Genomic DNA, 57,243 nt, shown 5'->3' with positions numbered 1-57,243 from the left:
CTGCTGGGCCCACGAACGCTGCAGGTCCGCGCCAGGGTGCTTCGCGCCGCGCGGCAGGACGTGGACCTTGCGCTCCAGACGCAGATCGGCGCGGCCCTTGCCGGCACCCGCACTGGACCGGCCGATCTCTGGCTGCATGCCGACGAAGGCCCGGTTCTGCTCGACGTCCGCACCCTGCCGCGGCAGGACTGGACCTTCGGTTTCGCGCCGCGCGTGATCGTCACGCTGCGCGCGCCGATCACGCCCGCCAATGTCCCGCCGCAGCGGCTGGCAGACGCCCTGAAGCTGACCATGGCCGAAGCCGAAGTCGTCATGTTGCTGGCGCAGGGCCATTCGCGGCAGATCATCGCCGGAATGAGAAACGTCAGCGTCCAGACCGTGGTGGCCCAGTTGCGCACGATCTTCCAGAAGTGCGGCGTCAATCGCGAGGCGGAACTGGTCGCCACGGCAGGATCGGTGATAGAAATGGTGTCGCGATAAGGGGAACGGACCAGGCGGATTCTGTCATGCATCCGCCGCAACCGTGTGTTTGGACTTTGCACTGGATTCGTCGCTCCCGGAGGCCGACTGGCGCTTCCAACGTCATTCAGAAACGAAGAGGATGCCCATGCGCATTGAGAGTCCCGAGCTTCGCTCCAAGGTCATGCCGGCAGAAGAGGCCGCGCGCCTGATCGAAAGCGGCACCGCCGTGGGCATGAGCGGCTTTACCGGCTCGGGTTATCCCAAGGCCGTGCCGCTTGCCCTTGCCGCCCATATCGAGGCCGAACACGCGGCGGGCCGCGCCTTCAAGGTGCGCATGTGGACCGGCGCCTCGACCGGCCCCGAGCTCGACGGCGCGCTGGCCAAGGCCGACGGCATCGAATTCCGCCTGCCCTACAATTCCGATCCCATCGCCCGCGAACGCATCAACAAGGGCGAGATGAACTACTTCGACATGCACTTGTCGCAGGTCGCGCCGATGGCCTGGCAGGGCTTCCTCGGCCCGCTCGACACCGCGGTGATCGAAGTGGCCGGCATCCGCGCCGACGGCAGCCTGATCCCCTCCTCCTCGGTGGGCAACAACAAGACCTGGCTCGACCGCGCCTCCAAGGTGATCCTCGAAGTGAATTCGTGGCAGAACGAGGCGCTGGAGGGCATGCACGACATCTATTACGGCACCGCCCTGCCGCCCGCGCGCGTGCCGATCCCGCTGGTGAAGCCCGATGACCGCATCGGCGAACCCTACCTCAAGGTCGATCCCGCCAAGGTCGTCGCCGTGGTCGAGACCGACCGGCCGGACCGCAACGCCCCGTTCAGCCCGCCGGACGAGAAGGCCAGGGCGATCGCCGGCCACATCCTCGAATTCCTGAGCCACGAAGTGAAGCTGGGCCGCCTGCCTTCGGCGCTGCTGCCGATCCAGTCGGGCGTGGGCAATATCGCCAATGCCGTGCTGACCGGCCTTGTCGATTCGCCGTTCGATGCGCTGACTTCCTACACCGAAGTGATCCAGGACGGCATGCTGGACCTGCTGGATTCCGGCAAGCTGCGCATGGCCTCGGCCACCGCCTTCTCTCTGAGCCCCGAGGCTGCCGCGCGCGTCAATGCGGACATGCACCGCTACCGCGACAAGATGATCCTGCGCCCGCAGGAAATCTCCAACCACCCCGAACTGATCCGCCGTCTCGGCTGCATCGCCATGAACGGGCTGATCGAGGCGGACATCTACGGCGCCGTGAACTCCACCCACGTCATGGGTTCGCGCATCCAGAACGGCATCGGCGGTTCGGGCGATTTCGCGCGCAATGCCTATATCTCGATCTTCATGACGCCCTCCACCGCCAAGGGCGGCAAGATCTCGGCCATCGTGCCGCAGGCCAGCCATGTCGACCACATCAACCAGGACGTGCAGGTGATCGTCACCGAGCAGGGCCTGGCCGACCTTCGCGGCCTCAGCCCGCGGGAGCGCGCCAAGGTCATCATCGCCAACTGCGCGCACCCGGACTATCGCCCGCTGCTGGAAGACTATTACGCCCGCGCGCTCAAGGGCTCCTACGGCCTCCAGTCGCCCTCGCTGCCGGGCGAGGCGCTGTCCTGGCACCAGCGCTTCATCGAGACGGGATCGATGCTGCCCTGACCGGATTCGGACGGCACCCCCGAGCCGTCCGAACGCCTGGCCTGCCCTGCCTTCCGATGGCTTAACCCATGGCCAATCCCCGGAAGGCAGGACGGGCCAGGCACCATTTTTTCCGGTCCGAACCCTTGTCGTATACTATCTTCGAGTTCTAGGTATCGCCCCATGAGCGCCCGTTCGGGCGCAGTCCAAAAGGGGTCGTTCCTTTCATGCGCAAAGTTTCGCTGGCCTGTCTGGCCATGGTTCTCGCCGCCACCTCGTTCCCGGCCTTCGCGGCCGAAAAGCCCGCCGACAGCGCCGAAGCGAAGAAGGGCGACGATGCGAAGGGCGACGAACTCCCCATGCTGCCCGCGCCCAAGTCGATCAAGCAGAGCGCGGTGATCGGCGGCAAGACCGTGAATTACGTCGCCACCGTCGGCGCGCTGCCGATCAAGGACGAGAAGGGCAAGACCATCGGCGAGGTGGTCTACACCGCCTACACCGTGCCCGGTGCGCCCACTTCGCGCCCCGTGACCTTCGCCTTCAACGGCGGCCCCGGCGCGGCCTCGGTCTACCTGAACCTCGGCGCCATCGGCCCCAAGCGCGTCCAGTTCGGCGCGCAGGGCGATGCCCCGTCCGATCCGGCCGTGCTGCATGACAACCCGAACTCGTGGCTGGACTTCACCGACCTCGTCTTCATCGACCCGATCGGCACCGGCTTCTCGCGCAGCCGCGTCGATGCCGAAGAGACCAAGAAGGCGTTCTACACCTCCGAGAACGACATCAAGTACCTCAGCCGCGTGGTCTACGACTGGCTGAACCAGAACGGCCGCCTGACCAGCCGCAAGTACCTTTCGGGCGAGAGCTACGGCGGCTACCGCGTGCCGCGCCTGGCCTATTACCTGCAGACGCAGATGGGCGTGGGCATCTCGGGCATGACGCTGGTTTCGCCCTATCTCGATCCGCCCGCCATCGGCGAGGACGACGCGCTTTCGCCGCTGCCCTGGATGATCAACCTGCCCGCCATGGTCGCAGGCCACTTCGAACGTCAGGGCAACCTGAGCGAGGCTTCGATGGCCCCCGTCGAACAGTACATCCGCACCCAGTACGTGCAGGACTTCCTGGCCGGCCCGCAGGACAAGGCCGCGACCGACCGCCTCTCGGCCAAAGTGGCGGAACTGACCGGGCTCGATCCGGCCCTCGTGCGCCGCATGGACGGCCGCGTGGATATCGGCACCTACTTGCGCGAAATCCGCCGCGACCAGGGTCTTGTCGGTTCGGTCTACGATTCCAACTTCACCGCCTACGACCCCTTCCCGGCCAGCGCCCGCCCGCAGTACAGCGACCCGCTGCTGACCACCCTGATCGCGCCGACGACTTCGGCGATGGTGGACTTCGTGACGCGTCAGGTCGGCTGGAAGGTCGATGCGCGCTACAACGCGCTGTCCTATGAAGTGAACAACGCCTGGGAACGCGACGACAGCGACAATCCGGTCAAGGACCTGCGCCAGGCGATCTCGATCGACCCGAAGATGACCGTCGACATCGTTCACGGCTGGGACGATCTCTCGTGCCCCTACTTCGGTTCGCGCCTGATCATGTCGCAGATGCCGCAGTTCGGCCGCCCGGACCGTGTGCGACTGCACATGTACCCCGGCGGGCACATGTTCTACTCGCGCACGGACAGCGGCGCGGCGCTCCGCCGCGATATCCTCGAAAGCTACCGCGCGGCGTCGTGACGCAAGAAAAACGGGGCTGCGGACGATCCCGCAGCCCCGTTTTCTGCCGCCCGGGCGACATAGGAAAGGGACGCTTGCGAGCGTCCCTTTTTCGCGTTCAGAGCTTGCCGAACTTCTCTTCGTAAGCGCCGGTGTCCCCGCCGGAGAGCAGGCGTGCCTGTTCCACCCAGCTATCGCGGCGCGGACGGCCCGCGAAGGCCCCCAGCTTGCCGTCCAGCTCGTCGAGATCGGCATCGGTCCATGCGGCGATCTGCTCGAAGCGGGTCACGCCGAGCGCGGTCAGCAACGTGAGCATCTTGGGGCCGAGGCCCTTGATCTTGCGCAAGTCGTCGCCCTCGCTCGCCGGCGCGGCGGCAGGTGCGGGCGCGACTTCGGCGGGCTCAGGCGCCGGAGCCTCGGGCGTAGGCGCAGGTACAGGCGTAGGCGCGGGCGCAGGCGCCGCTTCCGGCTCGGCCGCGATGGTCTGCGGCGGCGGGGTGGCCGCATCCACTTCCTGCTGCGCGGCCACGGCGATCACTTCGCCGATCCCGGCCATCGTCCCCGCCATGGCAGGCGGATCGATATGGACGGGCGCGGTGAACTGCGCAGCGGGCGGCGCATCGTCTATCAGGGCCTGATTGCGCTGCGCGGGCGCGGCGCCTTCGTCCAGCACGTCGGGACGATGGGCGCGGGGCGCGGGCTTGGAGGCGCGCGCGAACAGCCAGTAGGCGACGACGATGCCGACCAGCAACGCGACGATGAAGATCAGCCAGTTGGCCTCGATCATTTGCACCACAACTTATCCCTTCCGGTTCCAGACCAGCCAGCCGATGCCGAAACCCGCCATATAGGTCAGCAGCACCGAAACGGCCATTTCAAGCCATAGCGGCATCGGCGGCTCCTTTCATCGTAATTTGCACGGTCATTCGGCACCCGGCGTATCGATCGGGGTTGGCTTGACCGGGGCCGAGGCGATCACCGAAAACTCGATCCGGCGATTGGCAGGGTCGAGCGGGTCCAGACCTTCTATGGGCGTCTTCGATCCCAGCCCTGCCGCGCGCAGGCCGTCGGCGGGAATGCCGCGGCCGATCAACGCCCAGCGCACCGATTCGGCGCGGGCGAGCGAAAGCGCCTTGTTCGCCTGCGGGTTGCCGGTGGCGTCGGTATGCCCGGTCACCGCGATGATGCTGCCCACGCAGGGACGCAGGGCCCTGGCCACTTCGTCAAGCAGGCGTTCGCTGACGGGATCGATCCGGGCGCTGGCCTCGGTGAAGCGGATCGTGCGCGAGGCGAGGATGGCCTCCACGTCGTCCTGGCAGCGCAGCCGGGTGCCGCCGGTGCCGTCACCCTCGCTCGACCAGGTGATTCCGCCGATGCCCGGTACTTCGGTCACGGCGGCGGCAACGCGGGTGCGGGTCTCGGCATCGAGCCCCTTGCCCCCCGAAAGCACCGGATGGCGCGTCAACCAGCCGTAGCGATCGCGGAAGGCGAGATCGACACCGCTTCCGCCCGCCCGGTCGCGCACGATTTCCGCCTGCCGTTCCAGATTGCCGATGAAGATCGGCCCGCGCACTCTCGTCGCAACAAAGGAAAGCGCCAGACATAATGCGGCGCCGGCGGCAACGATGGATGCGCGGCGGGGGTTCATGAAGGCAGCCTAGACGAAATGAAGTGCCGGAGGGAACACCTGAAAGTACGGATCAGGCGGCCTTTGTCTTCTGGAACAGCTTGCGGTCCTCGGGACCGAAGGCCTTCTTCCAGATAACGAGGAAGTAGGACCCCAGGATCGCGGGAATGCCGAAGGCCAGTTCCGCCCATTCCGGCAGGAACTGCGTGGCGAGATAGCCCAGTACGACCGCCGGAACCGCCGCCCATACCAGCGCCCAGCGCCAGTTGTTGATCGGCTCCCGGAGATAGTTCGCCAGCATCTTTGACTTCACCAGCGAGGCGAAGCCCAGCGCCGTCATCAGCGCGGCCGCCGCCGTCGCCGCCTGATAGAGCGAATTGTAGCCCAGCTTCTGCATCGCCAGAATGCCGCCCAGCGTCAGCACCGCCTGCAGCGCGATGGTGACGAGCGAGACCACGAGGTTCCTCATGCGTGCGACATAGACCAGCGCCGCCTCGCTGACGACGGCGGTGGCCGCCACCACTTCGGCGGCGAGCAGGAACGCCAGCGCCCCGGTGCCGCCCACGAATTCGCGGCCGACCAGACCCATCACGCCCTCGCCGGGAATGCCCAGCGCAAGCGCGATTCCCGCCTGCGCGGCGGTGATCCAGAAGCCCACCTGGCAGACCTGCCGGGCGATGGCCGCATAGTCCCGCTGCTTGAGGTTGCGGGTGATGACGGGGCCGAGCACCGGCTCGAAGCTGGTCTTGAGCTTCTGCGGCAGGCTGGCGACCTGCTGCGCGGCGTAGTAGACGCCGACGGCCGAGGACGGCGCGAGGAAGCCCAGCAGGAACAGGTCCACGCGGCGCGTGCCCCATTCGATCGTGTCGGCCAGCGCGATCGGCAGCGAACGGATGGCGAGCGCCTGCATCTGGCGCGGGCGCGGGCGCCAGCCCTGCGGCAATCCATATTCGCGGAAGAAGGGAATGAACGCGGTGATCGCGGCGGCGACGATCGAACCCATGTAGGCGATCGACAGCCCGCTCTCGGGCGCCAGCCAGATCATCGCGCCCGCCAGGATCGAGATGACCCATGGCTCCACGATCGCGCGCGACCATACCGTGGGCGTTACCCGCAGCCGGTAGGCCAGCGCCGCCAGCCAGATCTCGGTCATCGTCAGCGGCAGGATGGCGATCACCATCAGCCGGTCGATCTGGGTATAGTGGCCGCCCGGGAACATCGGCGCGGGCACGAACCAGAAGAACAGCGACGCCGCGCAGGAGGCAATCACCGCCAGGATCATGCCGTCGGCAATGACGTTGGCCGGGTGGACCTGCCCTTCGGTATCGGAAAGGCGCTGCGCCAGGCCGCGCTTCTCGCCCATGGTGCAGATCATCGAGGTCAGTTCGATCACCACCAGCGCCGAGGCGAAGCGGCCCAGCGCCGCAGGTCCGTAGACCGAGGCGCGACCGGCGATGAACAGGAAGGGGATGCGCGCGGCAAGGCGCAGGAAGAACCCGAAGAGATTGGTGCGCCCGCCCTTGGCCAGCGCCGCAATATCGTCGTGTTCCTTGCTTGCCTGCTCCGCTGCGGTGCGGGTCACGATACCGTCGCTCAAGAACGCTGCTCCTGCTCGGCGCGAAGCGGGCGCGAAAGGATCTGCGCAACGACCTCGCCCGCCGGAACCTTGCCTTCCAGCAGGCGGCTGACGGCCTCGGCGATCGGCATCTCGATACCGTCGCGGCGCGCCAGTTCGGCCAGCACCGGCGCGGTGGCGGCGCCTTCGGCCACCGAATTCTTGCCCGAAAGCGCTTCGGCCGCCGTCAGCCCCTGCCCGAGCGCAAGGCCGAGCGAGAAATTGCGGCTGGAAGTAGAGGAACAGGTGAGCACAAGATCTCCAAGGCCGCAGAGCCCGGACAGCGTTTCCACCCGCGCGCCGCGCGCCACGCCGAAGCGCAGCATTTCGGCATAGCCGCGCGCAATCAGCGCGGCACGGGCGTTCTGGCCAAGCTTGAGGCCGTCGACCACGCCGCAGGCGATGGCCAGCACGTTCTTCACGGCGCCGCCGATCTCCGCGCCGATCACGTCGTCGGAATAATAGGGGCGCAGCGAAGGCCGCGCGATCAGCGGCGACAGGCGCCGCCACTGCGCATCGCCGCCCGCGCAGGCGAGCGTCACCGCCGTCGGCAGGCCGGCAGCCACTTCATGCGCGAACGTCGGGCCGGAAAGAACCGCGATCCGGCCATGCGGCACGGCCTGCGCGGCCACGTCCGCCATGAGACGGCCGGTGCCGGCCTCGATGCCCTTGGCGCAGAGCACGAGATCACCCGAAAAGCCCAGCGGCGGAAGCTGGGCAAGCACACCGCCAAGGAACTGCGCGGGAACCACCGCGAGCAGCACCGGAAGTGCCGCCAGATCGGCCAGGTTCGACGTGGCCCGCACGGTTTCGGCAAGGGCCGCGCCCGGCAGGTAGACTTCGTTGCGCCGGTCGGCGTTGATGCGCTCTGCCAGTTCCGGCTCGCGCGCCCAGAGCAGCACGTCGCTGCCGTCCCCCGCGAGCGACTGCGCCAGGGCGGTGCCCCAGGCGCCCGCCCCGATCACTCCGATTCCCGCGCTCATGCCTTCACCCCCGCGCCGCGCACGGTCTCGGCATCGGGATCGAGCGGCCAGCGCGGACGCGCGGCCACATCGAGCGGATCGGACTGGCCCATGGCGAACCGCTCCACGCCCGCCCAGGCGATCATCGCGGCGTTATCGGTGCAGAGGCCCAGCGGCGGAGCGACGAAATCGAGGTCATGCTCGGCGGCGAGGGCTTCGAGCGCGGCACGGATCGCCTTGTTGGCGGCCACGCCCCCGGCGACGACCAGCGCGTTCAGCTTGCCGTATTCCGGGCCGACCGAGGCCAGCGCGCGGCGGGCGCGGTCCATCAGGCAGTCTATCGCGGCCTGCTGGAACGAGGCGGCGATATCGGCATCGGCATATTGGCCGGATTGCTTGGCGCGCATGACCGCGCTCTTCAGCCCGGCGAAGGAGAAATGCGGCTCGTCCGAACCCTTCAGCGGACGCGGCAGCGGCACCGCCCTGGCATTGCCTTCCAGCGCCAGCCGTTCCATCGCCGGTCCGCCCGGATAGCCGAGGCCCAGCAGCTTGGCGGACTTGTCGAAAGCCTCGCCCAGCGCGTCGTCGATGGTGGTGGCAAGGCGGCGGAACCGGCCGACGCCTTCCACCAGCAGGATCTGGCAGTGACCGCCCGATACCAGCAGCAGGAGATAGGGATAGGCGAGCTCGCCGTCGGCAAGGCGCGGCGACAGCGCATGGCCTTCGAGGTGGTTGACCGCGATCAGCGGCTTGCCCGTCGCCATGGCGAGCGCCTTGGCCGTGACCAGCCCCACCATCACCCCGCCGATCAGTCCGGGTCCGGCCGTGGCGGCGATGGCATCCACGTCGTCCAGCGTCATCCCGGCATCCGCCAGGGTCGCCTCGATCAGCGGCGCGATCCGCTCGGCATGCGCGCGCGCGGCGATTTCGGGCACGACGCCGCCGTAAGGCCGATGCGCCTCGTCCTGCGAGGCGATGCGCTGGGCGAGGATCCTGCGGTCGCTGGTTACAAGCGCCGCCGCCGTCTCGTCGCACGAGCTTTCGATGCCCAGTACCGTCCGCATTGTATCTTTCCCTGAACGACCCTTCCACTGGACGACATTGGCGGGTAGCACAACCCGCCGATGACGACGCAAACTGACACGCAAAAACAAAGCTTCCGCCTCGGCACCCGCCGCTCGCCGCTGGCGATGGCTCAGGCCGAGGAAACACGCGACCGGCTGGCCGCCGCTCACGGAATCGATCCCGCGCATATAGAGATCGTTGCCGTGACCGCCAGCGGCGATCGCATTCAGGACCGCGCGCTGGCCGAAATCGGTGGAAAGGCGCTGTGGACGAAGGAACTCGACGCCTGGCTGGCGGACGGCGAGATCGATTTCGCGGTCCATTCGGCCAAGGATGTGGAAACGATTCGCCCCGAAGCCTTCGCGATCGGCGCGATTCTCCCGCGGGAAGACGTGCGCGACGTGCTGGTCGGGGCCGAGAGCATCCGCGCCCTGCCGCAAGGCGCGGTCGTGGGCACCAGCGCCCCGCGCCGGGCCGCGCAGCTTCTCCACGCGCGGCCGGACTGCAAGGTCGTGACGTTCCGCGGCAACGTCGCCACCCGCCTCGCCAAGCTGGCCGCCGGAGAGGCCGATGCCACGTTCCTCGCAGCCGCCGGACTCAAACGGCTGGGCGAGACCGGCACCGGCCACCCGCTGGGCGAGGAGGACTGGCTGCCCGCTCCCGCCCAGGCCGCGATCATGGTCGAATGCCGTGCCGACGATGCCCGCACCCGCGCTTTCCTCGCCGCCGTGGACGATGCGCAGAGCCGCGCCTCGGTGCTTGCCGAACGTGCCCTGCTTGCCGGCCTTGGCGGCAATTGCCACAGCCCGATCGCCGTGCTCACCCGGCACGACGGCGCCAACCTCGCGATGCGGGCCGCGCTCTACAGCCCGGACGGCGCCGAAAAGGTCGAGGGAGAGGCCAGCTTCCCGCTTTCCGATCGCGATGGTCCGGCGCGCCTCGCCGCCGACCTGCTCGCCCGCGCGGTTCCGGCCATTGCCGTCCACTTCACCGGGGCGGACTGAGGCGGCGATGCCGCCCGTCATCGTCATCCGGCCCGAACCCGGCACTGCCATGACCGTGGCGGCGGCAAGGGCCATGGGGCTCGATGCCCGCGCCTTTCCGCTGTTCGCGGTTCGCGCCCTGCCGTGGTCTCCGGTGCCGCGCGGCGAAATCGACGCCGTCCTGCTCGGCAGCGCCAATGCCCTGCGCCATGGCGGCCCCGCACTCGGCGCCTATCGCGGCCTGCCCGCCTACGCGGTGGGAGACCGGACGGCGCAGGCCGCCCGCGACGCCGGTCTGGACGTGGTGCGCACGGGCAGCGGCGGACTGCAATCGGTTCTGGGAAACCTCGCCCCCGGCCATGGCCGCCTGCTGCGACTGGCCGGACGCGAGCACACCATCCTCGACGTGCCCGCCGACCGCACCGTGATAACCCGCGAAGTCTACGCCAGCAAAAGCCTTCCCCTGCCGGCCGGACTGGCCGAAACGCTGGAGAAACCCACCGTGGTCCTGCTCCATTCCGCCGAGGCGGCGGGGCATTTCGCGGCCGAGTGCGACCGGATCGGCATCGGCCGCGCGAGAATCGCCCTGGCCTGCATCGGCCCGCGCGTTGCCGGGCGGGCGGGGTCAGGCTGGGCCGCCCTGCGCAGCGCCGCGCTCCCCAACGACACTGCGCTGCTGGCCATGGCCCTGGAGATATGCCAAGACTTCCCCTCGGGATCGTAAACTGACAGAACCAGACTTGATGCAGGATTTCACCTCGCCACAACCTCATTCGTCCTCACGCCCGCGTTCGCGCGGAGGCGTATTCTTCGTTGCCCTGATTGCTTTCCTGCTGGGAGGCGCGCTGGTCGCCTGGGCAGCGGCAAGCGGGGAACTGGCAAAAATCCTGCCGCAACGGGCCATGCCGCAAGGCGAAACCGCGCCGCAGCCAGAGCAGGCCGCGCCCTCTCGCCCGCAAGTGCCGATGGCCACGGCGCCTTCGTCACCGGCGCAGCTGGCCGCACTGGGATCGGTCGAAGGGCGGCTCGCGCTGCTTGAGGACCGGCTTTCCCGCATCGATTTCCAGACCGGCGCCGCCTCGGGCAATGCCGCCCGCGCCGAGGGCCTGCTGATCGCCTTCGCCGCGCGCCGCATGGTCGATCGCGGCGAACCGCTGAGCTACGTCGCCGACCAGCTTCGCCTGCGCTTTACCAATGCCCAGCCCCGCGCGGTGCAGACGGTGATCGAATTCTCGAAGAACCCCGTCACCATCGACGAACTCTCCGCCCGTCTCGAAGCGCTGTCGCCCGAACTCAGCGAGACGCAGAGCAACGAAAGCCTCTGGCAGAAGGCGCGCCGCGAACTGTCAAGCCTTTTCGTGGTGCGCCGCGAATCCTCCACCCTCCTGACGCCCACCGCCCGCATCGACCGCGCCCGCCTGATGCTGAGCGCCCGCCGCATCGGCAATGCCATCAGCGAAGTGGAGCGCCTGCCCAATGCGCAGGCCGCCCAGACCTGGACCGCCGATGCGCACCGCTATCAGGACGTGCAGGACGCGCTCAACCTGCTCGAAACCACCGCCATGCTCGAACCGCGCCGCCTGACCGACGCCGAAGGGCACACGGTGGACCAGCCGAGCCCGCTGGCGACACCGGGCGTGCTGCCGACCGACTTGCCTTCGGCGGATGCTTCGGAAGCGGCTCCGTCCGAATAAGGGTGAATGCGAGGGGCAGGCAGGGGGCGTGAAGCCCCTTATCCCTGCAGAAGCTCCGGCAAGGCGCCCGACATCCCGCGCGCCTCATCCATGAAGAAGCGCTTGAGGCTGGGCAGGCGCTGCACTGCGCCCATGCCGAGGCGGCGCGCCGCGCTGGGCAGGCGGCCGGGAATGCCGAACAGGCGCGTCAGCCCGTCCGTCACCGACATGACCATGAACGTATCGAGGCTGCGCCACTTCTCGTAACGCGCCAGCAACTGCGCATCGCCCGGCTCAAGGCCAAGGCGCATGCCTTCGGTGAGCACTTCGACCAGCGCGCCGACGTCGCGCAGGCCCAGATTGAGGCCCTGTCCGGCGATCGGGTGCATGCCGTGAGCCGCATCGCCGATCACCGCAAGGCGCTCGTCGATCACATGTCCGGCATGATGGAAACGCAGCGGATAGCTCATGCGCGGCGCGGAAAGCGTGATCTTGCCGAGCACGCCGTGCATCCGGCTTTCCACTTCGTTGAGGAACATGGCGTCCGGCATGGCGATGATCCCGGCGGCATCCTTTTCCGCCACCGTCCAGACCAGCGCGCTGCGATGGCGGCCCTGATCGTCATCAAGCAGCGGCAGCAGCGCGAACGGTCCCGCCGGGTAGAAGATTTCCCAGGCCGTGTTTGCGTGCGATTTCTCGTGGAACAGCCCGGTCACCATGGCGCGGTGTTTGTAGTCCCACTTGGCCAGCGCGAAGCGGGCCTCGTCGCGCGTGGGCGACTGGCGGCCCTCGGCGGCGACCAGCAGGCTCGCGCCGAGCACGCGGCCGTCCGAAAGCTCCACCTCGACACCGTGCGGCCCCCGGTCGCGCCGGACCGCTTCGGTGCGGACGTGCCAGGCGATGTTCTTCTCCTCACGCGCGGCGGCGAACAGGGCTAGGCGCAAGTCGCGATTGGCGAACATGCGGCCCAGCGAGCCTTCCTCGGGCTTGGGCGTGAAATCGATCCGGCCCGGCTTCATCGAATCGGTGACGGCGATCGAATCGATCGGGCAACCGAGATCTTTCAGCGCAGGCGCGAGGCCGATGTTGGTGAAGAGGTTCCAGCTCGCCGTCGAAATTGCCGAGGCGCGGCCGTCCGCGCCTTCGGCAGTGAGATCGGCCGGGTCGGCCCGGTCGATGACGTGGCTGGTGATACCCGCCCGGGCCGCGGCAAGCGCCAGCGTCATGCCGACGAGGCCCCCGCCCAGGATGATCAGGTCGCGGTGTTCCGCCTTTTGGTCGTGCTTCGCTGCAGAGTCGTTCATCGACGGCAGCTATCGGCCTCTCCGGCGTCGATGTCGAGACACCTTCCGTCCCAGGTGCCGGCCGGCGCGGTCAGACCCACCGTCGCGGCAAGGGTGGGCGCGATGTCCACCGTCTCCACCGGGGTCGGCTGCTCGAAACCGGTCATGCCCTTGCGCCAGAACAGCATCGGCACGCGGCGATCGTAGTCCCACGGGCTGCCGTGCGAGGCGACCTTGAACGGCTTTGCCTCGCCCGGCACGACCCCGCGCACGGTCAGCATCTGCACTTCGCCCGAGCGCCCCGGCACGAAGGAGGCGCGGACCTTCTGCTCCATCGTCCAGTCCTGCGGATTGCCCTTGGGCTGGGGCCACTGCATGATCTGGTCCTGCGTATAGACAGCGGCGATCTGCGGATTGGCCTTCAGGCGCGCGACGAGCGCGGCCATGACCTTCTGCTTCTGTCCGGCCGTCAGTTCGGACGAGAACCAGACGCTGCCCGCCTCGCCCGCTCCGTAGAACAGCGGGCCGTTCTTCACGGTCACGCCGGTATCCTGCGAGACGGCGGCGGCCAGTTTCCCGGCGGTGAGCGCGGGATCGATGCGGGTGGCATCGGGATTGCCGCGCAGCTTCTGCCGCTCGGGCGCATCGAAGCCGCCGTGATCGGCGCTGAGCACGACCTCGTAATCGATCCCGCGCGCATCGAGCGCGTCGAACAGGTTGCCGATGGCCTCATCCAGCACGTTCATCTGGATGCACATTTCCACGCCCTCGGTGCCGAAGGCATGGCCGACCTTGTCCGTGGCCGAGAAACTGACGGAGAGCACGTCGGGCACGGCATCCTTGCCCATGCCCAATTCGTCCACCATGCGCACGGCCATCTCGGCGGTGGCGGTGTCCACGCGCGGGCCATTGGCGTAGGACTTGAAGTCCCCGGCGGCCAGCGGGAAACGGTACGTGCCGATGGTGAAGTCCTTGATCGGCGTCGCCCGGTCGACACTGCCGCACCAGCCCGGCACCGCCAGCGGGCCGTCACCGGCGGCGACGCGCTTCGCCATGACCGCGTTTTCGGTCTCGACCGCTTTGCTGATCCTGCGGTTCTCGAATGTGGTGAAGCCCTTGGCGCCGATCCAGTAGACGGCGTCCGTGTCATGGCCGCTCATCATCACTGCGGCGCGGTCCTTGGCGGAGACGGCGGCGTTGATGGTCGCGGGATTGCGCTTCTTCATGAGGTCGCCCAGCGTCGGCGCCTTGAGGTGCGCGGGGCTGACCACCGGATTGTCCGGCGTGGACCGGGGGTTGGTTTCGTCCTCGACGCAGTAGACTTCCTTTTCGGCGCGGGCGATGCCGGGCTGGTACCACGAATTCGCGGTAATGCCGGTGCGCGAAGGGTGCACGCCGGTCAGCAGCGTCGAATGGCCGGGGCAGGTCTCGGTGGCGGCGTGGGACTGGAAGCCCGAGGGGAACACCGCCCCTTGCAGCAGGCGCGTGAAGCCCTTGGTGAAATGCTCGCGGTACTGGGCAAAGAGGTCGGCCGAGAACTGGTCCACCGAAATCGCGACAATCAGCCGGGGCTCGCCCTGCGGCGCGGGCGCGGAAGCAGCAGCCACCGGTGCTTCCTGCGCCAGTGCGGGGGCCGAAACGGCCAGTGCCGCAACCAGGGCCAGCGGAGCGAGCGACGAGGAAAGCAGGCGCATCGGGGGGACTTCCTTGAAATGTCGATGCAATGGGCGCAGATGCATCGATGTCTGCAATGCGTGGGCGACGCAAGCGCCCCCAACGCACGGGAGTTTCATGAAAAAGCGCCGCTATCGCCTGTTTATGGCACTCATGTGTCAAATGCTGGCGCTCTTTCTCGCCCCGCTCGCCGCCAAGGCCGCTCCCGCCCACATCGCCGCCGAACTGGTGGCCGGTCCGGCGGCGGCGCCGGGCGGCGAAAGCACCATCGCCATTCACATGACGCCGGCGCAAGGCTGGCACGGCTACTGGTCGAACCCCGGCGACGCCGGCCTCGGCATGCAGCTCGCCTGGACCCTGCCTGACGGGGCGAAAGCCGGCAGCCCGCGCTATCCGGTACCGCAGACGCTGGTGGTATCCGGACTGATGAACCACGTCTTCGAAAGCGACTACGCGGTGCTCGTACCCTTCACGGTTCCGGCGGATGCCGTGCCCGGAAGCCGCGTGCCGGTCCGCCTCCATGCCGAATGGCTCGCCTGCACCGAACAGATCTGCGTGCCCGAACGTGCCGACCTCGCCGTTGAGGTGCCGGTGGCCGCCAAGGCCGAGACCGGCGCGGATCCGCGCTTTGCCGAATGGCTGCGCCGCCTCCCCGCCCCGCTCGACGCCGCCGCCACCTTCAGCCTCGACGAGCGCACGGTTCGCCTCGCCATCCCGCTTCCCGCCGCCACTCCGCTGGATGCCCCGCACGTCTTCATCGGCGAGGACAAGCTGGCGGACTATGCCGGCAACCAGCAATTCGCCTGGAAGGGCGACATGCTGATCGTCACGCTCCCCCGCACGAAGCTCGACCCGCGCGGCGCGGATGTCCTGACCGGGGTGCTGCGCCTCAATCCCGCGGGAGACGGCATCGCCTTCACCGCTCGCGCGGGGACGGTGCCGACAGGCGGCACGCCGCTCGCCGCCGATGCCGCCGCGCCCGAACTGCCCTCGCTGCCGCTGCTCCTGCTCGCCGCGCTGGCGGGCGGGTTGCTGCTCAACGTCATGCCCTGCGTTTTTCCGATCCTCAGCCTCAAGGCACTGAGCCTCGCCCGCGCGGGCGAGAGCGAGAGCCATGCCCGGATCGAGGGACTTGCCTATGCGGCGGGCGTCATCACCGCCTGCCTCGGGCTTGGCGCGCTGCTGCTGGCGCTGCGCGCAGGCGGCGAGCAGGTCGGCTGGGCGTTCCAGTTGCAGGAGCCGCTGGTGGTCGTCAGCCTTCTGCTGCTCGCCTCGGTCATCACCGCCAACCTTATGGGCCTGTTCGAGTTCACGGTCCCCGGCTTCGTGTCCGGCGGTTCGCCCTCCAGCTTCACCCGGGGTGCTTTCGCCACCGGCCTGCTCGCCGCCTTCGTGGCGACACCCTGCACCGGACCGTTCATGGCTTCGGCGATGGGCGCGGCGCTGCTGCTGCCGGTATTGCCGGCAATGACCCTGTTCGCCGCGCTCGGCCTCGGCATCGCCCTGCCCTTCCTGGCGGTGGCCTTCGTCCCGGCGCTGCGCAAGCGGCTGCCCCGGCCCGGCGGCTGGATGGTGACGTTCCGCCACTGGATGGCGCTGCCCATGGGCCTGACCGCGCTGGCACTGGCATGGCTGACGTGGAAGGCCGGAGGCACCGTATTCGTGCTGGGCGCTCTTGTGGGCCTGATCGCGATCCTTGCCATCCTCCTGGCGGCGGGCCGCGCCCAGCGCCGGGGCAAGGCCGCCCGCCCCTTCGCCGTGCTTGCCCTTGCCGCCGCCGCCATCGTGCTGGCCGTGCTGCCCTGCCCCGCCCCGCCTGAAGAGCGCATCGAATCGCTGCTGGCGGCAAAGCCCTTCAGCGAGAAGGCGCTGGCCGATGCGCGCGCCGCCGGAAAGCCGGTGTTCGTCTGGATGACCGCCGACTGGTGCCTCACCTGCAAGGTCAACGAGCAGGTCGCCATCGAGCGCGAGGAAACGCGCGCCGCCTTCGAAAAGGCCGGCGTCGTCGTGCTGCGGGGGGACTGGACCCGCCGCGATCCGGAGATCACCCGCTACCTCACCGCGCAAGGCGCAGCAGGCGTGCCGCTTTACGTCTGGTACGCAAATGGCGGTAAGGCGGAGCAATTGCCGCAAGTGCTGACCCCGGCGCTTCTCGCCGAAAAGGTCGAAGGCTGAACGGCTGGCCTTCGCCCGACCGCCGATAGGCACCCGTCCATCGATATGGCCCTGTCGCCCCGGCAGGGCTCATGATGAAGTGACGTGACCGGGACGTGTACCGAGCCGACCGGCGCAGGCGCCGGGAGTACCGTCCATGGCTCGAAGTCCGATTTCGGCTGATTCCCACACCGCCACTTCGCGCGGTGCGCAGGGTACTGGTCGTAGCCGGCTTCACCGGTCGTTATGGCCGTAGACCCGGCATCCGGGGATCCACCGGAAGAAACGGACCTGAAGCCGGAACGGCGCCCCCTGCTCGGCCTCGCCATCGCCATCGCCTTTTCGGCAACATTCTGGATCATGCTTGCCGTGTGGCTGCTCTAGGGTCAGGACCCTAGGGTCAGGACCCATTAATCACGCCTGCGAGGCACCGGAATGGCGAACATATCGGGCCAAAGCGGCTGCCGGGCGGGCTGGTTGCCCGTCCAAAGTCGCTTTGGTTCGAGATGGAAGCCATTCCGGTGTCCCGGAGGGATTTGATCAAAATGGCCCAGTGCAGCGTCAGAAAGGCTTGAAATATAGACATATTACTACGCCTTCCTTCCTCGCTCTGAGCCATTTTGATTCAAACCTCGCAGGCGTGATTAATGGGTCCTGACCCTAGCGGCGTGGCCGAATTCCCGCGCACGACGCGGGCGCCGGAGAAACGTCCTGCCGGCCGAAGCGAAAACAACCGCTCCGGCCGGCGGACAGGTTCAGCGGGTGAAGGCCTTGAGTTCGGCAAGGCGGATGGCGCGGCCGGCTGCCGGCACCATCGTCACGCGAATGCGTTCGCCCGTAACGGCGGGCCAGCGCAGCTCGGTTACGCCATTGGCAAGCGGGGCGGCCTTGGGCGCGGCCACCTGCTGCCAGCCGCCATCGCGCCAGACCTCGACCGAGACCCGGCGCGGCGCCGCGAACTTCGCACCATCGGCGAAGAACGCCAGCTCCGCACGGCCGAGCGTGACCGTCTTGCCGAAGTCGACCGCGTACCACTGCGGCGCGGAAGACTTCGCCGAATCCCAGCCGTTCGGCAGTTCCGGATAGAACCAGGCGCGACCGTCGATACCGTCGTGCAGGTTCTCCGCCTCTGTGCCGGAGGACGCGCTGGCCTTGGGGAAGTTGCCCCGCACGAGTTGCACCGCAAGGTTCTCCTCCCGCACGATCGGGGCATTGGCCTTGCGCGCAAGCGGCACCTCGATCCGGGCCGGATCGTCACGGTGAGCGACTTCGGCGCCGTCCACCGCGATGGTCAGCCCCTTGCGGCCATAATGCTTGCCGTCCGCATCCCATGTCACCGAGACCTCGTGACCGTGATAAGGCACGCGCTCGATGTGGAACCAGCCCAGCGCCTGCGGGTCACCGGCGGCCGGAAGCAGCGGGTTGACCTCCAGCACGTCGTCCGCGCGCGGGCGGATGCCGACAAGGCCGGTCAGGATCAGGTCGAGATAGCCGGAATGGAAATAGTGATGGCTGCGGTCCAGCCCGACGATCGGCTTGCCGGTCTCCGGGTGGTAATCCTCTTCCAGGTCGAGCCGCGCGTTCCTGCCCTCACCCTGGTAGTGAAGCTGGGTGTACTGGCGCAGCAGGCGCATGTAGTCGCTGCGCGTCACCGGACCCGTCTGGCCATAGTGATCGAGCAGGTTGGCCATGCCGGTCAGTACCTGCGTGGTCTGGTAGGGCCAGATCGGCCCGTTCCACTGACACTCGGGCGCGGTGCCCAGATAGCGATACTGGCGCATGTAATATTCGTAGTTCTGCTCGACGGTGCGCATCCCCGCCTTGCCCGCCAGCGACGCGGGATCGAGCAGATGGCCCCAGGCAGCCGAATAGTTCGCCTCGTCCGGCACGAGATCGAACATCCACGGCAGGTAGCCCACCAGCTCGCGATTGCGGATCTGGTCCCAGTATTTCACATGCTCGTTCGAGACCTGGTAGCGGTCCACGAAATGGCCGAGTTTCGGGCTCCACAGGTCTTCGAGAACGCGCGTGCGCAAGGCCTCGGCACGGCCCGCGTATTCCTTGGCCATAGCCGTGTCGCCCGCCAGCGCCGCCATGCGCGAAAGGGCGCGGGCATTGGCGAACATGTAGCTGTTGACCGAGGGCCGGAAGGAATCGCCGCCCCGGAACCCGTCCTTGCCGCCAGAGGCGTCGATCGAGGACACGGTGTATTCGGTGGCATCGAGCAGCGGCTCCACGAAGTAGAGCCCCTTGGTGAAGTCGAACTTCTCGTCCCACAGCCGGTAGATGTGGCGCATCGTCTTGAGGTGCGCGAGCACCGCCTCGCGGTCGCCGTCGACAAGGTAGCGGCCCCAGACCGAGTCGGCCATGTGGTCGGTGAAGTGACGGTCGTTGCCGCCCTCGTACATGAAGTTGACGTAATCGTCGGTGAAGCGGCGATCGTTCAGCCAGCGCCCTTCGGCGATGTGGAAGCCGCTGGCGTCGTTGAGACTGGCGAAAGGCTCGCGCTGCCAGTCCACGTCGTCGGCGAATTCGGTGGTGACGTAGCCCTGCGCGCCGAGGTCGCGCTGGTGCGCGCGGAACAGGCCCCAGCGGTAGTAGTAGACCGCATCGATCTTCGGATCGGCGCTCTCGAAGAAGGGAATGCGCTGTTCGTACCAGGCGGCGTCGTTGCCGAAGCGAGCCTTGGCGATGGCGGCGGTATCGAGCTTCGGAACAGCCCGGCCGACACCAGAAGAAGCGGAGGTCCTGGAAGACGCGGATTCTTGGGAGGATGCGGCAGGCGGCAGGCTGGCCCCGCCCGCAAGAAGCGCCGCGGTGGCGAGGATCGTCCGGATGTTTCCGCGCATCGTTACCCCTTCATGGTCTGGCGAGCGTCAGCTGATAGCAGCAAAAAATAAAGGCGGCCGTCCTGCCGGGCCTGTGTTGGGAGAGGAGCCCGGAGGAACAGCCGCCTATGGCGGGCCGCGACACGGAATGGCGTGTGTCGCGGCCCGCCTTGTCAGGTTAGAACTTGAAGCGAACGCCCGCCGCGAACGTGCGGTCGATCAGCAGGGTATTCGCGTTCATGGTGACCGGGCCGCCGGCATCCTCGAACTTGTAGTAGTCCTGCTGCTTCGCCTTGGTGATGTTCACCGCGTCGAAGGTCAGGCCGATGTCGTCGGTCACGGCGAAGGTGAGCTGGAAGTCCAGGCTCTTCTCGGGCTTGCGCCAGAAGCCGATCGGGTTGGCGAAGGCACGCGCCTCGTTGCGCTGGAGGAAGCCCTTGCGCCACACGTAGGAGAGACGTGCACCGATCGGACCGCGCTCGTAAGCCAGCGTGGCGTTGTACGAGAACTTCGACACCGCGAAGAACGCCGACTTGGTGAGGACGGTGTTGCCCTCGTCGTCGGTTTCCGGGATCGTCTGCGAAGAGTCGAGGATCGTGGCGCTGCCCTGGAAGCCCAGGCCGTCGAGCACGCTCGGCAGGTAGGTCGGGAAGTAGGTCAGGCCCAGTTCCACGCCCTTGAGCACGCCGTCGGACGCGTTGGTCGGACGGGTAACCTGGAAGTAGTCGGTGGCGGTGCTGCCCTCGATGCCGTTGTTCGGGATATACTCGAGCGTGGTGAGCGGAACGACGAGACCACTGATTTCACGGCGGAAACCGGTGACGTAGATTGCGCTGTTGCGCTCGAAGTACCATTCCAGCGCAAGGTCGAAGTTCTTCGACGTCGTCGCCTTCAGGCCGGCGTTGCCGGCGCTGCCCGTGCCGAAGCCCAGACCCGAAAGGTCGCCGGTGAGCGAAACGTTCGGGTTGAGGTCGCCGAACGCCGGACGACGCAGGGTTTCACCGTAGTTGAAGCGCACGCGCAGGTTCGGCGTGATCTCGTAACGTGCGGTGAAGCTCGGCAGGAACTTCATCTGACCGGTCGAAACGCCGGTGCGGGCATAGTCGTTGTAACGATCGAAGTAGTCGTAATCGGTATCGATCGTGACCATGCGCACGCCGCCTTCGAGCATCAGCGGACGGCCGAAGATTTCGACCTGACCGTCAGCCAGGAGGTAGGCCGCCAGGGTGACTTCGTTGATGTCGAACACGCGGCCGAACGAAAGCTGATCGGACAGCAGCAGGTTCGGGTTGGCCGCCTGGTAGAGCGTGCGGATGGCGTCGGCGTTCTTGTACAGCGCCGGGCCGTTTGCCAGCACCCAGCTGGTCGGAACGTCGGCGCGGCCATCGAAGAAGCCGCTGTTGGTGAAGCTGTAACCGTCACCCAGCGAGGCCAGCGTGCCGCCAAGGGCGCCCGCGCTCTGTTCGCGAATGAAGGTGCTGGCCTTGCGATCGTCGTAGCGGAAGCCCGCCTTGATCCGGCGCAGGAAGCCTTCGTCCCATTCGTAGTAGCCGTCGAGCTGGAAGGTCAAAGCCTTGCCGGTGCTCCGGTTGCCGTTGTCGAACAGGTCGCCGACGGTCCACTGGGTTGCGTCGGTCAGGACTCCCGGCGTGCCGAAGCTGTACGACGGGATACCGCCGCCAGCGTTGAAGTCGACGTCGATGTCCAGCGGCGCGCGGTTGGTGCGCACGGCGAAGAACGAGGTTTCGTTCTTGCTGTCCTGGTAGGCGAGGTCGGCGGTGATCTTGCCGCGATCGCCCACGTCCCAGTCCGCGTTCAGAGCGTAGACATAGCTGTCGGTCTTGTTCGTGGAGTAGTCCGCGCTGTTGAAGCCCGAAACGCCGCCGATCTTGCGCGACTTGATGACGTTGGTGCCGTCATAGAGTTCGAAGGTCGAACCCGGATCATCACCCAGATCGCCCCACCAGTCGGCAAAGCTGAACAGCATCGAGTTGAAGGTGCTGCCGCGGAAGCCGGTGTAGTAGAACTCGGCGGTATAGGTCGAACGGTCGTTCGGCGCCCACTGCAGGGCGGCGTTGATCGAGGGACGCTCACGCTTGCCGTAAAGATCCGAGCTGATGACCGCATCGCGCGAGAGGTAGTAAGGCACCTCTACGCCGTCGATGTTGAGGGTCGAACCCGGCGTGGTCGGCAGACCCGCGTTGAGGCCCGGCTTCCAGTAGGGGTTCGCCGGGTCGGTGTTGGGGAAAATGCGCTGCAGCGGCGTCAGCCAGGTGTCCGAAGGCGGGTTTTCGGTGGCGAACGGCACCAGGGCGCCGGCCTGCACGTTCATGTTGCGATACTTCGAACGCGTATAGCTGCCGTTGATGAGGAAGCCGATGTCGCCGATGCCGGTTTCCCAGCGATCGCTGACGAGCAGCGCGACGTTCGGGTTCACCTTGTCCGCCAGCTCGCTGTAGACACCGCGCGCAAGGCCGGAAATGGTGAAACCGTCGAAGTCGAACGGACGGCGCGTGGCGACGTCGATCTGGCCGGCGAGGCCGAATTCGAGCTGGTCTGCCGAGCGGGTCTTGTAGACGTCGATCTTGCGGACGAGGTTCGACGAGATGTCCTGCAGCGCGAACGAGGTGCCGGCCGCGGTGAAGATGTTGCGGCCGTTCCAGGTGGTGACAGGATCGGACAGGCCACGGATCGTGATGGTCCCGGTCTCGCCGCCGGCACGGTCGGTGACCTGGATGCCGGTGACGCGCTGGAGCGCTTCGATCACGTTGTTGTCAGGCAGCTTGCCGACGTCTTCAGCCACGATCGAATCGACGATCTGGATGTTTTCCTTGCGGCTGTTGATGGCGCCCACGATCGAGGCGCGCACGCCGGTGACGATGATGTCCTCGGCAGTCGGTTCAGCGGCGTCGGCGGCCTGCGGAGCGGCATCCTGCGCGTGAGCCACGGTGGCGAGGCTCAGGGCGAAGACGGATGCGGTGCAGAATGCAAATGGCTTGAGCGCCATGGATCAACCCTCCCATTGGGGCTGGCCCATACCATGCCCCTTCGAATTACTCGGACTAATTATTAGTCTGACTAATGCGATGCAAGGATAAAAGGGGGAGCGCTATCAAAAAGGGGCGTGGAGTGTGGCAGATTCGCCGCAATTCCGCCCGGAACACGAGGATTCCGGGCGGTCTTGTCTGAGTTGTTGCTGTCAGCCGACGAGCCAGCTCGTCGCCGGATCGCCCTTGTCCGCCAGCTTCACCGCATCGCCGGAGAACGCGAGCGCCTTCGACGAGTCGGACTTGGAAACGAAGCGCACGGTGCCCTGCACTTCCCCGGCCTCGCGCAGGAACAGGTCGGCAGTGCCGAGCGCGGTCAGCGCAGCCACGCCGTCCTTGCCCACCGCAAGCCCCTTGTCCCGCAGGAGGATCGGCGAAAGCTGCACCGCGCCGTCAGCGCCGGCGATCTCGCGGAACTGGGTCCGGGGCAGCGGCGTACCCTTGGCGAGGGTCAGCTTCGTACCGTCATGACCCAGCATCACCTCGCGGTTCACAGCCGGGGTGAAGCGCTCGGGCAGCGCGCCGTTGCCGACCGGAACGCCGAAGTCCGGCGCGCCCTTGTCATCGTAATAGATGCGCTGGACGCGGGTGTGGCGATCCGGGTTGAGCAGCGGGTCGCCTTCGATCTTCTCGTAGTCGCGGCCGTGGTAGACGAGGATGTCGTTGCCGTTCTCGTCCACCGTGAAGCTGTTGTGGCCGGGGCCGTAGACCGAGGTTTCCACGCAAGTCGCGAAGACCGGCTTCTGCGACTTGGTCCATGCCTTGGGGTCCATGAGGTTGGCGTTCTCGTCGATCGTCAGCATGCCGAGGCAATAGACGGCGCCGGTGCCGCTGGCCGAGTAGGTCATGAACAGGCGGCCGTTCTTTGCCAGCACCGCCGGGGCCTCTGCCACCTTGTAGGCGCGGGTTTCCCAGTCGAGCGTCGGCACCGTAAGGCGGACGGGATCGGCCGAAAGCGTCAGCGCGTCCTTCATCGGCGCGATGTAGAGGTTCGAATTGGTGTCGATCCCTTCCTCGCGCTGGGCCCATGCGAAATAGCGCTGGCCCTTGTGGACGAAGCTCGTGGAATCGAGGTTGAAGCTGTCCCACGGCATCTTGAATTCGCCAAGGACCGACCACTTGCCGGTCATCGGGTCGGACCCGTCGCAGACGATGGCGTAAGTGCGGATGCGGAACACGTCCTCGCCGCCGCCGCTGGGGCCGGCCGCGAAGTACATGACCCACTTGCCGTCGATGAGGTGCAGTTCGGGCGCCCAGAGGAAGCCGGACATCGGGCCGGTCTTCTCATGACGCCAGAGAACGCGCTCCTCGGCGGTGGCGAGACCGGCCAGCGTCTTCGAGCGACGCAGGATCAGGCGATCGTATTCGGGGACCGAGCCGGTGAGGTAGTAGTTACCGTCGTCGTGGCGGAAGACCTGCGAATCGGCGCGGTTCTTCACCAGCGGATTGATCGGGCCCTTGAGCGGATCGGCGACGGCAGCCTTGTCGTCACCACCGAGAGCGGCATCGCCCGCACGGTTGCAGGCGATGGGAAGCAGGGCGGCACTGGCGGCAAATGCGCGGCGCGAAAGGGAAAAGTTCATGTCATCCTCTCCGAGATGCTTGTTTCGTGGCGCCGGTCCGATTTGATCCGGCGATGGGAAAAAGGACACCCCGGTCGGGGGACCGGGGTGCCGTCAGGTGGGATCAGTATTCGGCGACAGGCCAGCCGTCCGCGTCCCAGCGGATCGGCGCGATGCGCAGCGTGGGCGCACCGTTCGCCTGCTTGTCGTAAGCGTGGTAGACGACGTAAGTAGTGCCGTCCTTGTCGGTGAAGGCGCCGGCATGGCCGGGGCCGCGGAAGCGCTGCTGCTCTTTCAGGTCGGCGCGCAGGAAGATCGTGCCGCGACCTTCCATCATCGAACTGCCGTCCTTGCCGAGGTAGGGCCCGGTGATCTTCTTCGAGCGGCCGACGACGGTGTAGTAGGTGCTGTTCACGCCCTTGCAGCAATAGTCGTAGCTGGCGAGCAGATAGTAGAAGCCGCCGTGCGGGATGATGAAAGGCGCTTCGACCGGGGCCGGGCCACCTGCAGGAGCAAGGCGGCGGGCGATCGAATAGGGCTCGGTACCGGGGGCGACCTTGCCGGTCTTCGGATCGAGCGGGAACAGCTTCAGGCCGGTCCAGAAACTGCCGAGCGAGAGCCACTGGCGGCCCTGCGCATCCTCGACGAAATTGGGGTCGATGGCGTTGAAGTCGTCCTCATGCGTCGACATGACGACGAGGCCCTGGTCCTTCCAGCCATAACCCTTGGCCTTGGGATCGAGCGTCTTGCTCGTCGCCAGGCCGATGGCGGAACGGTTGGAGCCGAACGTCGAGACCGAGTAATAGAGCCGGTATTCGCCGTTCACGTAGGAGATGTCGGGCGCCCAGATGCCTTCGGCGCCGGGGATCGCCTGCCTGGCCCATGCCGGAATCTCGGCGAAGACCGAACCGGCATCCTTCCAGGCCTTCAGGTCCTTCGAGGTCTTGATGCCGACATAGCGGCCCACGGTGCTGAAGACGTAGTAGGTATCGCCTTCCCGGATGATGACCGGATCGTGCACCGTGAGGTCGCCGCTCAACCGGGAATTGAGCGTGCCCGCCCCCTTCTCGCCGACCTGCACTTGCGCATCGGCCGCACCGGAGGCGGCCAGCACGGCAAGGCTGGCGGCAGCGAGGAATTTCCTGAACACGTACTCTCTCCGAACTTGCTTTGTTATGCCGCGCAGGCGTTCCATGCGGCGACGATCTCGGCGGCCTTTGCGCCAACCGTCGCGGCATCGAAGCCGGGCTTGTAGAGGCTGCCGCCCACGCCGATGCCGAAGACGCCCGCTGCGCGGTATTCCGCGACATTGGCAGCGCCCACACCGCCCACCGCCCAGACGCGGCTGGTCTTGGGCAGGACTTCGCGGATCGCCTTGATGTAGCTGCTGCCCAGCACCGAGCCGGGGAACAGCTTGAGGTCATTGGCGCCTGCCGCCACGGCGGCGAATGCCTCGGTCGGGGTGAGGAAGCCGGGGAGCACGTCCATGCCGAGTTCGATCGAGCGCCTGATGACGGCCGGATCGACATTGGGCGAAACCATGAAGGTTCCGCCGACACCCGCCAGCGTCTCCGCCAGATCGGTGCCGATCACGGTGCCGCCGCCGATCGCGGCGCGGTCTCCCAGAGCCTCGACCATGGCGCCGATGGAGCCGGCGGGATCGGGCGAGTTGAACGGCACTTCGATGATCCGCACGCCGGCCTCGACCAGCGCCGTGCCGATCTCGACCGCTTCGTGAGTCTGGATGCCGCGCAGGATCGCGACGACCGGGGCAGCGCCTTCTGCCAGAACCTGTTCGATCTTCATGCTTTCAATTCCTTTGCGATACGCAGACCGGCAAGGACCGCCGCGTCGCCGTCGATACGGCGGGCGGTGCAGCCGAGTCCTTCCAGCGCACGGTCATAAAGCGCCGACAGCGCCGGGTCGCCAATCAGGACCACCGAAGCGCCCGGCGTGACACGGGCTGCCACTTCGCCGCCGATGAGCAGCCCCGAGATATAGCCGCGCGACCAGTCCTTCGACCGGCCGTCCAGCATTCTGGCACCCCGCGCTTCGAACAGCGCGCCGGTCAGCGGCTCGCCGCAGCGTTCGAGACCGCGTGCGAAGCCTTCGTCGACAGTGCCCTCGCCCGGCGTATCGGGTCCGGTCAGCGTCGACTGTCCGGCCAGCAGCGCGAAAAGCTCGCCGGTCGGGTGAGTGCGGAACATGGTGATCGTGCCATCCCTGACCGTGACCCACTTGCAGTGTGTCCCCGGCAGCGCGATGAGATGTTCGCCCTCCGCAAGGTCCGGGTGAAGCGCGAGGGCGCCGAAGACTTGCGCCTCCTCGCCCCGCATCACTTCCGGCACGCCGTCCGCACGGCAGCTCAGCCCCGGCAGCACCGAAACCGGAATGCCGGCGACTTCGAGCCGCGTGCGTGAGGACAGCCACTTGGCCGCGTCCGCCGGGCAGGCCGCATAGCCTGCCGCGACGAGCGCACCCGGAGCACCGGCCATGCCGCAAAGCACGACTTCGGACAGCGGCCCTTCGGCCTTCCAGCTTTCCAGCCTTTCGGCCAGCGCCGCTTCGGCGTGACCTTCAAGCGCACCCGGCCCGCTGAGCCGGGCGACCACGTCCTCGCCGTCGAGGCGGAACAGCCGCAGCCGGGTGGTGCCCCAATCTCCCAAGACATAAGGAGCGGCGGGGACGTGGTTCACGCTCATTGCAGTTCGAGCACCACGACCGACTTGGCCGGCAGGGTAACGACAAGGTTGCCGCCCTGCACGGTGGCGCCGGAGAAGGCCTCGGGCTTCACCGCATTCGGTGCGTCGAAGGTGTTGTGCGCGTTGATCGCGGGTGCCGTCAGGATACGGCCCGTGGCCGCCGATGCGCTGACGCCGCCGAGCTTGATCGTCACCGTGTTGGACTGGTTCGGATCGAGGTTCGACAGGCCGACATGGATCTTGCCATCCTTGCCCTTCACTGCCGAGCCGCTGACGGCAGGCATCGAGAACTCGTCCTTGTGATACCAGGGCGACTTGATCTGGATCGGCAGCACGGTGGCATCCTGCCACGGCTTGTACATCTCGAAGACGTGGTAGGTGGGCGTGAGCACCATCTTGTTGTCTTCGGTGAAGATCATCGCCTGGAGCACGTTCACCATCTGGGCGATGGCGGTCATCCGCACGCGGTCGGCATGCTTGGCGAAGATATCGAGATGGACCGAGGCGATCAGCGCGTCGCGCAGGGTGTTCTGCTGGCGCAGGAAGCCCGGATGCGTGCCCGGATCCTGGGCGTACCACGAACCCCATTCGTCCACGGCCAGGAAGACCCGCTTCTCGGGGTCGTACTTGTCCATGATCGCCGAGTGCCTGGTGATCAGCTCGTCCATGTGGCGCGCGCCGTTCAGCGCATCGGCCCAGCCATGTTCGTCGAAATCGACGGCGGGCGCACGCGGCGGCCAGCCACCGGCAGGGTGGACGTAGTAATGCAGCGAAACGCCGTCGAGCTGCGGGGCCGCGACGCGCATCATCGTCTCGGTCCAGTTGTAGTCGTCGACATTGGCGCCCGCGGCGACCTTCAGGATCTTGGTGCCGGCAGGCGCCTTGACGAAGGTGGCATAACGGCGGGTCTCGTCGGCCGCGAATTCGGGACGCATGTTCCCGCCGCAACCCCAAAGCTCGTTGCCGACGCCGAAGTAGGCGACCTTCCAGGGCTCCTTGTGGCCGTTTTTGGCGCGCAGCTCAGCCAGCGAACCGGCAGGTGCGGTCATGTATTCGACCCATTCGGCCATTTCGCGCGGCGTGCCGTCGCCGACGTTGCCGGCGATATAGGCTTCCGCGCCGACCTGGCGCAGCAGTTCGAAGAATTCGTGCGTGCCCACGGTGTTCGGCTCGGTCACGCCGCCCCAGTGGGTGTTGACCTTGACCGGACGCTTGTTCTGCGGGCCGATGCCTTCACGCCAGTTGTACTCGTCGGCGAAGCAGCCGCCCGGCCAGCGGATCACGGGGACCGAGAGGTCCTTGAGCGCCCGGACGACATCGTTGCGGAAACCGTTGGTGTTCGGAATCTTGCTGTTCTTGCCGACCCACAGGCCGCCGTAGATCCCCGTGCCGAGGTGCTCGGCGAACTGGGTGAAGACTTCCTTATGATAGACCGCGCCGGGCTTGTCGGCGTCGATGGTCGCCGTGGTGGGCTGTCCGTCGGTATCGGCATGAGCCGTGCCTGCGAGCGCAGTGGCGCTCAGCAGGACGGCTGCGGTGGTCAGGCGAAGCGCCTTCAACATGTCTTGTCCCCTCCCTGGGAAATCAGTCGTGGAATTCTTCGACGAGCTCGCGGCGTCCGCGCAGGAACGCGTCGGCCACGAGGCGCAGCGGCGCGATGTCCACATCGCTGCGGCCGCCACGGATCAGGTTGGCGAAGCGCGAATAGAGACCCGGATATTCAAGGTCTTCGTTGTGCTCTGTGCCGGTGGGCAGGGTGAGCACGGCGCCGCCGTTCGAGAGCTTCAGCGTTCCCGCGTCAGTCTCGACGATGATGTCCCACGACTGCGGGCCGGTCTGGCGCCAGTCGAGGTCCATGTGGATTTCGGCTCCGGCGGTATCGCGGAACTCGATATCGGCGGCGATCGGCGCAGCGCGGTTGGCCGGCAGGCTGAGCGTCGCTTCCTTGAGGAAGAACGGGCGCGGCATGATGTGCGTGGCGATCGAGAGAGCATTGATGCCCGGATCGAACACGCCAAGGCCGCCCGGTTCCCAGATCCAGTCCTGACCCGGATGCCAGACGCGCACGTCTTCGCGCCAGACGATCCTGGCGCTCTTGATCGTACGCTCGGCAAGCCAGGCGCGGGCCGGGGCAACGCCCGCGGCGTAGCGCGAGTGCCACGAAGCGAACAGCGTCACGCCCACCTTGTCGGCACGGCTTTCCAGCGCCGCCACTTCGGCCAGCGTGGCGCCCGGCGGCTTTTCCAGGAACACGTGCATGCCCTTCGCCAGCGCCAGCGCGGCGAGGTCATAGCGGACCTGCGGCGGGGTGCAGAGCGCCACCGCGTCGATGGCCGGGCCGTTCTCGACCAGGTCTTCGAGGCTGCTGAAGTGCGGGATGCCTTCAGGGCCGCGGTGATGCGGGCTGACCGTGGCGCCGAGGCTGAAGTTCGGGTTGCCCTCGATCGCGGGGATATGCTGGTCGCGGGCGATCTTGCCCACGCCAACGATGGCGATACGGATCGGATCCATGGCTCAGAGCGCCTTCACGGTTGTCGTCGCCTCGCCCGAAGCGGCAGCGCGGGCAAGCGGGTTGGAAACCGGCAGGGTGAAGGGTGCGGCGTCGATCTCGAATACGTCGCCTTCCTGCGTGGTCACGCCGTCGGCGAACGAGAGCGTCGCGGTGCCGAAGAAGTGGACATGCACGTCGCCCGAACGGCGGAACAGGTCGTACTTGAAGTGGTGATGCTCAAGGTTCGCAAAGGTGTGCGACATATTGCCTTCGCCCGAGAGGAAGGGCTTTTCCCAGATCGTCTCGCCGCCGCGCACGATCTTGCTGGTGCCCTCGATCTTCTCCGGCGGGGTGCCCAGCAGCAGTTCCGGGCCGAGCGCGGCCTGGCGCAGCTTCGAGTGCGCAAGCCACAGGTAGTTGTGACGCTCGGTGACGTGGTCCGAGAACTCGTTGGCGAGCGCGAGGCCGAGGCGGTAGACATGGCCGTCTTCGCCTACGAGGTAGATGCCCGCCAGTTCCGGCTCTTCGCCGCCGTCCTTGGCGAAGGCGGGCATGGTCAGCGCATCGCCGGGGCCGACGAGCAGCTGACCGTCGCCCTTGTAGAACCATTCCGGCTGCTGGCCTTCGGTGCCCGCGGCGGGCTTGCCGCCTTCAAGGCCCTCAAGGAACATGCGCATGGAATCGGTGACATGCTCACCCGAGGCGGCAGCCTGGTGCATCTTGTTGCGACCCTCGGCCGAACCGAGGTGCGTCAGGCCCGTGCCGGTCATCAGCAGGTGTGCGGAATCTTCGTGGTCGATCGGGGCAAGCAGGTTGCCGGCCGCGAATTCGGCCTTGATGTCGACCGCTTCGCCCTGTCCGGCAGCCTTGGCGGCTTCGGCCAGCGTCACGCCTTCGGCGATGGCGCGCTGGGCGAGTTCGCGGGTGCTGGTGACGCCCTGAAGGAAGTGGGCGGCATCGCCCTCGGCAAGAATGACGGAGCGCACGCCGTCAGGCGCGCGATGCTGGAGCAGGCGAAGGTAGGTCATGGAGATCTCTCCCGGGCTCTTGGCCCTATCTGCGGCGCGCCTTCTTGGGGGAGCGCGCCGCAGGGATTGAGTGGACTGGTTAGAGGGTAAGTGCGCCGTCGATCAGGCGGGGAGCGCCGTCACCGAAGGCCGCGTCGCGCAGTTCTGCCGGAAGCAGGCCCTGAGCGAAGTTCTGGTAGCTGACCGGGCGCAGGAAGCGGTCGATCGCCATGCTGCCGACCGACGTGGTGCGCGGGTCGGTGGTCGAGGGGAACGGGCCGCCGTGCACCATCGCGTGGCACACTTCGACGCCGGTGGGCCAGCCGTTGACGAGGATGCGGCCGACCTTGCGTTCCAGCACCGGCAGCAGGCGCGAAGCGGCGGCTTCGTCGGCTTCGTCCATGTGCAGGGTGGCGGTCAGCTGGCCTTCCAGGCCTTCGAGCAGGCCGGCGAGTTCGGCTTCGTCCTTGCAGCGCACGACGATCGACGCAGCGCCGAACACTTCGTGGCCGATCGCCTTGTCGGCGAGGAACTGGGCAGCCGTGGTCTGGAACAGGATCGCACCGCCGGTGGTCTTGCTGCCTTCTTCGCCCTTGGCGATGGTTTCGACGCCGGCATTGCCTTCAAGCGCTTCGACGCCCTTGGCATAAGCAGCGGCGATGCCGGTGGTGAGCATGGTCTGCGGCTTGGCTTCGGCAACACCGCCGGTGGCGGCCGCGACGAAGGCGTCCAGGCCTTCACCCTCGACAGCCAGGATCAGGCCGGGGTTGGTGCAGAACTGGCCGGCGCCCATCGTCAGCGAACCGACGAAAGCGGTGCCGAGCGCTTCGCCGCGTGCCTTCAGCGCTTCGGGAAGCAGCAGGACGGGGTTGATGCTCGACATTTCGGCATAGACCGGGATCGGCACTTCGCGGGCCTGGGCCAGCTTGGCGAGGGCGAGACCGCCACCGCGCGAGCCGGTGAAGCCGACCGCCATGATGCGCGGATCCTGGACCAGCGCGGCGCCGAGTTCGTTCGACGGGCCGACGAGGTGCTGGAACACGCCTTCGGGAAGACCGGCGTCCTTCACGGCCTTGGTGATCGCGGCGGCAATCAGGCTGCCGGTGATCGGGTGGGCCGGGTGACCCTTGACCACGACCGGGCAACCGGCGGCGAGCGCCGAAGCGGTGTCACCACCGGCGGTCGAGAAGGCGAGCGGGAAGTTCGAGGCGCCGAACACGGCAACCGGACCCACCGGAATCATGCGCAGGCGCAGGTCGGGACGAGGCAGCGGGGCGCGGTCCGGCAGAGCCGGATCGATACGCAGCTGCTGCCACTGACCCTTGCGGACGACATCGGCGAACAGGCGCAGCTGGCCGACGGTACGGCCACGCTCGCCCTCGCCGCGACCACGGGGCAGTCCGCTTTCGGCAATGTAGGCTTCGATCAGCGAATCGCCGATGGCGATGATCTCGTCGGCGATTCGTTCGAGGAACGCAGCGCGCGTTTCACGATCGGTGGCGCGATAAGTGTCGAAAGCAGCGGCAGCGGCGGCGCAGGCTGCGGCGACGTCGGCGGGGCCGTTCACGGCCAGAGGTTCGCCGTGCGGCTCACCGGTTTCGGCCACGATGGAACGGAATTCGGTCATTTGGGGTCTCCCTATTTACTCCGACATATTCCCAGCGCACAGGAAACGCAATGTTTGTCGTTCCTTCGCGTGAGAAGGGCTGTTACGTTCCCTTCGGGAGGTGCCAATAACAGTGTCAGAAGCCAATTTCGTGAACGATGAAGAAAGTGCAAGGCCGGCCGACGAGGCTCGGGGTCCGGGCCGCCGCCTGCACGGTGCGATCGCCCATAAACTGGGAACGGCCATCTTGTCCGGCAAATATGCGCCCGGGGACATTCTTTCTGGTGAAGTCGCCTTCGCCGAGGAACTCCAGGTCTCGCGCAGCGCCTATCGGGAAGCCATTCAGGTCCTCACCGCCAAGGGCCTGGTCGCCAGCCGCCCCAAGGCCGGAACGCGGGTGCTGCCGAGGGACCGCTGGAACCTGCTCGATCCCGAAGTGCTCGGCTGGGCCTTCGCGGGAGAGCCGGACATCGAGTTCGTGCGCAGCCTCTTCGAACTGCGCGCCATCGTGGAGCCTGCCGCCGCGCGGCTTGCCGCGCAGCGCCGGGACAAGAACGACCTCAAGGCGATGAAGGATGCGCTGGCCGCGATGCGGCGGCACACCCTGACCACCGAGGCCGGCCGCGCGGCGGATCGCGACTTCCACAACGCGATTCTCCAGGCCACCCGCAACGACGCCCTGCTCGTGCTCAGCGCCTCGATCGGTGCTGCGGTGAACTGGACCACCCAGTTCAAGCAGCGGGCCCGCGCCCTGCCCCGCAACCCGATCCCCGATCACGTCCGCGTCTATGACGCGATCGCCGCCGGGGATGCGGCGACCGCTGCCGAAGCGATGAACGTGCTGGTCGATCTGGCACTGGAGGACACGCGCAGCGCCATGGAGAAAAAGTAAGCCCGACGCCAACGCGCCCGGACCAAGTCCGGGCCCATCCATAATCCAAAAAAAGAAAAGGCCCCGGCGATCGCTCGCCGGGGCCTTTTCGTTGACGCTGGATAGCGCGGATTACTCGGCCCCCTCGGGAACCAGATCCGGTTCCGCGTTCGTGACCTTGCTGCCCCACAGAGCGTAGAACAGCACGTAGAGTTCGCATACCGCGGTCAGGATGAACGAGTTCTGGAGACCGAAGTTGTCGGCCAGCCACCCCTGCACGATCACCAGCGCGCCGCCGGCGATCGCCATGACCAGCAGGCCCGAGCCTTCCTCGGTCAGCGGGCCAAGGCCCTTGATGCCGAGGGTGAAAATGGTCGGGAACATGATCGAGTGGAACAGGCCGACAAGGATCAGCGACCACATCGCAACCGGGCCATGGGCGAAGATCGTCACGACCATTACCGCGAAGGCGCCGACCGAGAAGAACGCCAGAACCTTGCCCGCGTCGAAACGCTGCATGATCGCGGAGCCCGCGAAACGGCCGACCATCATGCCGCCCCACAGGAAGGTAAGGTACTTGCCCGCCTGTTCATGCGTCAGGTTGGCGATGTCGGGCTGGCTGACGAAGTTCACGAAGAGATTCGCCACGCCGATCTCGGCGATCAGGTAGATGAAGATCGCGGGAATGCCGAATACGAGGTTGCGGTGATTCCACAGCGAGAGGTGTTTGCGCTGCTCCTTGGCAAGGCGCGAGTTCGCCGTACCCATCGAGGGCAGCGGGAACTTGGCGATCACCACGGCCAGAATGACCAGCACCACCGCGACCAGCGCGTAAGGCAGGATCACCGAATGGGCGTCAGCCAGACGCTCGGCATCGGTCAGGACCGTGCCGGCGGCCGAGGTCCCGCTCTTGGAACGACCAAGAATCAGGTAGGCGCCGAACAGCGGGGCCAGCATGGTGCCGGCCGAGTTGAGCGCCTGCACCAGGTTGAGGCGCGAGGACGCGGTCTCGGGCTTGCCGACGACGGCGACATAGGGATTCGCCGCAACCTGAAGCAGGGTGATGCCGCTGGCGATCACGAAGAGCATGACCAGCGTGATGCCGTAGGACGGGATGCTGGCAGCCAGCATCATGCCCAGCCCGCCGGCGGCCATGATCAGCAGGCCGGTGACCAGCGACTTCTGGTAGCCGACGCGTTCGATCAGCTTCGCCGAGGGAATCGAGGCCACGAAATAGGCGATGAACCACACCGATTCGATAAGCGTCGTCTGGGTGTAGCTCAGGTCGAACACGCTGCGCAGGTGCGGCAGCAGCGTGTTGTTGATGACGGTGATGAAGCCCCACATGAAAAACAGGCTGGCAAGCAGCGTCAGCGCCGGGCCGTAGCGGACGCCCGCTGGCTGCGCGTGAAGCACCGGGGCATCTCCAGATGAAACCACTGGGGGCATGACTATCCTCTCTTTACCAGAGAACCGCGCCGTGCCCTGCGGCAAACCGGCTTGCGCTCTTTCTATTTGTCGGACTATATGCGCGACACGGCGTCGTCAATGGGCCGCGTCGGAAACCAAGATGCAGAATCGACTTACACAAAGATATGGGAGCTAGGGCAATGAGGAAACTGCGCAAGGCGTTTGTAAGCACGGCGATATCCGCCCCAGCCCTGGCCATTGCAGCCCTTTCCCTTTCGAATCCGGCACTCGCCGCCGATGCCTCGCAGGCTCCGGCGGGCGCACTTTCCGATGGCACGCAAGTCAGCGCGGTCACGCTCAAGGCCGCCAACGGCGTCTCGGCGACGATCCTGACTTACGGCGCCACGCTGTGGAAGATGATGGCCCCCGACCGCGAGGGCAAGTCGGCCGACATCCTGCTCGGCTATGACGATGTCGCCAGCTATGAAAAGCGCCCGAATTACTGGGGCGCCACCATCGGCCGCTACGGCAACCGCATCGCCGACGGCAAGTTCACGCTCGACGGCAAGACCTACCAGCTTCCCCAGAACGATCACGGCCAGTCGCTGCACGGCGGCGGCAAGGGCTTCGACGTCCAGAACTGGAAGGTCGAATCGATCAAGTCCGGCCCGGTGGCGACGGCGGTGTTCTCGCTCGTCAGCCCCGACGGCGATTCGGGCTATCCCGGCACGGTGAAGACCAGGGTGACCTACTCGCTTGACGAGAAGGGCAACCTGCAGGTCGTGTTCGAAGCGACCACCGACAAGCCGACCGTGCTCAACATGACCAATCACGCCATCTTCAACATGGCCGGCGAAGGCAGCCCGCGCGACGCCCTGCAGAGCCTGCTGACGATCCCGGCCGGCCACTACACCCCTGTCAACGACAAGCTGATCCCCACCGGCGAACTGCGTGACGTAACCGGCACCGTGTTCGACTTCCGCAAGGCCCGCCTGGTCGGCGAAGGCATCCGCGACGGCAAGGACGAGCAGATCGTCATGGGCCGTGGCTACGATCACAACTTCGCGCTCGACAAGGGCGTGACCAAGACTCCCGAACTGGCCGCCCGCCTCGAAGATCCTGCTTCGGGCCGCGTGCTCGAACTGCTGACGACCGAACCGGGCGTGCAGTTCTACGCCGGCAACTTCCTGGACGGCACCTTCATCGGCAAGAACAGCCACCTCTACCGCATGGGCGACGGCATCGCACTGGAACCGCAGAAGTTCCCGGATTCGCCGAATCACCCGAACTTCCCTTCCACCCGCGTCGATCCCGGCAAGCCCTACAAGCATGTCATGATCTACCGCGTTTCCACTTCTTCGCGCTGACCCGAAAAGAAACGAACGCCCATGACCGACAAGACCGCTCCCAAGCTGCGCTCGCGCGCCTGGTTCGACAATCCCGACAACATCGACATGACCTCGCTCTACCTGGAGCGTTACCTGAACTTCGGCATCAGCCTTGAAGAGCTTCGCTCGGGCAAGCCGATCATCGGTATCGCCCAGACCGGCAGCGACCTGTCGCCCTGCAACCGCCATCACATCGTGCTGGCCGAGCGCATTCGCGAGGGCATTCGCGAAGCGGGCGGCATTGCGCTGGAATTCCCGGTCCACCCGATCCAGGAAACCGGCAAGCGCCCGACCGCAGGGCTTGACCGCAACCTCGCCTACCTCGGCCTGGTCGAAGCGATCTACGGCTACCCGCTCGACGGCGTGGTGCTGACCACCGGCTGCGACAAGACCACCCCGGCGCTGCTGATGGCGGCGGCAACCGTGAACATCCCGGCGATCGCGCTTTCGGTCGGCCCGATGCTCAACGGCTGGCACAAGGGCGAGCGTACCGGTTCGGGCACGATCGTCTGGAAGGGCCGCGAGATGATGGCCGCCGGCGAACTCGACGCGGACGGCTTCATCAAGCTCGTCGCCTCGTCGGCCCCGTCGACCGGCTACTGCAACACCATGGGCACGGCGACGACGATGAACTCGCTCGCCGAAGCGCTCGGCATGATGCTGCCCGGTTCGGCCGCGATCCCCGCGCCTTACCGTGACCGCCAGGAATGCGCATGGCGCACCGGCAAGCGCATCGTCGACATGGTTCACGAGGACCTCAAGCCCTCGGACATCATGACGCTCGACGCGTTCCATAACGCCATCGTCGTCAACGCCGCCATCGGCGGTTCGACCAACGCCCCGATCCACCTTGCCGCGATCGCGCGCCACATCGGTGTCGACCTGCCGCTCAAGGACTGGGAAACCTACGGCCACAAGATCCCGCTGCTGGTGAACCTGCAGCCCGCCGGCGAATACCTCGGCGAGGACTACTACCGTGCAGGCGGCGTACCCGCCGTCGTCGCGCAGCTGATCGGCCAGGGGCTGATCAAGGAAGACGCGATGACCGTCAATGGCCAGACCATGGGCGACAACTGCCGCGACGCGACGATCGAGGACGAGAAGGTCATCAAGCCCTTCGACCAGCCGCTGGTGGAAGAAGCCGGCTTCCTCGTGCTGTCGGGCAACCTGTTCGACGCGGCCGTGATGAAGACCAGCGTGATCTCCAAGGAGTTCCGCGACCGTTACCTCTCGAACCCCGCAGACCCGGATGCCTTCGAAGGCAATGCCGTGGTGTTCGACGGTCCCGAGGACTACCACCACCGCATCGACGATCCGGCGACCGGCATCACCCCCGAAACCCTGCTGTTCATGCGCGGCGCCGGCCCGATCGGCTATCCGGGTGCAGCCGAAGTCGTGAACATGCGTCCGCCTTCGTACCTCATCACCGAAGGCGTGCACTCGCTGCCGTGCATCGGTGACGGTCGCCAGTCGGGCACCTCGGGCAGCCCCTCGATCCTCAACGCCTCGCCCGAAGCGGCGGCGATGGGCGGTCTCGCCCTGCTCGAAACCGGTGACCGCGTGCGCATGGACCTCAAGAAGGGCCGCGTGGACGTGCTCATCTCCGACGAGGAACTGGCGACCCGCCGCGCCGCTCTCGAAGCCAAGGGCGGCTATGCCTACCCGGCCTCGCAGACCCCGTGGCAGGAAATCCAGCGCTCGGTGGTCGGCCAGATGAACACCGGCGCCATCCTCGAAGGCGCCGAAAAGTACCAGCGCATCGCCCAGACCATGGGCCTGCCGCGCGACAATCACTGACTTTTGGCTCCGATTGATATCCTGTCCGGCCTAGCCGCCGGATGACCTATCGGCCCCCGCCCCTGCCTGTCCCTGAACAAGGGAAAGGCGGGGGCGGGGGCCGAACCGTTTTCACAGCATAGGGAGAGTTCTCATGACGCTTTGGCGCAAGATCGATCGCGACGTGCGCGATACCCTCGGCGAAGGCGCGCTCTGGTGCGAGCGCGACAATGCCTTCTACTGGGTCGACATCCTCACCCCTGCCCTCAACCGCCTCAGCCTCGCGGACAACACGGTAACTCGCTGGGATATGCCCGCACGCCTCGGCTGGGTCGCTCCGCGCGCGCAAGGCGGCCTGATCGGCGGCTTCCAGGACGGCGTGGCCAATATCACGCTCGACCCGCTGACGATTTCCGAGCGTAACGATCCCGAGCCCCACCTGCCCGGCAACCGCATGAACGACGGCAAGGCCGACCGCCACGGCGCGATCTGGTGCGGCACGATGGACATGGCAGAGGAAGAAGTGACCGGCTCGCTCTACCGCCTCTCGCCCTCGGGCGAATGGCAGGTGATCGACACCGACTACACGGTGCCCAACGGCCCGGCGTTCTCGCCTTGCGGCCAGTGGCTCTACCATGCCGATTCGGGCCGCCGGGTGATCTACCGCTTCGCCCTGGACGAGAGCGGTGCCCATTCGCGCGAGGAATTCATCCGCTTCTCCGAGGAAGACGGCTATCCCGACGGCATGACCACGGACGCCGAAGGTTATCTCTGGACGGCACACTGGGACGGCGGCCGGATCAGCCGCTTTGCTCCCGACGGCACGCGCGAGCGCTCGATCGAGCTTCCGGCCAGGCGCATCACCAACATCGCTTTCGCAGGCGAAAAGCTGGACCGCATGTTCGTGACCTCGGCGGCGACCGGCCTGCCCGATTCCGAATTCGACGGCGCGCTGTTCGAAGTGGAATCCGGCGTCACCGGCAATCCCGCGGGCATCTATCTCGGCTGATATCCGCCGCGCGGGGAGGCGGAAACACTTCTCCGCGCGGCCTTTCTAAGGCTCCATCACGCTGGGCTTGCTCGATCGTTCGATCATCCCGGTCGTCCGCTCACCGTCCCAGGTGTAGAATGCATGGCTCTGCTGGACGAGCGGGAAGTCCGCAGGCCAATCCACCGGCTTGGCGAAACCGCCGCGCGAGCGGGTGTTGACGAAAGTTCGCCCCGCAATCGCGATGCGGCGACCGTCAATCGTTTCCAGCACGAAAGATACGTCCTCGTCGCCGGTCACGAAGCGGCGAAGCCATGGCACTTCCACGGGTCGGGCAGGTACGCGCACGCCTTCGCCATCGATGATCCATCCTTCCGCGTAGTTCGGCTCGCCATCCTCACGCGGGGGATAGATGTTGAAGCCGAATGCGCGGCCGTCCGGGAATGTCGCCGATTGCCAGCAGTGTCCCCAGAACCCGGCAAACGCACGAAAGCCGGTGCGACGGATGCGCAGTCCGTTGGCGTTGAACCTGCGGGTCTCGCCATCGAGAGTGAGCGTTCCCGTGCAGCGGAACAACTGTTCGTAGCGCGGGCTCATGAAACTGCCCTGCTCGCCCCCCAGCGCCGCGGCAGCCTCCGGCAGGAGCGAACCCGGCACCCAAGGCGGTGCCGCCATCTCCATCTCCACCGCGATCTCGAGATCGGTCCAGCAGGTTTCCTCGAAATCGGGATTGTCGATGACCTGCTGCGCCGAGGTCTCGGCAGCCTGCCCCTTGTAGGTGGCAATCCATTTGCGGAACGGCTCGATGCATTCGAACCGCACCGGCCCGGTTCCGCGCACGGTAGGGCGACCGTCGGCCCCGTAGGGCGAATGGGTTTCACCATCGCCGCGCCTGGATAGCAGGCGGCCATCGGCAAAGGCGACGTCCAGCCAGAACTCGTGCCGGTCCCAGGCATTGCCCACCGCTTCCACGCCGATGCGCATGGCGAAAAGGCCGTTCTCTTCCTCGATCCAGACGTTCACCGCATCGCGCAGCCCTTCGTCGGGCTTTTTCGCCACGACATACTCGCGATCCTCGGGAACGCCGCCGGTCAGGTCCATCGCCGCGGTCGCCATAGCTCTCCCTTCCCTTTTTCCGGGCGGGAGGCTGTCATGGCGCAGGCGTCAGGTCACGCCCCGGACATGCGCCGGGGCGATGACTTCATCGGCTCCGATCCGCCCGAGGGCGACGAGGCTCAGGCGTAGGGGGGCTTGTGGAGACCCTTGAGGCTGGTGGTGAATATCTCGCAGCCCGTCTCGGTAATGCCGATCGAATGCTCGAACTGCGCTGAAAGCGACTTGTCGCGGGTGACCGCCGTCCAGCCATCGGCCAGAAGCTTAACCGGCGGCTTGCCAAGATTTATCATCGGCTCGATGGTCATGAACATGCCGGGCTTGAGCAGCGGACCGGTGCCGGGGCGGCCGGCATGGACCACTTCCGGCGCATCGTGGAACAAACGGCCCAGGCCATGGCCGCAGAATTCCCGCACGACGCCGTAGCGGAACGATTCGGCATGGGCCTGGATGGCCGCGCCGATATCACCCACCCGGTTGCCGGGCCGGGCCTGTTCGATGCCGATCATCAGGCACTCGTAAGTCACGTCCACCAGACGGCGCGCCTTCAGCGAAACGTCGCCGGCAAGGTACATGCGGCTGGTGTCACCGTGCCAGCCATCGAGCAGCGGGGTCACGTCGATATTGACGATATCGCCGTCCTTGATCGTCTTTTCCGACGGAATGCCGTGGCAGACCACATGGTTGATCGAGATGCAGCAGGAATGCGCATAGCCCCGGTAGCCGAGCGTCGCCGGCACCGCACCGCCATCGAGCGTGAGTTCGCGCACCTTGTCGTCGATCGCCGCCGTGGTCACGCCGGGCTGCACCATCGGCGCAATCTCGTCGAGGATCATGGCGGCAAGGCGCCCGGCCTTGCGCATGCCCTCGAAGCCCTCGGGGCCGTGCAGCTTGATGGTGCCGTCACGCAGGACGGTTTCGCTTCCGGGTTCGACGATCTGGTATTCGGTCATGAGGGGTACATAACGATTGTACGCGCAAATTGCGAGATCGTGCGTGACCTCGCGCATTTGCGTTTCCCTCACCTCATTTTGCGACCGAGAAGCTCGACCGGTACTGCGGCTTGAGCGCCGCCATGACCGCGCCCGTTACCGGAACCGTCACCTCGTAGCTGCCCTCGGCATACGGCCCGGCATTGTAGGGCGGGACCAGCAGGCCGACGCGATCGAATGTCCTGCCGTTGGCCGAGCCCAGGATCACGATCTGCTCGATCGGATCGATGCATTCGGAGAACATGTCATCGCTCTTGTCGATCGGGCCGCCCCGGCGCTTGACGCGCTCCTTGTCCAGCGCGGCGCAGAACGGCGTGCGCAGCGCCTTCGAGAGCGCCTCCTTGCTGGTGAAGAGGTCGATCGGCTTGCGCGCCTGCTCGGCCTGGCGGTCCCACAGCAGGGTATCGAAGATGGTCATGCCGTGCGCGCCGCCGGAATAAGTATAGATTTCCGAAGACAGCGAGAGCCAGCCCGGCAGGCTGGTGACGACCTTCCAGTCCTCGCCATAACTGTAGGCATGGTAGGGATAGTCGTTCTGCTTCGATTCCGCCTGTCCGGATTTCGCGCTGCCGATAAGATCCGCGCGGGACTGTTCCAGTTGCTTGTCGAGGTTCGCCTTGAGACCCGGGATCGCGCCCGCCGCATCGGGATAGGAATAACTGAACTCGTAGAGGTCGTTCTCCACCTTCTCCTCGCGGCCGCCCCCCACCGGAACTTCGCTGGCTTGCGCGGCGGGCTCGGTAGCGGCTTCGGTTTCGGCCATCGCCTCGCCGGAGGCCGCATCCGAAGTGGCGGCGACCGGCGCCTCACCCTTGCACCCGCCCAGGAGCAGGGCAGCCGTTGCAGCGGAGACAAGACACCAGGCACCAAATCGCATCATTTTTCCTCTCGGCTCATGCTTGCGGGAAGGCTAGAGAATGTGGCCATGACCGACAAGAACGCATTGATTCAGCCCGATCGCGGCCAGAAGGCCGTCGCCCTCCACCTCATTGGCAAGGATGGACTGGAGCAATTCATCAAGGGCCTGTCGGTTCCACAGCGCGCCGCGCTGGAAGCGCAGAAGTTCGCAGGCGCGGCCGGCAGCCACGCAATCCTGCCCGATGGAGACGGCTGGTTCGTCGCCGCCGGCGTGGCCGACCCGGCCAAGCTGTCGACCTGGTGCCTTGCCAGGCTGGCTGAAGTCCTGCCCGCTGGAACCTATCGCCGCGCCTCGGGCGAACCGGGCAAGGCTGCGCTGGGCTGGATCGCCGGTCAGTACAGCTTCGACCGCTACCTGTCCGATCCTTCCGAGGAAGGCCCACGCATTCTCCTCACCGGAGAGGTCAAGGCGATCGACGCCGTGATCGCCGAAGCCGAAGCGATCGAACTCGTGCGCGATCTCGTCAACACCCCGGCCGAGGACATGGGTCCGGGCCAGCTCGAATCCGAAGCGGAATCGCTCGCCAAGGCCTTCCGCGCGGAGGTGAAGATCACGCGCGGAGAAATGCTCGAACGCGAATACCCGATGGTCCATGCCGTCGGCCGCGCGGCGGGCCGCGCCCATGCCCCCCGCCTGATCGAACTCGAATGGGGCGATCCCAAGCATCCCCGGATCGCCGTCGTCGGCAAGGGCGTATGCTTCGATTCAGGCGGGCTGGATATCAAGCCGGGCGCGGGCATGCTGCTGATGAAGAAGGACATGGGCGGCGCTGCCCATGCCCTCGCCCTGGCGCGCCTCATCATGGGCGCCAGGCTTCCCGTGCGCCTCCACCTCGTGATCCCCGCAGTCGAAAACGCCATTTCGGGCAATTCCTTCCGCCCCGGCGACGTGCTGCGCAGCCGCGCCGGCATCACCGTGGAAATCGGCAACACCGATGCCGAGGGCCGCCTGATCCTCGGCGATGCGCTCACCCGCGCGAGTGAGAAGGAACCGGAACTGGTGATCGATTTCGCCACCCTCACCGGCGCTGCCCGCGTGGCCGTAGGACCGGACCTGCCCGCCCTGTTCGCCCGCGAGGATGCCACCGCACAAGCCATCCTTGACGCCGGGCTCGGCGTGGACGATCCCTGCTGGCGCCTCCCGCTTTACGACGGCTACCGCGATTACCTGAAGTCGGACATTGCCGACATCAACAATGCCGGGTCCAGCGGCTTCGCCGGAGCCAGCACCGCAGCGCTGTTCATGGACCGCTTCGTGGCCAAGGGGCTCGACTGGGCGCACTTCGATACTTTCGCCTGGCGCCCCGCTTCGAAGCCGGGTCGTCCCAAGGGCGGCGATGCCCTGGGCCTGCGCGCGGCATGGTACATGTTGCAGCAGCGCTACACTGGCGAACGTGGCTGAACTTGCGTCTTTGCCACGCCCCCGCTAAGCGCGCGCATCTTTGCATTTGGAGAAGCACCCGCGTTGGCCACTGAGGATTCCTATACCCGCCCTCCCCGGATCGATGGGCTGCTTGCCATGACCGGGCCGAGCGTGACCGCGGATCCCGGATGCCTGCCCGTGCGCGGCGACCTTGCGCATATCAAGCTCGCCGGGCTTTGCTTCGTACCGCATTACGCCGTGCCGATGCCGCACGCGATCCTGGCCGGCGCGGTGCTGCGCGTTACCGGACGCGCGGATGCAGAACCGATTCGCGACCTGCCCGAGGGTGAAACCTTCAACGTGCTCGACATCGCCGGAAACTGGGCCTGGGGCCAGTTCGGCGAAGACGGCCAGGTCGGCTATCTCCCGCTCGATGCTCTGAAGGCGCAAGACTGATGACGAAGACGGTCTTCATCGACGGCGCGGCCGGCACCACCGGCCTCGAAATCGCCGAGCGGCTCGAGGGCCGCGCCGAGTTCGAACTGATCGTCCTCGACGATGCCCGCCGCAAGGACGACGATGCCCGCGCCGAAGCACTGAACGCGGCGGATTTCGTGATCCTCTGCCTGCCCGACGATGCAGCGAAAGCCGCCGTCGGCATGATCCGCAATGACACGACCCGCGTGATCGACGCCTCCTCGGCGCACCGCGTGGCACCGGACTGGACTTACGGCTTCCCCGAAGTGATCGGGCGAGAGGCCGTTGCCGCCGCGCGTTTCGTCAGCAATCCCGGCTGTTACCCGACCGGGTTCATCGCGCTGGTCGCTCCCTTGGTCAAGGCGGGCCTGCTCCCGGCTGACTGGCCTTACGTCTGCCACGCGGTCTCCGGCTATTCGGGCGGCGGCAAGGCGCTGATCGGCCGTTTCGAGGAAGACCGCGACATCGCCTTCCGCGCTTACGGCCTGGCGCTCGGCCACAAGCATGTGCCCGAGATGACGACGCACGTCGGCCTCGCTCACGCCCCGATCTTCGCACCGGCGGTGGTACCTGCCCATCGCGGGATGCTGGTGGAAGTCCCCCTGCACCTCTCGATGATGTCCGGTGCCGGAACGCCTGCCGACCTGCGCGCCGCGCTCTCCGGCTTCTATGCCGGCAGCGAAATCGTCACCGTGGTGGACGACCAGCCCGACGAATTGCTGCTGCGCGCCTCCATGGAGCCGGTGGACAGCCTGACGCTGCGGGTCCTCGGCGCGAAGGACGGCTCTCAGGCCCGTCTCGTCGCCACGCTCGACAATCTGGGCAAAGGGGCGAGCGGCGCCGCAGTGCAGAACCTCAACCTGATGGCCGGTCTTCCCGAGACAGCGGGCCTGCGGCTCTGAGAACGCCTGGTCGGCAGGGAGCCGACTTCGTTCCGACATATCCTTAACGCAAGAAGGCGCCGGAAACCCACGCGGTCTCCGGCGCCTTCTTGCGTTAACCAACCACGTCTGCCCACCAGCCCGCCTACCAGGGCATTTTTACGCCCATGCACAATTTTAAGGCAGGGCGTGCTCATATCTTGAACACATAATGTCGCCAACCGGGTACTTACCCGCATGAGTCTGCTTACCGGGGTTGGTAAAACGTGCGATTCCGGTCTTTTCGCGGCTGCACACTTCGCCTACCAGAGGAACATCCGCATTGGCACGATTCTTGATGGGAATCGCGCGCGAGGCATCCGGTTCCCGGACCGGAATGTCTTCGGAAAACATCCGGGAGCATGCAGGGGTCAACACTGGCGTGAAAAAGATCGAAGCTATCATCAAGCCGTTCAAGCTCGACGAAGTGAAGGAAGCACTGCACGAAGTTGGCGTTTCCGGTATCACCGTCACCGAGGCGAAGGGCTTCGGCCGCCAGAAGGGCCATACCGAGCTCTATCGCGGCGCCGAATACGTGGTCGACTTCCTGCCCAAGGTGAAGCTCGAAGTGGTCGTTCCCGATGCGCTGGCCGAACGCGTGGTCGAAGCCATTGCCGACGCCGCCCAGACCGGCCGCATCGGTGACGGCAAGATCTTCGTCGTCCCCGTCGAAACCGCCGTGCGCATCCGCACCGGCGAACGGGACGACGACGCCCTGTAATATAGGGGTCAGCCCCCGCTTATCGCATTTATCCCGGCGCAGGCCGGAATCCTATTGCCCGGCTTCGGCCGGATCGGGATGAACCGGCGGGGGCCGGGGACGTCCCGTGGACAATGACAAACCCAAGCCTCTTTCGGGATCGGAAGAGCATCACTGGAGACTACTCTAATGGCTAGTGCAAAGGACGTCCTCAAGAGGATCAAGGACGAAGAGATCGAGTGGGTTGATCTGCGTTTCACCGACCCGAAGGGCAAGTGGCAGCACCTCACCATGGTCGCTTCGATCCTCGGCGAGGACGAGCTGGAAGACGGCCTGATGTTCGACGGTTCGTCGATCGAGGGCTGGAAGGCCATCAACGAGTCGGACATGATCCTCAAGCCCGACCTCGACGCCGTTTACGTCGATCCGTTCTCGGCCACCCCGATGCTCATCCTGTTCTGCGACATCGTGGAACCCTCGACCGGTGACCTCTACGCCCGCGACCCGCGCTCGACCGCGAAGCGCGCCGAAGCCTTCGTCAAGTCGGCCGGTTTCGGCGACACCGTGTACGTCGGCCCCGAAGCCGAATTCTTCATGTTCGACGACGTGAAGTTCTACGACGGCTACGAAGGCAACGGCTTCAAGATCGACGACATCGAGCTGCCCGGCAACTCGGACAAGTCCTACGACACCGGCAACCTTGCCCACCGTCCGCGCGCCAAGGGCGGCTACTTCCCGGTCGCTCCGGTTGACTCGGCCGTGGACATCCGCGGCGAGATGGTCACCACCATGCTCGAAATGGGCCTGCCCTGCGACAAGCACCACCACGAAGTGGCTGCTGCCCAGCACGAACTCGGCCTGACCTTCGGCACGCTGGTCACCACTGCCGACCGCATGCAGATCTACAAGTACGTCGTCCACATGGTCGCACAGGCATATGGCAAGACCGCCACGTTCATGCCGAAGCCGATCATGAAGGACAACGGCTCGGGCATGCACACCCACATCTCGATCTGGGACAAGGGTAACCCGCTGTTCGCCGGTAACGGCTACGCCGGCCTGTCGGACATGTGCCTGTACTTCATCGGCGGCGTCATCAAGCACGCCAAGGCCCTGAACGCCTTCACCAACCCGACCACCAACAGCTACAAGCGCCTGGTGCCGGGCTACGAAGCTCCGGTGCTGCTGGCCTACTCGGCCCGCAACCGCTCCGCTTCGTGCCGCATCCCCTACGGTGCGGGTGACAAGGCAAAGCGCGTGGAATTCCGCTTCCCCGACGCGATGGCCAACCCCTACCTCTGCTACGCCGCGCTGCTCATGGCCGGTCTCGACGGGATCAAGAACAAGATCCACCCGGGCGAAGCCATGGACAAGAACCTCTACGATCTGCCGCCGGCCGAACTCGCCGAAGTGCCGACCGTCTGCGGTTCGCTGCGTGAAGCGCTCGATTCGCTCCAGGCCGACCATGCCTTCCTTCTCGAAGGCGGCGTGTTCACCGTCGACCAGATCGAATCGTACCTCGAACTGAAGTGGCCGGAAGTGCTGCGCTGGGAAACCACGCCGTCGGCCGTCGAGTTCGACATGTATTACAGCGCCTGATCGCGCCTCCTCCCCTTCGGGGAAGGAGCATCAGTTCGCCGAGTGGGGCGCCCGGAGCAATCCGGGCGCCCTTTTCGTTAGGTCATATGCTCTTGCCGCGCGACGTTCCGTTACGGCGGTTGACGACAACCCAGTCTGGAACAGCTATCGTCGCCCCGCGTTTCCCTTCGCCGAAAAGGAGAAGCAGCGATGCCCAGGAATTGCACATGGCTTGCGGGGGCTGCCGCTCTGGCGCTTGCCGCCGGTTCTGCCGTTGCCCAGCCTGCCGGAGATCGGCCTTCGGGAGATAGGCCTGCCGAGAGCGGGCGCCGGCCCGATCGACCGGAAGCCCGCCAACAGCAGCAACGCTCCGAACAGCAGCACGCCGAGCAAGCCCGCAAGGAAGCACCCCCTCGGGATCAGGCACCTCGCGAACAGGGGAGTCGAGAGGAGGGGAATCGGGAGCAGTCCAGCCGCGACCAGCCGGGCCGCACGAGCCCGGAGCAGCGCGCATCCGCCGAGGCGCAAAACCGCGAAACCGCCCGGCGAGAGCAGCGCCAGCAGGATCAGGCGCGGCGCGAACAGCCTGGCCAGTCCCATCCCGAGCAAATGAAAAAGAACAACGAGCGCCAGCCTGACGGCGCCCGCCCGGAAACCCCACGGCCGGGCCAGCCCGCGCGCCGGGAGGATATCCGCGAGATCGGTTACAAGGACGCACATGGCCGCGAATTCCGCGTCCCCACCAACGACCGGGTACGGGTCGTCACCCGGAAGGACGACATGGGATGGGCCGCCGCCGACAGGCAGCCGCATTTCAATGGCTGCCCGCCTGGGCTCGATCGGAAGTTCGCCGGCTGCAAGCTCCCCGCCGAAACGCATCCTCCCAGCCATGCATGGCATGACCCCGGCTGGTTCTCGCGCGGCTATGACGACGAGACGCGTTATCGCTATGCGGACGGCTACATGCTGCGCATCGGCACGGGCAATTCCGTGGCCAGCTACGTACCCCTGCTGGGCGGTGCGCTGGCGGTAGGGCGGAACTGGCCGGGAACCTACAAGCCGGTAGCGCTGCCGGGCTATTACACGAGCTATTACGGCCTCGGTTCCGAAGGCTCCTATCGCTACTACGACAACACGATCTACCGGGTGAAACCCGAAAATGCCGCGATCACCGGAATTGCCGCGCTGCTCGTCGGCAGTCGTGTACAGGTCGGCCAGGCCATGCCAGCGGGCTATGACGTCTACAACGTGCCCTACGGCTACCGCGATCAGTATTCGGACGGGACGGACGCACTCTACCGCTACAGCGACGGCTATATCTACCAGCTCGATCCGGCCACACGCCTTGTCCGGGCGGCTATCGAACTGCTCGCCTGACCGGCGTTACTGGAGGAAGTACATGCGCAAGGAAGGTATCGGAATCGTGCTGCTCGCCGCTGCGGGGCTCTCGCTTGCCGCCTGTTCGGGGAAGGACGGCGCCGGGGAACAGGCCGGCGCGACGTCCGCGGCGGATGGCACGACGCCGGCGTCAGCATCGCTGCCCGATGCGCTCGACAATACGGACGGGCTGCAGACCGTGGCCGAAGCGCTCAAGGAAACCGGCATCGAAGGCGTGTTCCGCGAGAAGGCCAGCTATACCCTTATCGCGCCGGAGGACGACGCTTTCGCGAAGCTGGGCGATCCGGCCAAGAAGCTTACCGAGGCGGACGACCATGCCGCCCTTGCCGCGCTCATCAAGGACCACATGCTGACCGGCTACATGACGCCGCAGGACATTTCCGCGGCCATCAAGGCCAGCAAGGACGGCAAGATCGAGATTCCCACGCTGGGCGGCGGCACCCTGACCTTCACGCAGGCCGGCCCTACCGTGACCGTGACCGCCGAGGACGGCACGCAGGCGAGCTTCGACGGCGATCCCGTGGCGGGCGGTTCCAGCATCGCGATCCCGGTCAACGGTGTGCTGAAGAAGCTCTGATCGGGCCCGCGCCTGTAAAAACCATTTTCCTACACCCCCCGGTCCGGCTTACTTGATCGGCCTTTCCCACCAGCAAGGAGAGGCAGATGCTCGATCGCAAGCCGATTTTCGACGAAGTTCGACAGTTGCTCGGCCGCGGGTTCACCGCCGCCGACGTCATCGCGCTGGACGCCGCGATCGACCGGGGACTGGGCGAGGAACCGCCCGCCGCCGCCGTTCCCACCCTCGGCGCGTCCGGCCGCGCGCTGATCCACAAATGGGAGGGTTGCGCCAGGCGCCGCGCCGATGGCCTTTTCGAAGCCTACCCCGATCCCGGCAGCAGGGACGGCAAGCCCTGGACCATCGGCTGGGGATCGACCGGCACCGATATCGGTCCGGGCACAGTCTGGACGCAGGCTCAGTGTGACGCCCGGTTCGAAAGCGAGATCGAGCGTTACGTCCGCCAGGTCCGCACGGCAATCGGCGGCGCGGCCACCACGCCCAACCAGTTCAATGCGCTGGTCTCTTTCCACTACAACACCGGGGCCATCGCCAAGGCCACGCTCACCCGCCTGCACAGGGAGGGCCGCTTCGCCGAAGCGGCGGCGCAGTTCGGGAAATGGATCTACAATGACGGCAAGGTGCTGGAAGGCCTGAAACGCAGGCGCGAGGACGAAGCCAAGCTTTACGCCCTCGCCTGAAGGATACCGCGCTTACTGGGCGATGGAGGGCACGCCGTCCTTGCGCACACCTTCGCCCACGTCGGCACGGCTGCGGGGATTGGCCACGGCGGCGGCGATCAGGCGTTCCTGATCCTCGGCGGCGAGACGCTCCCATCCGGTGCGGCCGAGCTTTTCCATGGGGCGGAAGCGCACCTTGTACTGCATCCGCGGCGAGCCTTCGACCCAGTAACCAAGGTAGACGTAGGATAGCCCCATCTCGGTGGCACGCTGGATATGATCGAGGATGATGTAGGTCCCCAGCCCCTGCCGCGCTTCGTGATGGGGATCGTAGAAGCTGTAGATCATCGACAGACCGTCGCACTGGCGGTCGGTCAGGCAGGCGCCGACGAGACGACCCGGCGTAACGCCGTCCACCGAAGGTTCGCGATACTCGATGACGTAGCTGGTGACGGGGGTATGTTCGACCATGTCCGCAAAGTCCACTTCGTCCATCGAGGTCATCCCGCCTTCGGGATGGCGCACCGAGAGATAGCTCTGGAGCAGTTCGAACTGTTCGCTGGTGGACCATGGCCGGCAGACCGTGGCGACCAGATCGCCGTTGCGCTTCATCAGGCGCTTCTGGGTGCTGGAGGCGACGAATTCATCCGCGACCACCCGCACCGAGACGCAAGCGTTGCAATCGAGGCAGGACGGGCGATAGGCCACCGTCTGGCTGCGGCGGAAGCCGATGCGGCCCAGCGCGTCGTTCAGCGAATCGGCGTGAGGGCCCTTGAGTTCGGTGAACACTTTCCGTTCGCTGCGGCCCGGCAGATAGGGGCACGGGGCCGGGCTGGTCACGAAGAACCGGGGAAAACGAACGGGTGCCGTCACGGACGAAGGTTATCCTCTAGACTGATGGAAAGCCGCCCCTCCCGGGGGATTCTCCGCGTTAGCCCTGAATATGCATAGCCGATGGGGCTGTTGAAAGCGTTTTAACCACGAATCCGGTTCAGCCTCGCCTGAATCGTGACCAAGTGGGTTCCGTTTTCGTCAGGTTGTCCCGGATCGGTTCTTTCCAGCCTGTGACCGTTAGCAGATATGGCCCACACAGTTAACACTGCCGCTTGTCCGAAAAAAGCAAAAGGCGGCGGAGGGAATGCCCCTCCGCCGCCTTTTGCGTTGATCCGGATGAATGCCGTTCGGGCCGATAACTACTCGGTCTCGACCTGCTTCACTTCGTAGCCTTCACGCCGCAGCCCCGCGACGAGCGCGTCGAGCTGGGCCTTGTCGCGCGCCTCGCACTCGATCTCGGTCACCAGGCCCTTGGCGGGCAGGTGCGTGAAGATGCGCTGGTGGAACACCTCGATGATGTTGACATTATGCTCGTGGAACACCTTGGCGACCTTGAACAGCGCGCCGGCACGGTCCTGAAGGCCGATCCGCAGGCGCGCAAGCCGGCCGGAGCGGGCAAGGTCGCGCAGCAGCACGTTCGCCAGCAGACGGGTATCGATGTTGCCGCCCGACAGGACGATGCCCACCTTGCGGCCCGCGAACAGTTCGCGGTTGGCCATGACCGCCGCGAGCCCGGTGGCGCCGGCGCCTTCCACCAGCGTCTTCTCGATCTGGAGCAGGAGCGCCAGCGCGCTCTCGATGCCTGATTCGCTTACCAGCAGGAACTCGTCGAGCAGTTCGCGCAGCACCGACGAGGTGAACTGGCCGGGCGCGAAGACCGCGATACCTTCCGCCAGCGTATCGCCGCCGATCGGCAGGCTGGTGCCCTTGAGCAGGTTGTACATCGAGGGATAGAGCTGCGCCTCGACACCGACGAGGCGGATATCCGGCTTGATCGCGCGGGCGGCCGTACCCATCCCGGTGGCAAGGCCGCCGCCGCCGATCGGCAGCACCAGCGTATCGATTTCCGGTACGTCCTCCAGCATTTCAAGCGCGACGGTGCCCTGCCCTGCGGCGACGTGCGGATGATCGAAGGGGTGGATGAAGGTCAGGCCGAGTTCGGTTTCCAGCTTGCGGGCATGGGCATAAGCCTCATCGAAGCTCTCACCCTCCAGGACCACTTTCCCGCCCACGCTCTCGGTCTGCATGACTTTCACGGTGGGGGTGGTGCGCGGCATCACGATGGTAACCGGCACGCCGAGCCGGGTGCCGTGATAGGACAGGCCCTGCGCATGGTTGCCAGCCGAGGCCGCGATCACGCCTCGCGATTTGCGCTCGTCGTCAAGCAGAAGAAGGGCATTGAGCGCGCCGCGTTCCTTGTAGGCGGCGGTGAACTGGAGGTTTTCGAACTTGAGCCAGATATCGGCGCCGGTGATCGCGCTGAGCGTCTTCGAATAGAGCGTCGGCGTGTGGACGACCTTGCCGATAATGCGCTCGGCCGCCGCACGAATGTCTTCGGCAGTCAGCAGGGCCTCTTGAGGCTCCGCGGCGATCTTGAGCAATGGCTGTTCCATGGCGCCGCGCCTAACGGAAAGCGGGACAAATGGAAAGCAAAGCGTTCGGAAAAATTCCCGGCCGCGATCAACCGGGTAATATTATTGTCCGGAATGCCGCTACCGAAGACATGCCCAGATCGCAACGCCGCTCGCCGTTGACGCCGTGCAGGCGCATGTTCCACCCCGGAACGAACAGATTCGATCCCGCTTGCGGTTTGCTTTCGTGCAAAAACCGCTAGAACCCTTGCCATGAGCGAAAAACGCAAGGTTTCCTTCATCGGGCTGGGTGTGATGGGCGGCGCGATCGCGCGGCATATCGCGCTGGCCGGACACGAACTCACCATCTTCAACCGCTCGCCCGAGCGGGCGCGCAAGTGGTCCGAAGACAATCCGGGCCTTGCCCATCGCATTGCCGCCAACCCTGCCCATGCGGCGCAGGACGCCGACGTGGTGATAACCTGCGTGGGCAACGACGACGATCTCTCGGAAGTCGTGCTCGGCCCGAACGGCGTGTTCCGCATGCTCAAGAAAGGCGGCGTGTTCATCGATCACACCACCGTCTCGGCACGCATCGCCCGCCAGATCTCGGTCGAGGCGCGGGACCTGCGCATCCATTGCGTGGACGCACCGATGACCGGATCGCAGATCGGCGCCGAAAAGGGCACGCTCACCCTGATGTGCGGCGGCCGCGATGAAGCCGTCGAAGCCGCGCATCCGGTGATGGAGGCCTATTCCAGCCGCATCGTCCACGTCGGCAAGGCGGGCTCCGGCCAGATCGCCAAGATGGCCAACCAGATCTGCATCGCCGGCAATGTCGCCGCGCTGGCCGAAGCCGTGCGCTTCGCACAGGCCTCCCATCTCGACATGGACAAGGTCTACGAGGCGATTTCCGGCGGCGCGGCGCAGTCCTGGCAGATGGACAATCGCTGGCACTCGATGAACGCCGACGATTTCGATTTCGGCTTCGCGATCGACTGGATGCGCAAGGATCTCGGCCTCAGCCTTGATGAGGGACGCGGGCTCGGCGTCTCGCTTCCCGTTGCCGCGCTGATCGACCAGTTCTTCGCCGACATCCAGGCACAGGGCGGCGGCCGTCTCGATACCAGCGCCATCATCAAGCGCCTCCCGAAGAAGGGCAGCAAGTGAATTCACGGAACGGCGCAGCCTTCGCGCTGCTGCTCGCCTCCACGGCCATCGCCGCATCCCCGGTGCTGGCCTCGAAAGCCCATGCCGACGTTCTCGTCGATAACGTCGATGGCGTCACGCCCGACGGCAAGGGCGGCGTGGAGCGCTTCGAAGGCTTCCTGATCGCCAATGACGGCCGCATCGCCGAAGTCTACCGCCATGGCGACAAGCGGCCCAAGAAGGTCGACTATCAGGTGGACGGTAAGGGCCGCGTGATCGTGCCCGGCATGATAGATGCGCACGGCCATGTCATGGGCACCGGCTTCGCGAAGATGACGCTGGACCTCTCGGCCACGAAATCGCTCGACGAGGCGCTTTCCCGCGTCGCCGCCTGGGCTGCGGCGCACCCGGACGCGCCGTGGATCCTCGGCAGCGGGTGGAACCAGGTACAATGGGGCCTGGACCGCATGCCCACCGCCGCCGAACTCGACCGGGTGACGGGCGGCAGGCCCGCCTGGCTGACCCGCGTGGACGGCCATGCCGGCTGGGCCAACGGTGCCGCCATCTCGGCCGCCGGCATCACCGCGACGACAGCCACCCCGCCCGGCGGCGAAATCCTGCGCATCACCGGGGGCAAGCAGCCCTCCGGCGTCTTCGTGGACGGCGCCATGCCGCTGATCGAGACGAAGCTGCCCAAGCCCCGCCCCGAGGACCGCGACACCGCCCTTGGCGAAGCGCAGCTTGCTCTGCTCGCCCAGGGAGTCACCGCGATCGCGGACATGGGCACTTCGATCGAGGACTGGCAGGCCATGCGCCGTGCCGCCGATTCGGGGCACCTGCGCATCCGCATCGTCAGCTATGCCGACGGCATCGACAACATGGCGCTGATCGGCGGCCCCCGCCCCACGCCGTGGCTCTATGAAGACCGGCTGAAGATGAACGGGGTGAAGCTCTACCTCGACGGTGCGCTGGGTTCGCGAGGGGCCTGGCTCAAGCGGCCCTACGCCGATGCGCCGAACAACAAGGGCCTTCCGCGCCTGAACGAGACCCAGCTCGGCAATCTCATGAGCCGCGCGGCGATGGACCACTTCCAGGTCGCCGTTCACGCCATCGGCGACCAGGCCAACGCCACCGTGCTCGATTCGATCCAGGACTTGTCGGCGACCTACAAGGGCGACCGGCGCTGGCGCATCGAACATGCCCAGATCGTGGACCCTGCGGATATCGCCCGCTTCGGAAAATTCGGCACGATAGCTTCCATGCAACCCCAGCATGAAGCTTCGGACCGCACGATGGCGGAAGCCCGGCTCGGGCCTGACCGCCTTGCCGGCGCCTATGCGTGGAAATCGATCGCGGCAGCGGGGGCAACGCTGGCCTTCGGTTCCGACACGCCGGTGGAGCCTTCGCAGCCTTTCGTCGGCCTTGCCGTTGCCATCACCCGCCAGGGGGCAGACGGGCAGCCCTTCAACGGCTGGCAGCCGCAGGAAGCGCTCAGCCGCGAAGCCGCGCTCAATGCCTATACAACCGGGGCAGCCTACGCGATGTTCGCGGAGGATCGCCTGGGTCGCATCGCCAAGGGATATCGGGCCGATTTTCTGTTCGTCGATGCCGACCCGATGCTGGCCACGCCCGAGAAGCTTCGCGCTACCCGCGTGCTTGAAACGTGGATCGGCGGTCAATTGGCATGGTCGGCGTCCAAGGACCGCGTGATCCCGGCCAAGGACGAGGCGGGAAAGTGAACCCCGCCGCGTAGCCCGGCAAGGGGAGCCAGATCCCCTTGCCTCAGGCGTTCAGGATATTGCCGGAGGTTCAGGCGACCGGCGTGCCGCTCTCGGCAGGGGCTTCTGCCTCTTCCGGGGTCTTTTCGCGCGCATCGCGCTTTTCGGTGAACCACATGAACAGCAGCGTGCCTTCGTAGAGCGCCAGCAGCGGCACCGCGAGCAGGAGCTGCGAAACGACGTCCGGCGGGGTCGCCACGGCTGCGATGATGAAGATGGCGACAACGGCATAGCGACGCGCACTGACACACTGCGCGCGGGTGATGATCCCGGCGCGGTTAAGCAGCATCAGCAGCACCGGCAGCAGGAAACTGATGCCGAAGGCGAGGATGAACTGCATGACGAGCGCGAGATAATCGCCGGTACCGGGCAGCGCTTCCAGCTTGAGGCCGCCCTTCTGCCCCTCGAAACCGAGGAAGAAGTGGAACGCGGTGGGCATGACTACGTAGTAGGCCAGCGCCGCGCCCATCGTGAAGAGGATCGGCGTTGCCACCAGGAACGGCAGGAACGCCTTCTTTTCCTTGGCGTAGAGGCCGGGCGCCACGAAAGCCCAGATCTGGTTGGCGATGACCGGGAAACTGACGAAGAAGGCCGCGAACAGCGCGATCTTCACCTCGACGAAGAAGGCTTCGTAGAGCTTGGTGTAGATCAGCTTGCCCTGCCCCGGCGGGAACGCTTCGGTCAACGGCCGGACGAGGAACGAGAAGATGTCGCCGGAAAAGTAGAAGCAGATGCCGAACGCTACCGCAAAGGCGAGGAAAGCCCGCAGCAGACGGGCCCGCAGTTCGATCAGGTGATCGAGCAGCGGAGCCTGCGAATCGTCGATATCGGAAATGCGGAATGGCTGCATGGCGCGCTTCTATCAGGGGGGCGGCGGCGGGAGGTGGAATTCGGCCTTCCCGCTGGAAGAGACGGTTTCGGGCTTGGCGGGGCCGCCCTTGTCGGCCCCCGCATCCGTAACCGGGCCATCCGCAACCGGCTTGTCTTCGGCAAGCTGCGGGATCGAAGGCGAAGCAGTGGGAGCCTGCATGTCGTTGATATCCGGCAAGACCGGATTCGCCTTCATGATGGCTTCGTTCTGTTCACGCCACTTGCGTTCCATGTCCTCCAGTTCGGCCTCGCGCACCATGGCGTCGATGCCTGCACGGAAATGGCCGGAAATCTTGCGCATCTTGCCGATCCAGCGGCCAGCCGTGCGCATTGCCAGGGGCATGTCCTTCGGCCCGATGACAACGACCGCCACGATGACGATCAGAAGCAGCTCTGAAGCACCTACGTCGAACATCGCGAGAGCGGGTCCGGCGCGTTCTTACGACTGCTCGGTCTTGTTCTCGGCGTTCGCCGGAGCAACCGGAGCGTCGGGCTGCTGAGCCGTGATCTGCGGGGCCGAAGCGGACGGCGTCTTGCTCGCCTCTTCCTCGTTCATGCCCTGCTTGAAGCTCTTGATGCCCTTGCCGAAGTCACCCATGATTTCCGACACGCGGCCGCGTCCGAACAGCACGAGCACGATCACCAGGACGATCATCCAGTGCCAGATCGAGAAGCTACCCATAACCTCAACTCCAAAAACCGTGCGACCGATTCCGATCGCATAGGGTCCATCTAGGCACTTTGGCGCGAACTTGCCAGTCCGTCATTGATCTGACCAAGTGCAGTCGCTCAGCGGTCATCTTCCGGGGAGAGGTCCGCGTCGTCGCCGTCCTCTGCGGCATCGGCCGCCGCTTCCTCGTCCTCGCCGGGCACCTTGCCGGGGCGCAGCGCGGTTTCGATCATCTCGTCATCCACAGGATCGAGCAGGCCCGCCGCGCGCAGTTCCTCCAGCCCCGGCAGTTCCCGCAAGGAGCCGAGCCCGAAATGTGCCAGGAAATCCGGCGTCGTCGCGTAGATCACCGGACGCCCCGGCACCTCGCGGCGGCCGGCAACGCGCACCCAGCCCGCCTCCATCAGCACGTCGAGCGTGCCCTTGGCCGTCTGCACGCCGCGAATCGCCTCGATCTCGGCGCGGCTGACCGGCTCGTGATAGGCGACGATCGCCAGCACCTCGGTGGCGGCGCGGGAAAGGCGGCGCACGTCCTCCTTCTCGCGGCGCAGCAGATGGGCAAGATCGGGCGCGGTCTCGAAATGCCAGCGCTTGCCGCGTTCCACCAGGAGCACGCCGCGCCCCTGGTAATGCGCCTGAAGCTGGACGAGCGCGGAGCGGACCTCCGCCTGTCCGAGGTGGTTCGATATCTGCTCGACCGTCAGCGGCTGCTCGGCGGCGAACAGCGTCGCCTCCACCGCGCGGAGTAGGTCATCCATGGATTGTGTCATCTTACTTGCAGGCCTTGAGGCGAAGCGGCCCGAAGGTCCGTTCCTGCGCGATCTCGGCCCTGCCGGTACGCGCCAGTTCGAGCGCGGCGACGAAGCTGGAGGCCAGTGCGGAGCGGCGCAGTTGCGGGTTGGCCCAGCTTTCGCTCGCAGGGGGAAGGAAATCGCGCAGGTCCATCCACTCCAGCGATACGCCCAGCATCGAGGATACGCGGGCAATCGCGCTGTCCAGCGTCATGACCATGCGTTCGCGAACCATGTGGACCACCGGCTGGCTGCGCACCTTCACATCGCCATAAGCGCGCACGAGGTCGTACCAAGAGCACTGCCAGGCCGACTTGCGCTCCACCCTGAGACCTTCCGGCGCGCCGCGCACGAAGACATCGCGGC

The 57,243-nt window shown here is 66.2% G+C and carries 50 protein-coding genes (2 of these 50 only partly in view); 22 read left to right on the top strand and 28 right to left on the bottom strand.

What is annotated here, in order from left to right; genetic code table 11:
• The 3 genes from U9J33_RS03605 to U9J33_RS03595 form a co-directional block, all read left to right on the top strand.
• On the top strand, positions 1-480 hold the end of the coding sequence (locus tag U9J33_RS03605) for a LuxR C-terminal-related transcriptional regulator (RefSeq protein WP_324697937.1). The gene continues 630 nt to the left of window position 1, outside the view; 480 of the gene's 1,110 nt are visible here — the last part of the coding sequence; its start codon lies beyond the left edge, outside the window; its stop codon occupies positions 478-480.
• Positions 481-607: 127 nt separating this feature from the next.
• Positions 608-2,113 (top strand): acetyl-CoA hydrolase/transferase family protein, encoded by a 1,506-nt coding sequence (locus U9J33_RS03600; RefSeq protein WP_369818239.1) that lies wholly within the window; start codon positions 608-610, stop codon positions 2,111-2,113.
• 206 nt (positions 2,114-2,319) lie between these two features.
• A complete protein-coding gene (locus U9J33_RS03595) occupies positions 2,320-3,828 on the top strand; it encodes a S10 family peptidase (protein WP_185998112.1) in 1,509 nt (502 codons plus the stop codon).
• A 97-nt stretch (positions 3,829-3,925) separates the two neighbouring features.
• On the opposite strand, the gene U9J33_RS03590 is transcribed toward U9J33_RS03595, so the two are convergent.
• The 5 genes from U9J33_RS03590 to tsaD form a co-directional block, all read right to left on the bottom strand.
• On the bottom strand, positions 3,926-4,594 hold the full coding sequence (locus U9J33_RS03590; protein ID WP_324699002.1) for a hypothetical protein: 669 nt from the start codon (positions 4,592-4,594) through the stop codon (positions 3,926-3,928).
• A 135-nt stretch (positions 4,595-4,729) separates the two neighbouring features.
• A complete protein-coding gene (locus U9J33_RS03585) occupies positions 4,730-5,455 on the bottom strand; it encodes an OmpA family protein (protein WP_054437169.1) in 726 nt (241 codons plus the stop codon).
• 52 nt (positions 5,456-5,507) lie between these two features.
• Complete coding sequence (locus U9J33_RS03580; RefSeq protein WP_054437171.1) at positions 5,508-7,031, bottom strand: lipopolysaccharide biosynthesis protein; 1,524 nt, start codon at positions 7,029-7,031, stop codon at positions 5,508-5,510.
• Positions 7,028-8,032, bottom strand: coding sequence for an NAD(P)H-dependent glycerol-3-phosphate dehydrogenase (locus U9J33_RS03575; RefSeq protein WP_185998113.1), 1,005 nt, complete (start codon positions 8,030-8,032; stop codon positions 7,028-7,030). The genes U9J33_RS03580 and U9J33_RS03575 overlap by 4 nt, the downstream gene beginning before the upstream one ends.
• On the bottom strand, positions 8,029-9,075 hold the full coding sequence (tsaD, locus tag U9J33_RS03570) for a tRNA (adenosine(37)-N6)-threonylcarbamoyltransferase complex transferase subunit TsaD (RefSeq protein WP_185998114.1): 1,047 nt from the start codon (positions 9,073-9,075) through the stop codon (positions 8,029-8,031). Before tsaD ends, U9J33_RS03575 begins: the two co-directional genes overlap by 4 nt.
• A gap of 126 nt (positions 9,076-9,201) precedes the next feature.
• On the opposite strand from tsaD, the gene hemC reads away from it, so the two are divergent.
• Genes hemC through U9J33_RS03555 form a run of 3 tightly spaced genes read left to right on the top strand, consistent with a single transcriptional unit; the run spans position 9,202 to position 11,753 of the window.
• Positions 9,202-10,080, top strand: coding sequence for a hydroxymethylbilane synthase (gene hemC, locus U9J33_RS03565; RefSeq protein ID WP_324699001.1), 879 nt, complete (start codon positions 9,202-9,204; stop codon positions 10,078-10,080).
• 7 nt (positions 10,081-10,087) lie between these two features.
• On the top strand, positions 10,088-10,783 hold the full coding sequence (locus U9J33_RS03560) for a uroporphyrinogen-III synthase (RefSeq protein ID WP_324697931.1): 696 nt from the start codon (positions 10,088-10,090) through the stop codon (positions 10,781-10,783).
• 19 nt (positions 10,784-10,802) lie between these two features.
• Positions 10,803-11,753 carry a hypothetical protein gene (locus U9J33_RS03555; protein ID WP_185998116.1) on the top strand — a complete coding sequence of 317 codons (951 nt, stop codon included), beginning with the start codon at positions 10,803-10,805 and terminating at the stop codon, positions 11,751-11,753.
• Positions 11,754-11,791: 38 nt separating this feature from the next.
• Here U9J33_RS03555 and U9J33_RS03550 read toward each other — a convergent pair whose 3' ends face one another.
• Together U9J33_RS03550 and U9J33_RS03545 are read right to left on the bottom strand one after the other, a co-directional pair.
• Complete coding sequence (locus U9J33_RS03550) at positions 11,792-13,036, bottom strand: FAD-dependent monooxygenase (protein WP_132469440.1); 1,245 nt, start codon at positions 13,034-13,036, stop codon at positions 11,792-11,794.
• Entirely contained in the window at positions 13,033-14,709 is a 1,677-nt protein-coding gene (locus U9J33_RS03545) for an alkaline phosphatase family protein (protein WP_324697928.1), read from the bottom strand. The genes U9J33_RS03550 and U9J33_RS03545 overlap by 4 nt, the downstream gene beginning before the upstream one ends.
• Positions 14,710-14,806: 97 nt before the next feature.
• Between U9J33_RS03545 and U9J33_RS03540 the strand changes: the two genes are divergently transcribed.
• Positions 14,807-16,864: a protein-disulfide reductase DsbD family protein gene (locus tag U9J33_RS03540; protein ID WP_420719858.1), complete on the top strand. Its 2,058-nt coding sequence runs from the start codon at positions 14,807-14,809 to the stop codon at positions 16,862-16,864.
• Positions 16,865-17,089: 225 nt separating this feature from the next.
• A complete protein-coding gene (locus U9J33_RS03535) occupies positions 17,090-17,227 on the top strand; it encodes a hypothetical protein (RefSeq protein WP_324697924.1) in 138 nt (45 codons plus the stop codon).
• 371 nt (positions 17,228-17,598) lie between these two features.
• On the opposite strand, the gene U9J33_RS03530 is transcribed toward U9J33_RS03535, so the two are convergent.
• The 10 genes from U9J33_RS03530 to U9J33_RS03485 all read right to left on the bottom strand — a co-directional run bounded on the left by U9J33_RS03530 (position 17,599) and on the right by U9J33_RS03485 (position 32,107).
• The gene (locus tag U9J33_RS03530; protein ID WP_324697922.1) at positions 17,599-19,692 is read right to left on the bottom strand and encodes an MGH1-like glycoside hydrolase domain-containing protein; all 2,094 of its coding nucleotides are present in this window, start codon (positions 19,690-19,692) and stop codon (positions 17,599-17,601) included.
• 157 nt (positions 19,693-19,849) lie between these two features.
• On the bottom strand, positions 19,850-22,678 hold the full coding sequence (locus tag U9J33_RS03525; protein ID WP_054437007.1) for a TonB-dependent receptor: 2,829 nt from the start codon (positions 22,676-22,678) through the stop codon (positions 19,850-19,852).
• A gap of 192 nt (positions 22,679-22,870) precedes the next feature.
• The gene (locus U9J33_RS03520; RefSeq protein WP_185998121.1) at positions 22,871-24,301 is read right to left on the bottom strand and encodes a family 43 glycosylhydrolase; all 1,431 of its coding nucleotides are present in this window, start codon (positions 24,299-24,301) and stop codon (positions 22,871-22,873) included.
• A 103-nt stretch (positions 24,302-24,404) separates the two neighbouring features.
• The gene (locus U9J33_RS03515; RefSeq protein WP_420719857.1) at positions 24,405-25,430 is read right to left on the bottom strand and encodes an arabinan endo-1,5-alpha-L-arabinosidase; all 1,026 of its coding nucleotides are present in this window, start codon (positions 25,428-25,430) and stop codon (positions 24,405-24,407) included.
• 23 nt (positions 25,431-25,453) lie between these two features.
• Complete coding sequence (locus U9J33_RS03510; RefSeq protein ID WP_054437004.1) at positions 25,454-26,086, bottom strand: 2-dehydro-3-deoxy-6-phosphogalactonate aldolase; 633 nt, start codon at positions 26,084-26,086, stop codon at positions 25,454-25,456.
• Positions 26,083-26,982, bottom strand: coding sequence for a 2-dehydro-3-deoxygalactonokinase (locus U9J33_RS03505; protein ID WP_185998123.1), 900 nt, complete (start codon positions 26,980-26,982; stop codon positions 26,083-26,085). Before U9J33_RS03505 ends, U9J33_RS03510 begins: the two co-directional genes overlap by 4 nt.
• On the bottom strand, positions 26,979-28,544 hold the full coding sequence (locus tag U9J33_RS03500) for an alpha-N-arabinofuranosidase (protein ID WP_324697918.1): 1,566 nt from the start codon (positions 28,542-28,544) through the stop codon (positions 26,979-26,981). Before U9J33_RS03500 ends, U9J33_RS03505 begins: the two co-directional genes overlap by 4 nt.
• Positions 28,545-28,566: 22 nt before the next feature.
• Entirely contained in the window at positions 28,567-29,493 is a 927-nt protein-coding gene (locus tag U9J33_RS03495) for a Gfo/Idh/MocA family protein (RefSeq protein WP_054437001.1), read from the bottom strand.
• Between the two features lie 3 nt (positions 29,494-29,496).
• Positions 29,497-30,501 (bottom strand): AraD1 family protein, encoded by a 1,005-nt coding sequence (gene araD1, locus U9J33_RS03490; protein WP_185998125.1) that lies wholly within the window; start codon positions 30,499-30,501, stop codon positions 29,497-29,499.
• Between the two features lie 79 nt (positions 30,502-30,580).
• Complete coding sequence (locus U9J33_RS03485) at positions 30,581-32,107, bottom strand: aldehyde dehydrogenase (NADP(+)) (protein WP_054436996.1); 1,527 nt, start codon at positions 32,105-32,107, stop codon at positions 30,581-30,583.
• 130 nt (positions 32,108-32,237) lie between these two features.
• Here U9J33_RS03485 and U9J33_RS03480 point away from each other — a divergent pair, with 130 nt between their 5' ends.
• Entirely contained in the window at positions 32,238-32,978 is a 741-nt protein-coding gene (locus tag U9J33_RS03480; protein ID WP_054437029.1) for a FadR/GntR family transcriptional regulator, read from the top strand.
• A gap of 111 nt (positions 32,979-33,089) precedes the next feature.
• Here the strand turns inward: U9J33_RS03480 and U9J33_RS03475 are convergent, their stop codons facing one another.
• The gene (locus U9J33_RS03475; protein WP_324697912.1) at positions 33,090-34,406 is read right to left on the bottom strand and encodes a sugar MFS transporter; all 1,317 of its coding nucleotides are present in this window, start codon (positions 34,404-34,406) and stop codon (positions 33,090-33,092) included.
• A gap of 161 nt (positions 34,407-34,567) precedes the next feature.
• On the opposite strand from U9J33_RS03475, the gene U9J33_RS03470 reads away from it, so the two are divergent.
• The 3 genes from U9J33_RS03470 (at position 34,568) to U9J33_RS03460 (ending at position 38,540) form a co-directional block, all read left to right on the top strand.
• On the top strand, positions 34,568-35,734 hold the full coding sequence (locus tag U9J33_RS03470; protein WP_324697910.1) for an aldose epimerase family protein: 1,167 nt from the start codon (positions 34,568-34,570) through the stop codon (positions 35,732-35,734).
• Positions 35,735-35,755: 21 nt separating this feature from the next.
• The gene (locus tag U9J33_RS03465) at positions 35,756-37,552 is read left to right on the top strand and encodes an IlvD/Edd family dehydratase (protein WP_054436992.1); all 1,797 of its coding nucleotides are present in this window, start codon (positions 35,756-35,758) and stop codon (positions 37,550-37,552) included.
• Positions 37,553-37,685: 133 nt separating this feature from the next.
• Positions 37,686-38,540: an SMP-30/gluconolactonase/LRE family protein gene (locus U9J33_RS03460; protein WP_324697908.1), complete on the top strand. Its 855-nt coding sequence runs from the start codon at positions 37,686-37,688 to the stop codon at positions 38,538-38,540.
• Positions 38,541-38,585: 45 nt separating this feature from the next.
• Here the strand turns inward: U9J33_RS03460 and U9J33_RS03455 are convergent, their stop codons facing one another.
• The 3 genes from U9J33_RS03455 to U9J33_RS03445 all read right to left on the bottom strand — a co-directional run bounded on the left by U9J33_RS03455 (position 38,586) and on the right by U9J33_RS03445 (position 41,504).
• Positions 38,586-39,635, bottom strand: coding sequence for a hypothetical protein (locus U9J33_RS03455; RefSeq protein WP_054436989.1), 1,050 nt, complete (start codon positions 39,633-39,635; stop codon positions 38,586-38,588).
• Between the two features lie 119 nt (positions 39,636-39,754).
• The gene (gene map / locus U9J33_RS03450; RefSeq protein WP_054436987.1) at positions 39,755-40,585 is read right to left on the bottom strand and encodes a type I methionyl aminopeptidase; all 831 of its coding nucleotides are present in this window, start codon (positions 40,583-40,585) and stop codon (positions 39,755-39,757) included.
• A gap of 73 nt (positions 40,586-40,658) precedes the next feature.
• Positions 40,659-41,504 carry a DUF4163 domain-containing protein gene (locus U9J33_RS03445; protein WP_324697904.1) on the bottom strand — a complete coding sequence of 282 codons (846 nt, stop codon included), beginning with the start codon at positions 41,502-41,504 and terminating at the stop codon, positions 40,659-40,661.
• Between the two features lie 45 nt (positions 41,505-41,549).
• Between U9J33_RS03445 and U9J33_RS03440 the strand changes: the two genes are divergently transcribed.
• From U9J33_RS03440 to U9J33_RS03405, 8 genes are all read left to right on the top strand, one after another.
• The gene (locus U9J33_RS03440) at positions 41,550-42,944 is read left to right on the top strand and encodes a leucyl aminopeptidase family protein (RefSeq protein WP_324697902.1); all 1,395 of its coding nucleotides are present in this window, start codon (positions 41,550-41,552) and stop codon (positions 42,942-42,944) included.
• Between the two features lie 117 nt (positions 42,945-43,061).
• Positions 43,062-43,361 (top strand): SH3 domain-containing protein, encoded by a 300-nt coding sequence (locus U9J33_RS03435; RefSeq protein WP_324698999.1) that lies wholly within the window; start codon positions 43,062-43,064, stop codon positions 43,359-43,361.
• Positions 43,361-44,284 carry an N-acetyl-gamma-glutamyl-phosphate reductase gene (argC, locus tag U9J33_RS03430; RefSeq protein ID WP_054436985.1) on the top strand — a complete coding sequence of 308 codons (924 nt, stop codon included), beginning with the start codon at positions 43,361-43,363 and terminating at the stop codon, positions 44,282-44,284. Before U9J33_RS03435 ends, argC begins: the two co-directional genes overlap by 1 nt.
• A gap of 400 nt (positions 44,285-44,684) precedes the next feature.
• Positions 44,685-45,023, top strand: a complete 339-nt coding sequence (locus tag U9J33_RS03425; RefSeq protein ID WP_008832116.1) for a P-II family nitrogen regulator — start codon at positions 44,685-44,687, stop codon at positions 45,021-45,023.
• Positions 45,024-45,191: 168 nt separating this feature from the next.
• Positions 45,192-46,601, top strand: a complete 1,410-nt coding sequence (gene glnA / locus U9J33_RS03420) for a type I glutamate--ammonia ligase (RefSeq protein WP_132469864.1) — start codon at positions 45,192-45,194, stop codon at positions 46,599-46,601.
• A gap of 189 nt (positions 46,602-46,790) precedes the next feature.
• Complete coding sequence (locus tag U9J33_RS03415) at positions 46,791-47,957, top strand: hypothetical protein (protein WP_324697895.1); 1,167 nt, start codon at positions 46,791-46,793, stop codon at positions 47,955-47,957.
• A gap of 22 nt (positions 47,958-47,979) precedes the next feature.
• Positions 47,980-48,555, top strand: coding sequence for a fasciclin domain-containing protein (locus U9J33_RS03410; RefSeq protein WP_324697893.1), 576 nt, complete (start codon positions 47,980-47,982; stop codon positions 48,553-48,555).
• Between the two features lie 86 nt (positions 48,556-48,641).
• Positions 48,642-49,235 carry a lysozyme gene (locus U9J33_RS03405; RefSeq protein WP_054436978.1) on the top strand — a complete coding sequence of 198 codons (594 nt, stop codon included), beginning with the start codon at positions 48,642-48,644 and terminating at the stop codon, positions 49,233-49,235.
• A gap of 12 nt (positions 49,236-49,247) precedes the next feature.
• Here the strand turns inward: U9J33_RS03405 and U9J33_RS03400 are convergent, their stop codons facing one another.
• Together U9J33_RS03400 and U9J33_RS03395 are read right to left on the bottom strand one after the other, a co-directional pair.
• Positions 49,248-50,087 (bottom strand): arginyltransferase, encoded by an 840-nt coding sequence (locus U9J33_RS03400; RefSeq protein ID WP_185998134.1) that lies wholly within the window; start codon positions 50,085-50,087, stop codon positions 49,248-49,250.
• A gap of 320 nt (positions 50,088-50,407) precedes the next feature.
• The gene (locus U9J33_RS03395; protein ID WP_132469862.1) at positions 50,408-51,661 is read right to left on the bottom strand and encodes a threonine ammonia-lyase; all 1,254 of its coding nucleotides are present in this window, start codon (positions 51,659-51,661) and stop codon (positions 50,408-50,410) included.
• Between the two features lie 231 nt (positions 51,662-51,892).
• Between U9J33_RS03395 and U9J33_RS03390 the strand changes: the two genes are divergently transcribed.
• Positions 51,893-52,789: an NAD(P)-dependent oxidoreductase gene (locus U9J33_RS03390; protein ID WP_054436973.1), complete on the top strand. Its 897-nt coding sequence runs from the start codon at positions 51,893-51,895 to the stop codon at positions 52,787-52,789.
• Positions 52,790-52,815: 26 nt separating this feature from the next.
• Complete coding sequence (locus U9J33_RS03385; protein WP_420719873.1) at positions 52,816-54,507, top strand: amidohydrolase; 1,692 nt, start codon at positions 52,816-52,818, stop codon at positions 54,505-54,507.
• Positions 54,508-54,577: 70 nt separating this feature from the next.
• On the opposite strand, the gene tatC is transcribed toward U9J33_RS03385, so the two are convergent.
• The 5 genes from tatC to U9J33_RS03360 form a co-directional block, all read right to left on the bottom strand.
• The gene (gene tatC, locus U9J33_RS03380) at positions 54,578-55,396 is read right to left on the bottom strand and encodes a twin-arginine translocase subunit TatC (RefSeq protein ID WP_054436971.1); all 819 of its coding nucleotides are present in this window, start codon (positions 55,394-55,396) and stop codon (positions 54,578-54,580) included.
• Positions 55,397-55,408: 12 nt separating this feature from the next.
• Positions 55,409-55,831: a Sec-independent protein translocase protein TatB gene (gene tatB / locus U9J33_RS03375; protein WP_324697888.1), complete on the bottom strand. Its 423-nt coding sequence runs from the start codon at positions 55,829-55,831 to the stop codon at positions 55,409-55,411.
• A gap of 24 nt (positions 55,832-55,855) precedes the next feature.
• Complete coding sequence (locus U9J33_RS03370) at positions 55,856-56,098, bottom strand: twin-arginine translocase TatA/TatE family subunit (protein ID WP_185998136.1); 243 nt, start codon at positions 56,096-56,098, stop codon at positions 55,856-55,858.
• Positions 56,099-56,205: 107 nt separating this feature from the next.
• The gene (gene scpB, locus U9J33_RS03365; RefSeq protein WP_185998137.1) at positions 56,206-56,856 is read right to left on the bottom strand and encodes an SMC-Scp complex subunit ScpB; all 651 of its coding nucleotides are present in this window, start codon (positions 56,854-56,856) and stop codon (positions 56,206-56,208) included.
• A gap of 1 nt (position 56,857) precedes the next feature.
• Positions 56,858-57,243: the 3' portion of a ScpA family protein gene (locus U9J33_RS03360; RefSeq protein ID WP_324697885.1), read on the bottom strand. It continues 427 nt past the right edge of the window; 386 of the gene's 813 nt are visible here — the last part of the coding sequence; its start codon lies off the right edge, out of view; it ends in the stop codon at positions 56,858-56,860.

This window comes from Novosphingobium sp. RL4, from assembly GCF_035658495.1.
GTDB lineage: Bacteria > Pseudomonadota > Alphaproteobacteria > Sphingomonadales > Sphingomonadaceae > Novosphingobium.
The sequence above is the reverse complement of the archived record's forward strand: the minus strand, read 5'-3'. Positions and strand labels throughout refer to the sequence as shown.

Bases quoted from the DNA above. Each gene is read 5' to 3' on its own strand.
- U9J33_RS03545 (WP_324697928.1), bottom strand. From the start codon at position 14,709: ATGCGCCTGCTTTCCTCGTCGCTCGCTCCGCTGGCCCTGGTTGCGGCA.
- U9J33_RS03465 (WP_054436992.1), top strand. From the start codon at position 35,756: ATGACCGACAAGACCGCTCCCAAGCTGCGCTCGCGCGCCTGGTTCGAC.
- U9J33_RS03555 (WP_185998116.1), top strand. From the start codon at position 10,803: ATGCAGGATTTCACCTCGCCACAACCTCATTCGTCCTCACGCCCGCGT.
- glnA (WP_132469864.1), top strand. From the start codon at position 45,192: ATGGCTAGTGCAAAGGACGTCCTCAAGAGGATCAAGGACGAAGAGATC.
- U9J33_RS03495 (WP_054437001.1), bottom strand. From the start codon at position 29,493: ATGGATCCGATCCGTATCGCCATCGTTGGCGTGGGCAAGATCGCCCGC.
- U9J33_RS03410 (WP_324697893.1), top strand. From the start codon at position 47,980: ATGCGCAAGGAAGGTATCGGAATCGTGCTGCTCGCCGCTGCGGGGCTC.
- U9J33_RS03505 (WP_185998123.1), bottom strand. From the start codon at position 26,982: ATGAGCGTGAACCACGTCCCCGCCGCTCCTTATGTCTTGGGAGATTGG.
- U9J33_RS03395 (WP_132469862.1), bottom strand. From the start codon at position 51,661: ATGGAACAGCCATTGCTCAAGATCGCCGCGGAGCCTCAAGAGGCCCTG.
- U9J33_RS03435 (WP_324698999.1), top strand. From the start codon at position 43,062: ATGACCGGGCCGAGCGTGACCGCGGATCCCGGATGCCTGCCCGTGCGC.
- tatB (WP_324697888.1), bottom strand. From the start codon at position 55,831: ATGTTCGACGTAGGTGCTTCAGAGCTGCTTCTGATCGTCATCGTGGCG.
- U9J33_RS03535 (WP_324697924.1), top strand. From the start codon at position 17,090: ATGGCCGTAGACCCGGCATCCGGGGATCCACCGGAAGAAACGGACCTG.
- araD1 (WP_185998125.1), bottom strand. From the start codon at position 30,501: ATGACCTACCTTCGCCTGCTCCAGCATCGCGCGCCTGACGGCGTGCGC.
- U9J33_RS03455 (WP_054436989.1), bottom strand. From the start codon at position 39,635: ATGGCGACCGCGGCGATGGACCTGACCGGCGGCGTTCCCGAGGATCGC.
- U9J33_RS03485 (WP_054436996.1), bottom strand. From the start codon at position 32,107: ATGACCGAATTCCGTTCCATCGTGGCCGAAACCGGTGAGCCGCACGGC.
- tatC (WP_054436971.1), bottom strand. From the start codon at position 55,396: ATGCAGCCATTCCGCATTTCCGATATCGACGATTCGCAGGCTCCGCTG.
- U9J33_RS03370 (WP_185998136.1), bottom strand. From the start codon at position 56,098: ATGGGTAGCTTCTCGATCTGGCACTGGATGATCGTCCTGGTGATCGTG.
- U9J33_RS03585 (WP_054437169.1), bottom strand. From the start codon at position 5,455: ATGAACCCCCGCCGCGCATCCATCGTTGCCGCCGGCGCCGCATTATGT.
- U9J33_RS03595 (WP_185998112.1), top strand. From the start codon at position 2,320: ATGCGCAAAGTTTCGCTGGCCTGTCTGGCCATGGTTCTCGCCGCCACC.
- U9J33_RS03520 (WP_185998121.1), bottom strand. From the start codon at position 24,301: ATGAACTTTTCCCTTTCGCGCCGCGCATTTGCCGCCAGTGCCGCCCTG.
- U9J33_RS03600 (WP_369818239.1), top strand. From the start codon at position 608: ATGCGCATTGAGAGTCCCGAGCTTCGCTCCAAGGTCATGCCGGCAGAA.
- U9J33_RS03445 (WP_324697904.1), bottom strand. From the start codon at position 41,504: ATGATGCGATTTGGTGCCTGGTGTCTTGTCTCCGCTGCAACGGCTGCC.
- map (WP_054436987.1), bottom strand. From the start codon at position 40,585: ATGACCGAATACCAGATCGTCGAACCCGGAAGCGAAACCGTCCTGCGT.
- hemC (WP_324699001.1), top strand. From the start codon at position 9,202: ATGGCTCAGGCCGAGGAAACACGCGACCGGCTGGCCGCCGCTCACGGA.
- U9J33_RS03460 (WP_324697908.1), top strand. From the start codon at position 37,686: ATGACGCTTTGGCGCAAGATCGATCGCGACGTGCGCGATACCCTCGGC.
- U9J33_RS03575 (WP_185998113.1), bottom strand. From the start codon at position 8,032: ATGAGCGCGGGAATCGGAGTGATCGGGGCGGGCGCCTGGGGCACCGCC.
- scpB (WP_185998137.1), bottom strand. From the start codon at position 56,856: ATGACACAATCCATGGATGACCTACTCCGCGCGGTGGAGGCGACGCTG.
- U9J33_RS03415 (WP_324697895.1), top strand. From the start codon at position 46,791: ATGCCCAGGAATTGCACATGGCTTGCGGGGGCTGCCGCTCTGGCGCTT.
- tsaD (WP_185998114.1), bottom strand. From the start codon at position 9,075: ATGCGGACGGTACTGGGCATCGAAAGCTCGTGCGACGAGACGGCGGCG.
- U9J33_RS03470 (WP_324697910.1), top strand. From the start codon at position 34,568: ATGAGGAAACTGCGCAAGGCGTTTGTAAGCACGGCGATATCCGCCCCA.
- U9J33_RS03530 (WP_324697922.1), bottom strand. From the start codon at position 19,692: ATGCGCGGAAACATCCGGACGATCCTCGCCACCGCGGCGCTTCTTGCG.
- U9J33_RS03525 (WP_054437007.1), bottom strand. From the start codon at position 22,678: ATGGCGCTCAAGCCATTTGCATTCTGCACCGCATCCGTCTTCGCCCTG.
- argC (WP_054436985.1), top strand. From the start codon at position 43,361: ATGACGAAGACGGTCTTCATCGACGGCGCGGCCGGCACCACCGGCCTC.
- U9J33_RS03440 (WP_324697902.1), top strand. From the start codon at position 41,550: ATGACCGACAAGAACGCATTGATTCAGCCCGATCGCGGCCAGAAGGCC.
- U9J33_RS03500 (WP_324697918.1), bottom strand. From the start codon at position 28,544: ATGTTGAAGGCGCTTCGCCTGACCACCGCAGCCGTCCTGCTGAGCGCC.
- U9J33_RS03510 (WP_054437004.1), bottom strand. From the start codon at position 26,086: ATGAAGATCGAACAGGTTCTGGCAGAAGGCGCTGCCCCGGTCGTCGCG.
- U9J33_RS03550 (WP_132469440.1), bottom strand. From the start codon at position 13,036: ATGAACGACTCTGCAGCGAAGCACGACCAAAAGGCGGAACACCGCGAC.
- U9J33_RS03405 (WP_054436978.1), top strand. From the start codon at position 48,642: ATGCTCGATCGCAAGCCGATTTTCGACGAAGTTCGACAGTTGCTCGGC.
- U9J33_RS03560 (WP_324697931.1), top strand. From the start codon at position 10,088: ATGCCGCCCGTCATCGTCATCCGGCCCGAACCCGGCACTGCCATGACC.
- U9J33_RS03390 (WP_054436973.1), top strand. From the start codon at position 51,893: ATGAGCGAAAAACGCAAGGTTTCCTTCATCGGGCTGGGTGTGATGGGC.
- U9J33_RS03475 (WP_324697912.1), bottom strand. From the start codon at position 34,406: ATGCCCCCAGTGGTTTCATCTGGAGATGCCCCGGTGCTTCACGCGCAG.
- U9J33_RS03540 (WP_420719858.1), top strand. From the start codon at position 14,807: ATGAAAAAGCGCCGCTATCGCCTGTTTATGGCACTCATGTGTCAAATG.
- U9J33_RS03590 (WP_324699002.1), bottom strand. From the start codon at position 4,594: ATGATCGAGGCCAACTGGCTGATCTTCATCGTCGCGTTGCTGGTCGGC.